We start from the raw sequence: 55242 nt of genomic DNA, 5'->3' as shown, positions 1-55242 counted from the left end.
GCAAGATCGTGAACAAGGTGCTCGAGAAGGTCGGGTTCGACCGGGTGGTCGAGCGCGGCGGCATCAAGCAGATGCTCGCCAAGAGCAAGTACGACGCCTCGGACATCATCGCCAAGCTGGTGTACTACGCGGTCCTGCTGATCGCCCTGCAGTTCGCCTTCGGCGTGTGGGGGCCGAACCCGGTGAGCGGGCTGCTGACGGGGATCGTCGCGTGGCTGCCGAAGGCCGCGGTCGCGATCATCATCGTGGTCGTCGCCGGAGCGATCGCCCGCGCGGTGAAGGACCTGGTCGGCGGAGCGCTGAGCGGCCTGTCCTACGGCAAGACACTGGGCACGATCGCGGCGGTGTTCATCTGGGCGCTGGGCATCATCGCGGCCCTGAACCAGATCGGCGTCGCCACCACCGTCACCACGCCGGTGCTGGTCACCGTGCTCGCGACGATCGGCGGTGTCGTCATCGTCGGCATGGGCGGTGGCCTGGTGAAGCCGATGCAGCAGCGCTGGGAGCGCTGGCTGGGCCGCGCCGAGGAGCAGATCCCGGCCGCCAAGGCGCACGCCGAGGCCTACCAGCGGGGCCGTGAGGACGCGACCCGCGCGACCACCCCGACCGCGGAGGAGGCCACGCAGGAGATGCGCCAGCCGACCGGTTCCATGGGGTCGGACCGCGGCGCGACCATGCGGCCGCCGGAGAGCTTCCGGTAACGACGGGGAACGCCCCAAGACGGGGAGCACAGGGAGAGGCGGCCGGTCCGGCGACGGACCGGCCGTTCTCTTGCGCCTAGCGCAGTTCCAGTTCGAAGCCCTGGCGGTAGTGGGGGTCGTCCATCGAGTTCGCCAGCGTGCAGACCGCCAGCAGGCGGAAGGTCAGCCAGTCCATCGGCCCCGATTCCGGGCCCTGCGGCACGGTCAGCCGCCAGCCGGCTTCGCGCGCGTGGTCGAGCAGGCCGCGCGCGTACCCGGCGAGCAGCACGACTCCCGCGACGGCCGCCGAACCCTCCACGCCCGCGGCGAGGATGTCGCGCACCGCGGCCGCGTGCTGGTCGACCACCGCGGCCAGGCCGGGCGCGGTGGCCACGGCGGCGACGAGCCCCGCGGCGCCCAGCTGGCTGTGCAGATGATTCAGCGTCCGACGGGACGTGCGTTCCGCCCAGACCGCGGCCATACCGAACATGCCTTCCACGGTAACTCCCGGATTCGACCTCGTGGCCGGGGGAGGCGACGATCGACATGGCCGTTTTCCTCGGAGTGGCAACGGGGTGTCAGTGCCGGGTCACCGACGGCGGCCGCGACGGTGCCGAATTTCACGATGGCGAGGTGCGAATGAGCGGGCTCGGCGGGTTTCGGTCGGCGGGTAACCGGGCACGCTACGACGCCGTTTACGACGAAGCGATGCGTGCGATGCCCGAGCCGGCCGCCGTGCGCGATATCCCCACGGCCTTCGGCGTGGTCCGCGTCTACCGCTTCGGCACGGCCGGTGACCCGCTCGTCCTGCTGCCCGGGCGCTGCGGCACGAGCGTCGCGTTCCGGGCGGGCATCCCGGCGCTGGCCCGGCGCCACCGCGTCCACACTGTCGATCCGCTCGGCGAACCGGGTCGCAGCGAGCAGACCGCGCCGATCCGCGACGCCGGGGACCAGGCACGCTGGCTCGACGACACCCTGGCCCGGCTCGGCCTCGGGCGGGCGCACCTGCTCGGCGTCTCGACCGGCGGGTGGCTGGCCGCGAACCTCGCGGTCCGGCGGCCGGAGCGGGTCGCTTCGCTGACGCTGGCCGACCCGGTCGCCACGTTCGCCCCGGTGCCGCCCGGGCTGGTGCTGCGGGCCCTCCCGGTCGGCCTGCGCTACGTCTCGAGCTGGGCCCGGCCGCGGTTCCTCCGCTGGGCCACCGGCGCGGACCCGGCGGACACCGTCGAAGGACGGCTGCTCAGCGCCGGGTTCCAGCACTTCCGGACCGCGCTGCCGCGGCCGGTCCCGTTCACTGACGAGCAGTTGCGTGCTCTCGCCGTGCCCGTGCTGGCGATCATCGCCGGCCGCAGCGTCGTGCACGACCCGCGGCGAGCAGACGCCCGGGCGCGTGCCCTGCTCCAGCGCGGTGAGGTGGAACTGTGGCCGGACGCGGCACCGGTCGAAGAGGTCGCCGAGCGGGCGTCGCGCTTCCTGGCGGCCAGCTGATCTGTCGCGAGTGGACGGTCACGCACCGTCACCGCTGCCGGCCGGGTGGCCGGGGTTCTTCGAGCAGCATCGCGCGCAGGAGTTCCCGTGCCTGACGGCGGATCTGCACCGAGTCGCCGTGGCCGCCGATGGTCCAGAGCAGCTCGGCCAGCGCGCAGCCCGCCGTCTTCTGCAGCGAGCCCAGGTACTGGGCGAAGTGCTGGGCCCAGCGCCCGTGCAGGGTCACCAGCAGCTCGTCGCCGAACTGGTTGCGCAGCACGATTTCGTCGCCCTCACGCTCCTGGGTCCAGAACGGCAGCGCGCCCGCGAGCGAGCGCCACTGGTCCGCCAGCTCGGCGATCCGCTTCCGCTCCAGGCGGTCTTCCTCGTCCTGCCGGTTCATCGTGCACTCCCTACCCTCCGTGCACGACGCTAGAACAGGTGTTCGATGATCACAAGCTCGGGGTGGGTGCCGTCTCAGGTTCCGCCGGCTGCACCTGGACCTCGAAGCCGTAGCCGGGAGACGGCGGGAAACCGGCTTCGCCGATGGCCTGGATCGACACGCTGTCACCGGGGAAGAGGTACCCGGATCCCTTGATCGGCTCCGGATTCGTGCCGCACGGGAACATCACCGTGTGCCAGTCCTCGCGTGGCGACCGGTATCGCACACCCATTTTCGGCGTGCTCAGCATCTGCGCCGCCGGGCAGGTGCCGGAAACGCTCAGCTCGATCGAATAGGCCTGGTCGCCGTCCTTGGTCACGGCGCCTTCGACCTGCAGGCCCCAGCCGTTCCCGTAGTACGACGTGAGAAACGCCGGCTCGGCGGCGGCGGGCGCCGTGGCCAGCAGGAACGCGGCGGCGGTCAGTACGGCGATCTTTCGCATGAATTCGACGTTCGCAAGCGCCATCGGAGTGCGCAAACCGCCGGTGTCCCTCGAATGAGGGTCACTGCCAGTGCTCGGCGCCGCGGGCGATCAGTTTCAGCCGGTTTTCCGCGGTGGCCAGAATGCGTTCGTCGGATTCCGCGCTGCGCGGCACGGTTTCGATGAGTTCCACCGCGGTGGACAGCAGCATCGTGACGATCATGTCGGCGAGCATTCGCAGGTCGTCCGTCCGCCAGCGGCGCAGGCAGTCGAACCGAGCGAGGTCGACGGCCAGGTCGCCGGCGAACATGCGCAGTTCCGTGCGCGCGGCCTGCGGCACCGCGCCGGACCCGCCGTGTCGTTCCCTGGTCAGGAAGCGGAAGTGGGCCTCATGCGCGCGGGTGTACTCGTGCAGGGTCCGCACGATGGTGCGGGCGACGTGGTCGAAGTCGGTTCCGGTGTCGCGCGCGGCGTCGAGCATCCGGCGCAGGACCGCCATCGACTCGCCGAGCAGCACCAGGCCCAGCTCGTCCATCGACGTGAAGTGCCGGTAGAAGGCGGTGGGCACGATGTCCGCCTGCTTGGTCACCTCGCGCAGGCTGAGCACCGCGAACGGGCGGTCGGCGAGCTGGGCGAGCGCGGCGTCCAGCAGGGCCTGGCGGGTGCGCTGTTTGCGTTCCTGCCGGCTCACGGGCTTCACGGACTCGGCCGACACGTCGCCGATCCTACGTCCGGTTCCGGGTGCGACCTGCGTCACGCCCGCACCTCCTTCGGTTGACAGCGCCCCCGCCGGGTACGCCACCATTGAGTGTACAAGTGTTCTCCGAAAATGATCCCGGGGAGGAATCATGCGGCTCGCCGCGATCGCCGAGGCGCTGCTCACCCCGCACGGCATCGACCGCTACCTGGAGCTCATCGACCCGATGCTGGTCCGCCGCGAGATCCGTGGCGAGGTCACCGCGGTCGAGCACCAGACCCCCGACACGGTCACCCTGACGCTGAAGCCGAGTTCGGCGTGGCGCGGCTTCCAGGCGGGCCAGTACGTGCGGGTGTCGGTGGACATCGACGGCGTGCGCCGCACCCGGTGCTACTCGCCGGCCGGTTCGCAGCACCGGGACGGGCGGCTGGAGCTGACGATCAAGGCGCAGGGTCTGGTGTCGCAGCACCTCTACCGGGCCCGGCCGGGCTGGGTGCTCGGCCTGTCCCAGGCGGACGGCACGTTCACCCTGCCCGAGCCGCGACCGGAGAAGCTGCTGCTGATCAGCGGCGGCAGCGGCATCACTCCGCTGATGTCGATGCTGCGCACCCTCGCCGACGAGGGGCACCAGGGCGAGGTGGTGTTCCTGCACTATGCGAACACTCCGGACGACGTGCTCTACGCCCGCGAGCTGGCGCGGCAGGCTCCGAACGTGCGGGTCGTGCTCGCGTGCACGCACGCGGCGGGCGGCGAGCTGAGCGGGTTCTTCTCGCGGGACCACCTGGTCGAGGCCGCACCCTGGTACGCCGACGCGGTGACGTACCTGTGCGGCCCGGCGCCCCTGATGGACTCGGTGCGCGCTGTGTACGACAGCGAACAGTTGGGTGAACAACTGATCACCGAAGAGTTCACGCCGCCGGAGCTGGTGATCGACGAGTCGGCGGCCGAGGGCACGGTGCGGTTCGCGCACAGCGGCGTCGAGTTCCCCAACTCGGGCCGCCCGCTGCTGGAACAGGCCGAGGAGGCCGGGCTCCGCCCGGAGCACGGGTGCCGGATGGGCATCTGCTTCTCCTGCACGAAGGTCAAGGCCCGCGGCCGGGTGCGGAACGCGAAGTCGGGCGAGGTGTCCGGCGAAGAGAACGAAGAGATCCAGCTCTGCATCTCCGTCCCAGCCGGGGACGTGGAGATCGACGCGTAGAGGAGCCTTCCCATGACCGGCTTGCAGGACCGGCTGACGCCGGAGCAGATCGAGGAGTTCGGCCGCGAGATGGACGCGATCCGGCAGCGGATCGTCGCCGACCTCGGCCAGGACGACGTCGACTACATCAGGAACGTGATCAAGACCCAGCGCGGGCTGGAGGTCGCCGGGCGGGCGCTGATGTTCGCCGGGTTCTTCCCGCCGGCCTGGCTCGCCGGGGTCGGCGCGCTGTCGCTGGCGAAGATCCTGGACAACATGGAGATCGGCCACAACGTGATGCACGGCCAGTACGACTGGACTCGCATCCCCGAGCTGAGCTCGCAGAAGTTCGAGTGGGACACGATGGCGCCCGCGGAGAACTGGCGGCACTCGCACAACTACATCCACCACACGTTCACCAACGTGCTCGACAAGGACCGCGACATCGGGTATGGCATCCTGCGCATCGACCCGGCGCAGAAGTGGCACCCGTACTACCTGGGCAACCCGGTGTACGCGACGGTGCTGGCGTTCATCTTCCAGTGGGGCGTGATGTTGCACGACCTGGAGTTCGACCGGGTCGTGCGTGGTGAGCGGAAGTGGTCGGACCCCGAGCTGAAGCAGATGCGCGAGCGGATGGCGCGCAAGGCGGTGAAGCAGGTCGGCAAGGACTACGTGTTGTTCCCGCTGCTCACCGGCCCGCTCGCGCCGCTGACGTTCCTGGGCAACGCGTCGGCGAACCTGACCCGCAACCTGTGGGCGTTCGCGATCATCTTCTGCGGCCACTTCCCGTCCGACGTCGAGAGCTTCACCGAGGAGGAGACCGAGAACGAGACGCGGGGCCAGTGGTACCTGCGCCAGATCCTCGGCTCGGCGAACATCACGGGCGGCCCGCTGTTCCACATCCTCAGCGGCAACCTTTCACACCAGATCGAGCACCACCTGTTCCCGGACATCCCGGCGCGGCGGTACCCGCAGATCGCCGCGGAGGTGCGGGCGGTGTGCGAGAAGTACGGGCTGCCCTACAACACCGGGCCGCTGCACAAGCAGTTGTGGTCGGTGGCGAAGAAGATCGTGAAGTTCGCGCTGCCGCCGCGGCCTCGGCAGGCGGACCGGACGCCCGATACGCTGGCGTCCGACAGGGTTTCCGCGGCGGCGTGAGGACGTGTGATGGTCGATCCGATCGAAAGCGGCAAGGACACGGTCCAGGTGCTGACCGAGTCGGCAGCCACCCACATCGGCAACATAGCGACGATCATCACCGGCGCGGTGCGCGACATCGCCCGGGAAACGGGCGACTGGCTGACGGACCTCTTCGAGATGAGGGAAGCAGCAAGGCGCGCAAACGCCGACAAGCAGGACTAGCAGGTTCTTCGGGGCACACCACCGAACCGCCGCCCGGCAACGAAAAGCAAGCGGCCACCCCAACCAGACCTCCCCCGCCCCCGATCCACAGCCGATCTTTAGTCGCCGATCAGGCGTGTCAAGGTACTCTTTCCCGCCTTGACACGGCTGCTCGGCGACTGAAACACAATCAGGCATCGGGGGCGGGGGTGGTCGGAAGGTGACCGTTCGGCGCCGTGAGGCGCTGTTTCCGCGCGCAGGCGCGGGTTTAAAGATCAAAAGAGTCCTCGCCGGACGGGCAGGCTCCGGGATGACCAGGGGTTGGGTGCCTCGTCTCACCTCGTGCAGTGGGTCGCTGGGTGGTCATCCCGTCGCCTTCCGGTTTGTGCATATCACCTTGCGCCAGGGCCGCAAGGTTGGCATGGTCGGCTGCCGGTTGGCGGCCTGGGTTGCGGCCCTGGCTCAAGGTGATCGTTACGTGTCAGGCGACGGGATGACCACCCAGCTCGGGTTTTGTTCAAAGATCAACTGCCGCGCAGTGCGCGTCGCAGTAGTTTGCCCGACACTGTTTTCGGCAGTTCCTCCAGGAACTCCACTTGGCGTGGGTACTTGTACGCCGCCATGCGTTCCCTACAAAACGAAATCAATTCCTCCGCCGTGACCGCAAACCCGGGCCGCAGGCTGACGAACGCCTTGACCGTCTCGCCCCGGTACTCGTCCGGGACGCCGACCACCGCGGCTTCCCGCACGGCTTCGTGTTCGTACAACACGTCTTCGACCTCGCGCGGCCACACCTTGTACCCGCCCGCGTTGATCTGGTCCTTCTTCCGGTCCACCACGTAGAACCAGCCCTGGGCGTCCATGTACCCGACGTCGCCGGTGTGCAGGCGTCCGCCGGGAAGCGCCTTCTCCGTCTCCGCCGGCTTCTCCCAGTACCCGGCCACCACCTGCGGCCCGGACGTCACCAGCTCGCCCACCTCGCCTGCGGGCAGCTCCCGGCCGTCCTCGTCGACGACCCGCACCACCGTGTCGTACACCGGCACCCCGACCGACAACGCGCCGGAAGCGGGGTCCACCGGCGCTTCCACCCCGAACGGGACCGCGTGCGACGGCGACGTCGTCTCCGTCAGGCCGTAGCAGTTGTGGATGTAGGTGCCGAACATCGCCTGGAAGGCCTTCACCGTGCTCGGCGGGATCGGCGCCCCGCCCGAGTAGATCTTCCGCAGCGAAGCCAGCGCTTCCCGATCGACGTCGGGCACGTTCATCAACGCGATGAACACCGTGATCGACCCGACGGTGAACGTCGCCCGCTCCGCGCGCACCGTCTCCACCGTGCGCGCCGCGTCGAAGCGGTGCATCAACACCAGCGGTGCGCCGACCAGCAGGGCCACCGCGATGTGCCCGATCAGCCCGGTGATGTGGAACAGCGGCGCCACCCCGAGGATCACGTCGTCCGCGCCCAACCCCACCCAGTCCCGGTAGGTCTGGGCGTTGAAGACGACGTTGCGGTGCGTCGTCATGGCGCCCTTCGGCGGGCCCGTCGTGCCCGAGGTGTACGTCAGGAACGCGATGTCGTCCGGTCCGAGCGTCACCGGCGGCGGCGTCACGCCCCGGAACCGCGCCAGCATCCCCGCCAGGTCAACGGTTCCCGGGCACTCCACCGGCGAACCGGGCTCCGCGCGGTACTCCAGTTCGGACGTCGTCAGCACCGTCCGCACCGCGGTCCCCGGCACCACCTCCGCCGCCACCTCGTGCCACAGCGACTGCAACGTCACCAGCACCGTCGCGCCCGAATCGGCCAGCAGCTGCCCCAGTTCGCGTGCGCGGTTCATCGGGTTGACCGACACCGCGATCCCGCCCGCCTTCCACGTGCCGACCTGTGCGATCACGAACTGCGGCACGTTCTGCGCGTAGATCGCGACCCGCTCGCCGGGACGGAACCCGGCGTCGGTGATGCCCGCGGCGAACGCATCGGTCAGCTCGTCCAGCTCGCGCAGCGTGATGCGGCCGCCGAAGTACCGCAGGATGTCCGCGTCCGGATCCCGCGCCACGGACGCCCGGAACATGGCCAGCGCGCTGTCGTGCTCGACGGTGATCCCCGCCGGCTGCCCCGGCGCGTACCGCGCCAGCCACGGCCTGTCGTCGTAGACGCTCATCACCGGCGATGATCCGCCGCGGCCGGTGCGGGCGTCAACAGGTCAGCGGTGGCGCCGGTCGTCCCGGTCGTAGTGGCGGTCGCGGTCGTGCCCGTAGTCGTAGTCGTACTCGTAGTGGCGCTCGTAGTCGCGCCAGTCCGGGATTTCGTAGTGCGGCACGGAGTACTGGGGCACCGAGTACCGCGGCTGCGGCGCCTGCTGCCGGGTCTGCTTCGGAGCCGCCTGCTGCGTCGTCTTCTTCGTCGCCGGCGCGGTGGCCTTTGGCGTCGACGTCTGCGGCGCGGCCTGCTTCGTCGCGGCGATCGGCAGGATGCCGGTGAACTGGCCCGCGGGCAGCACGGCGTCATCGGCGTCGTCCTGCCCGGCGACGGTCGGCTCCTGCGGCGCGGCGTGCCCGCCTGCCAGGCTGACCGGCTCGGCCGTCCCACCCGGCCCGGCGATCCACCCGCCGACCAGCATCGCGCCGGCCAGCGTCAGCCCGGCGCTCGCGGTCGCCAGGATCAGCGGCCTGTTGCGCCGCTCCTTGGCGGGCTGCGCGTCAGCGTCTTCGTCGACCGGCACGATCAGCGGCTCGGCCGACTCGGCGTCCGGGATGCACGCCTCGAACACGATCGTCTGCGCCGCCTTGACCTCAGCGACGACCTCCGCGGCAGGCGGGACCCGGGCGGCAGGAGGAGCCGGGGCGACGGGCGTGGTCGCGAGCGCGGCGGGCGTCTGCTCACCGGTCATCGAGCCGGGCGCCGTGGTCCGGCCGGCGCCGCCTTCGTCGGAGCCGCGCAGGGTGGCGCCCACCGTGCCTGCCGAACCGAACGAACCGGTCCCGAACACCCGCATCCCGGCGGTGCTCGCCACCGGCGGGCGCTCCAGGCGCCGTGGGGACTTCGAGTCGAGCACGGAGATGGCGGCGACCATGGTCGGCATCGTCATCTCGGCGGGAGAAGGCGCGGGGACACGGCTGTGACGCCGGCGAACCGGGCGATCACTGCGCGCGAGCAGTTCGGCGACCGTCGTCGCCCCGCTTCCGGTTCCCAGGCTGTGGGCACCTGTCGTCACAGGGCGTACCTTTCTCGTCACTCGTCCAGGTCGTTCCGCGTCGAGCCGTCGCGCTTTCTATCGGCCCGGGGGCCAAGATCGGTACCCCGGTGTGACACAGGTCGCTTCAGCGCGCGAGAACAACCCACCCAGGGGTGAAAGGGCACCACACACCGGCGTCGCGCGCAAGCCCGGCCCCTTGCGGATCTCTGTGGCAGTGTGGGCCCGTGGGCGCGCGCATCCGATCCCGGCTGACCGACTGGACCGTCCTCGCCCCGCTGGTCGCCGTCGTCGCGCTGGTGCTGAGCTGGGGCCGCGAACTCCCGTTGCCGCTCGTCATCGTGGTCGCGCTGTGCCTGGCGGCGGCCGTGCTCGCCGCGGTCCACCACGCGGAGGTCGTGGCTCACCGGATCGGGGAACCGTTCGGGTCGCTCGTGCTGGCCGTCGCCGTCACGGTGATCGAAGTCGCCTTGATTGTCACTCTGATGGCTGACGGTGGGGCGAAGAGCGCCACGTTGGCACGCGACACCGTGTTCGCCGCCGTGATGATCACCTGCAACGGCATCCTCGGCGTGTCCCTGTTGGTCGGCGCGCTGCGGCACCGGGTCGCCGTGTTCAACGCGGAGGGCGCAGGCGCGGCGCTCGCGACCGTCGCGACGCTGGCCACGCTGAGCCTGGTCCTGCCGACCTTCACCACCAGCCGCCCCGGCCCGGAGTTCTCCCCGGCCCAGCTGGCGTTCGCGGGCGTGGCGTCGCTCGTGCTGTACGGCCTGTTCGTCGCGATGCAGACCTACCGGCACCGCGACTACTTCCTGCCGGTCAAGCAGGGCGCCGACGAACACGCCGAGCCGCCCAGTTCCGGCGCCGCCTGGTTCAGCCTGGCGTTCCTGCTGGTCGCGCTGGTGGCTGTGGTCGGCGACGCGAAGGTGGTGTCCCCGGCGATCGAGGCCGGGGTGGACAACGCCGGCCTCCCGCACGCGGTGGTCGGCGTGGTGATCGCCCTGCTGGTCCTGCTCCCGGAGACCCTCGCCGCGGTGCGGGCCGCCCTGCGCGACCGCATCCAGACCAGCCTCAACCTGGCGCTCGGCTCGGCGATGGCGAGCATCGGCCTCACCATCCCAGCAATAGCGCTCGCCTCGATCTGGCTGCCCGGCACGCTGGTGCTCGGCCTCGGCAGCACCCACCTGGTGCTGCTCGCGCTCACCGTGGTGACCGGCGTGCTGACCGTCGTGCCCGGCCGCGCCACACCCCTGCAGGGCGGCGTCCACCTCGCCCTGCTCGCGAGCTTCATCTTCCTGGCCGTCAACCCTTGACCGGAGCGCCGGGTGCCGCCGGGCGGTCGGCACTGGCCGCCGCCAGCTCGGTGCGGTTCGTGACGCCGAGCTTGGCGTAGATGTGCGACAGGTGCGTCTTGACCGTGCTGCGGCTCATGAACAGCCGGGCCCCGATCTGCGGGTTGTTCAGCCCCTGCACGGCCAGGCGCACCACGCTCTCCTCGGTGGGCGTCAGGCTGGCCCAGCCGCTCGACGGCCGCCCGCGCTTCCCGCGTGCGCGGCGGGCGTAGTCGATGGCCTCGCGCAGCTCCATCGCGTTCCCGGCCACCGGCCCGTGCGGCAGGCCTATGTCCTGCTTCGCGCGTTCGCACGCCTGCCGCAGCGGCTCGTCGGCAAGTGCTTCGAGGCTGCTGACGCAGTTGAGCCACAGCCCGTGGCCCAAGCGGATGGCGAGTGCTTCGTGGTGCAGGTCCTCGGAATCTGACAGGAACGCGGACTGCTCCAGCGCGTCGGCGATCACCTTCGGCATCCCGGCCTGCCGGGCGGCGGTGAGGGCGCGCTCGCACACTTCCGCCGCCTGTTCCGGGTTCCCGCTGAGCCGCAGCGCCTCGGCGAGCCCGACGAGCGCGGCCGGGGTGCCGTCGCGCCGGAACCAGTCAGCTGCCTCGGCCGGTTCACCGGACCACAGGTGCAGGCAGCCCTTCGCCCTGGCCAGGCCCGGCACGAACGGCGGTGACTTGGCGCCGTAGACCAGCCGGACCATCGGATCGAGCGCGGCCCGCGCCGCGTCGAGGTTCCCGGCGGTCCCTTCGACCAGCGCGAAGACGCTCGTCGCGGACCCGATGCGGTGGTAATCCTCCAGCGGCCGCGCCATGCGCACGGCCTCGGCTGCGAGTTCCCTGGCCTGTGCCACCTGTCCGGTGTAGAGCGCGCTCGCGGCGTGGAACGACAACGCGGTCGACGCGACCCCGCGGTCCCGTCGGCTGGTCAGGCCGGAAACCGCGGTTTCCAGCAGCGGCACGGCGGTCGCGTGGTCGTCGCGGAGGTGGGCGATGATGCCCAGCAACGCGGTCGCGCCGTCGCGCACGAAGCCGTTTTCGTTCGCGCGGGCCTGTTCGGCGAGCTTGGCCGCGGTGTCGAAGTCCCTGGCCAGTTCGCCGAGCGCGCTGAGGAGCGTGGCCAGGCCGTCGTCGGGGACGATCTCCAGGGCGGTTCGGGCGGCGTCGTTGTCGAGCCCGGTGGTGTCGGCGACGAGGGCGAGCCCGGTCAGCAGCCGGGCCTGCAGTTCGGTGCCGTCGGGGCCGCGGTCGATGGCCCGGCGCAGCAACGTGATGCCTTCGTGGCCGCGGCCGTTGAGGTGCCACAGCCATGCGAGCCCGGCGGCCAGCCGCCGTCCGCGGTCCGGGTCGTCCGCGGCGAGGCCGTGCTCGATGGCGGCGCGCAGGTTCTCCTGGTCGGGGCCCACCGCCGCGCGCCACGCGTCCTTGTCGGTGTCGAGCAGCGGCGCGGCTGCCTCGACGATCGCGCCGAACGTGTCCAGGTGCCGGTCGCGGACCTCGTCGGTTTCACCGGCGGCGGCCAGCTTGGCGAGGGCGTACTGGCGGATCGTCTCCAGCATCCGGTACCGCGTGGTGGGTCCGGTGGTGTCGGCGATGACGAGCGACTTGTCGACGAGCCTGCCGAGGCCGGTGAGGACTTCCATCCGCGGCCCGCACACGCCTGCGGCCGCGTCGAGCGTGAAGCCGCCGGAGAAGACGCCGAGGCGGCGGAAGAGGACGCGGTCGGGTTCGTCGAGCAGGTCGTGGCTCCACGCCATGGAGGCCGCGAGCGTCTGGTGCCGGGCCGCCACGCCGCGTGGTCCGCGGACCAGGAGGGCGAACCGGTCGTCGAGGCCGTCGAGGATCTCGGCGACGGTGAGGGTGCCGGACCAGGCCGCGGCCAGCTCGATCGCGAGGGGGATCCCGTCCAGCCGGGCGCACAGCGTGGTGGTCGCGCCGGTGTCCGGGGCGCCGGAGCGGGCCATGAAGAGCGCGGCGGCGTCCGCGGCGTTGAGCGAGGGCACCCGCCAGACGCGCTCACCGGGCACCCCCAGCGGTTCCCGGCTGGTGGCGAGGACGGTCACGTTGGGGCAGGTGGTGATCAGTTCGAGGGCGGCGTCCGCGGCGGCGGCGAGGACGTGCTCGCAGTTGTCGAGGCAGAGCAGCATCCGGCGGTCGCCGATCTGGCGGGCCAGGGAGCCGTGGTCCGGGGTGAGCAGGGTGCCGGTGGCCGCGGCGAGGAGTTCCGGCACGACGGTCGGGTCGTTGGTGGCGGTGAGGTCGGCCCAGCGCACGTCGTCGTGGGTGCCGGCCACCTGGAGGGCCAGGCGCGTCTTGCCGCACCCGCCCGGCCCGGCGACGGTGACCAGGCGGTTGGCGGCGAGCTCCGCGGCGAGCGCCCGCAGCTCCTCGGAGCGCCCGACGAAGGGCGTGAGCTGCGGTGGCGGGGTGGCTGACATCGCGGATCAGTGTGCCACCCCGGATGGTGGCCAGGTGGCCGATATTTCCGGCTCGCTCGACCGGCAGGGTCATGGGTGTCCGGTTCACGAGACGGAGGAGAACGAAGATGAGCAAGGTCATCGCCAACATGTCCATGTCCCTCGACGGTTTCATCGCCGACCCCGGCGATGGCATCGACCTGCTGTTCGGGTGGATGGGCAACGGCGAGGTGGAGGTCCCGACCGCCGTGGAGTGGGCGACGTTCCGCATGTCGCCGGCGAGCGCGGACTACATGAAGGCGGCGATGGCGCGGGTCGGAGCCCTCATCGCGGGCCGCCACCTGTACGACATCACCCACGGCTGGGGAGGCAAGCACCCCATGGGGGTTCCGGTGGTGGTGGTCTCGCACTCGACGCCGGCGGAGGTCCCGGAGGGCTTCACGTTCGTGTCCAGCGTCGAGGAAGCGGTGCGGGTGGCGTCCGACCTGGCGGGCTCGAAGGACGTGGTGATCGCGAGCGCGAAGATCGCGCAGCAAGCCCTGGACGCGGGCCTGCTGGACGCCATCAACGTGGACCAGGTGCCGGTGCTGCTGGGCGAGGGGGTCCGCTGGTTCGAGAACCTGGCAAAGGTCCCGGTGCGCCTGAGCAACCCCACGGTGGTGGAGGGCAACGGGGTGACGCACCTGGCGTACGAGGTGGTGCGTTGAGCTCGTGTCCGGCCCGGTTGACGCGCCGGGCCGGACACGTGATCACCGGTGTGTGCCCGCACCTCACGAGCCGAGCTCTCCGCTACGCCGACTCAGTACCAACCGACGTCGGCGACTTCCATGCCGGAGCAGATCACCGACCCCCTCGCGAGCCGCCCGTTGAGGTTGTTCGCCATCTGTGTGTAGGCGTAGTTGAGGCCGTCCGTCGTTTCGGTCACCCAGCCGTGGTACCGACCGGTCTCACCGGGTTCCAGCCGGTTGAGCCGGACGTAGCAGTACGACTCGATGTTGTCTGCGCGGGCATAGGCGCCGCAGCTCCCGTGGTAGTACAGCTTCAACGTGCCGACCCGGCCGTACCAGGTGAAGGAGTCGGTGTCGACCACCCGGAACGCCCCCGAGCACGGGGTGTTCGCCGGATACCGGCCCTCGTAGGCCAATCCGACCCGCGCGTAGTCCCCGCCCCACAGGGGCTCCGCGTTGGCAGTGCCGACGACCACGCCGGTGAACGCGGCAGCCGTGGCCGCGAGAACCGTGGCGATACGGGTGAACAGGCGTCTCGACCGCAGTGTGCGCATGGCAGTCCTTTACTGGCTGGTGGAGTGGACTGGAGTGTCAGTACTTCCACCGCCGCAGCACCCCGGCCAGCTCGGCGAGCCGGGCGTCGCCGGGTGCGACGGTGATGTCGAAGTGCGCTTCGTCGGGGACGGCTCGGTCCCCGCCCCACGACACGACCCCACGGCAGTCGTCCAGGATCGCGCGTATGGCGGCAATCTGAGCGGGGAACAGGTTCCCCCGGCTGCCCGCCGGGCACCAGCCGGGCCGGATGTCGACCGCCGTGCCGGACGAGTGGTTGTCCTCGGGGGACGGTGCAGAGGTGTCGGGCACCCGGTACCCGATGACTTCGCCGGGCTGCAGGGTGTCGACCTCGTAGTGGTAGCGCCGGACCACGTGCCCGAGCACGGCCTGCACATCGCCGATGCACAACGCGACTGCCAGCCCGGTGCCCGCGATCGAGCGAGTCCAGATCGCACCGCCGATGTCGGCGCCCTTCTCGACTGGCCAGCCGTTGGTGCTGACCGTGCCGGTGCTCACCGCTGCGAGCTTCTCCGCGGCGAGGTCGGGATCGACGGGTTCGGGTTGCCGGGCCTGTGCCGCACCGCTGAACACCGGTGCCAGCGCGGACGACACTGCGATGACGACGCCGGCGCGCAGCATCGTTCGGCGGGCGAAACGGTCCTCCGTGGTCACGCCGTCCCCTCCCGCAGTGGCTTGTGGTACTTCTCGAAGACCCGGTAGAGCCCGAGCAGCTGGTAGCCGTAGTTCTCGGCGTCGGAGTTCGTGCCGTTGTACCGCGCCAGCGTTCTGCGGGTCTGTTCCTCGGTGTAGTCGACCGCGGGCCGCGGCAGTCCGATGTCCGCGGCACCCTCGATCAGGACGAGCGGCACGGTGCTGATGTTGTAGTTGTTGTCCTCGTTCAGCTTGTGCCACACGGACATCCGTTGGTCCTCATTTTCGGCGTCCATGATCGTGCCGCCGATGATGCCCTGGCGGATGCAGTGGTTGCGGGCCCTGATCGCGGTCCTGGCGAAGATTTGCGCGAGGCCGGTGCTGCTGTCGTCCTTCAGCCCGAGCCTGACGGCGTCGTCCGCGGGCGGGTCTGCGGCGTTGAACTTCCGGATTTCCCACAGGAGCGGGCACTGGATCAGGGCCTTGCGCATCCGCAGGGTCCGAGCCAGCGCGGTGATCAGCCCGTCGACCTGGAGCGTCGCGTCGTAGGCCTGTGTGGTCGTGCGCAGGGTGAGAGCTTCACCGCCCGGCCCGCCCGACTCCGGCACGTTGATGGATTCCAGGTACGCCTGGACGTCGCGCAACATCGCATCCCGCCACGCCATGTCGAAACCGACGTCGAGACCGAAGTAGAAGCTGGGGGAGAAGGTGTTCTGGCCGATGTCCCGCCCGTTGGAGATGTTGTTGTCGATCTCCACCGCACCGGTGCCCGAACCGACCGTCACGGTCGCGATCTGGTCGAAGGCCCAGTCGCTCGGCATCGGATAGCCGAGGTTGCCGGAGAACCCGGTGGACATGTCGGAGACGAAGCTGGCTGTGCTCAGTCCGGCAGCGCGCACGCGACTGCACACGTTGCGAGGCCCGTAGATGCCGACCGAGTACTCCGGCCCGTGCTCGTCCATCACCGTCTTGATCCCCTGGAAGTGCGGGATCACGTTCTCGGTGACCTGGTAGTCCAGCGCGTCGAAGTCGACCGCGAAGTAGATGCGGGTGCCGGGCTCGAACCCGTGGTACCGGGCCCAGCTGATGGCCGCGAACGCGTCCCCCATGCCCTGGCCGGTGCGGAAGTAGCCGGCTTCGCCGCCGTAGGTCTGGTAGATGGGGAAGACCCGCAACCCGGCCGTGGTGATGGTCTCCAGCTCGAAGGGCTGGATCATCTTGTTGAGGGAGGACCCCGGGACGTTGCACAGGTAGCGGCCCACCACCGTGTAACCGGCGTTCCTGAGGGCCAGGGCGCGGTCGAGCGTCACTTCGGTCACCGTGTCGCACGCGCTCCCCTTGCGGGTCTCGTCGCCGCAGGAGACCAGGAGCGATGCCCAGGTCTGGTAGTCACCGCGGCTGGTTTCGGGCAGCGCGACGAACCGCTGGAACTCCCGGACCTGTGCCGCGAGGTCGCTGGTGAACGAGCTGCTGAAGGTCACGCCGTCCCGCTGGTTGAAGATCATCGCGGCGGTGAACAGCTGCACCCAACGGCCGGACGAACCGACGGCGACCTCGTTGCTGCGGATGCCTGCTTTGGTACCGGGGCCGAACCGGCCGTTCGCGACGTCGTCGCTCATGCCGATCTGGAACTGGATCGCCAAGAGCAGCGCTTTTTGCACGTCGCGGGAGAAATGACCGTCGCAGGGGATGACGAAGAAGTCGCGACGACTGATGAAGTTGCCGTTCAGCCATTGCTGGACCGTGCGAATCTGGTCCCGGCCGTTGTTCACGACGACGTAGGGATCCATGGTCAACAGCCCCTTGAAGACCTTCGGCGTGAGCCCCGTCCCCGGATAGGCTCCGTCGACACCCATATCGCGTTTCAGTCGCGCCACTGATTCCGCGACCTCGCTGTCGTAGACGCCTTTGAGGTCCCCGCCGGGGTACCCCTTGCAGTACAGGCCGTATGCGACGATCCGATTGATGTTGCCATGGGTGTTCCCACTGTCGATGACGGGGAACTTCTGCTGCAGGGTGGCCAGTGTGGTCGGGCCGAAGGAGTCCGACAACGCCGTGATCCCGAGTTCGTACTGCAACGCTCGGGTCAGCGCGTACATGATGGACCAGCTGGTCTTGCCGTCCTCCTCCAATTTCGGGATTCCGGCCACGTCGTAGGAGTTGATGAATCGCTGGGCCATGCGCACCATCTCATCGGCCATGTGGATCAGACCGATCTGCGGTAAGCGCGCACGACAATGACGGAATCGTTCACGTTGATCCCCCAAGATCCCCAGTGTGAGTTGGAGTTTAAGCGCAGCTTCCAGGCGCGCCGTAGGGCTGAAAGAGTGACGATGTCCGGTTTCGTCCGGGAGAACCGCGCTATGACCGGCATCCGGCCGAACGGGTACGCCAGATCGCCGTCCCCGCGCACACCACTGCGCCCGCCATTCCGGCGAAGAACACCGGATTGATCCACGACGGCAGGGCGTCGTAGGTCGTGCCGTCTTCGAACACGCACGTGTTTTCAAGGGGCAAGAGGCTGGTCCGCATCTCCCGGAAGGCGGCCCCGTCGTACACCAGTTGCTGCGAGCACGCCTCGTCGGCTTCGCTGATGAGGAGGTCGACCACGCCGAGGAGGTAGGTGGCCACGCTGATCCCGAAGAAGACCCACCCGAAGCCCCGGAGCGCAAGCCGGGCGGCTCGTGACTCCCCCATCCCGGGCATCGACGTCCTCCGGTCGCTGAAGTGCCCCCGGCAGGATTCGAACCTGCGACACCCGCTTTAGGAGAGCGGTGCTCTATCCCCTGAGCTACGAGGGCTGGCTGCCCCAGACTAGCGGGTCCGGCCGCAGGCTTTGAGCGTGACCTCGGCCTCGCCCAGCCGAGCGGCCACGAACACCGGCGGTGCGGCCACCGATCAACCGACGAAAGGCGCAACCGCCCCGGGTGATCAGCGTATCGACGCCGGCGCTACCAGTGGGTAACCTTCCGTGACCGGGACGCGGAAACCCCGCTCCACCGACCGTTCGGAGGGCTTAGGTTGATCAAGCTCATGTTCGCCGACGACGAGGATCTCGTGCGCTCCAGCCTGCGCGGCATGATGGCGGGCGCGCCGGACATCGAGGTGGTCGGTGAGGCGAACGACGGGCGCTCGGCAGTGGAAACCGCCCGTCGGCTGCACCCGGACGTCGTCCTGCTCGACATCAAGATGCGCGCCCCCGACGACGGCATCCGCGCCCTCCGCGCGATCCTCGAACTGCCCAGCCCGCCCGCCGCCGCGATGCTGACCACCTTCGACATGGACGAGTACGTCAGCCTGGCCCTCCGGCTCGGCGCGAACGGGTTCCTGCTCAAGGACATCGAGCCCGCCGCCCTGCTGCGCGCGGTCCGCGACCTCGCCCGCGGCGGCGCCGTCCTCGACCCGGGCGTCGCGGCGCGGATGGTGCGCGCCCACCGCGAAGGGCAACGCGCCGCGCAGCCCGCGCGCAAGCTGCTCGCCTCACTTTCCGACCGCGAGCGCGAAGTGGTCGGCCTCATCGGTCAGGGCCTGTCCAACGCCGAGATCGGCGGCAAACTCCACCTGTCCGAGGCCACCGTCAAGGGCTACGTCTCCGCGGTCCTGTCCAAGATCGGCGCCGCGAACCGCGTCCAGGCCGCCCTGCTCGCCTACCGCGGCGGGCTGCTGGACCAGTGACTTCTTAGGCGGGTCTCAGCACCGTCCGCAACACTGTCTACATGCGCATTCTCGTTGTCGACGACGATCGGGCCGTCCGGGAGTCGCTCCGCCGGTCGCTGGAGTTCAACGGCTACCAGGTGGAGCTCGCCGGCGATGGCGCCCAAGCGCTGGAGCGCGTCATCGCCGACCGGCCGGACGCCATGATCCTCGACGTCATGATGCCCAGACTCGACGGGCTGGAGGTGGCCCGCCGCCTGCGCAGCACCGGCGACGACCTGCCGATCCTCGTGCTCACCGCCCGCGACACGGTCTCCGACCGCGTCTCCGGCCTGGACGCGGGCGCCGACGACTACCTCCCGAAGCCCTTCGCGCTGGAGGAGCTCCTCGCCCGCCTCCGCGCGCTCCTGCGCCGCGCCTCCCGCGAGGCCCAGACGCCGCCGGACGCCGAGAAACTCACCTTCGCCGACCTGACCCTCGACCCGGGCACCCGCGAGGTCCGCCGCGGCGAGCGCGACATCAGCCTCACCCGCACCGAGTTCGCGCTGCTCGAACTGTTCATGTCGTACCCGAAGCACGTGCTGACTCGCGGCCGCATCCTCGAGGAGGTGTGGGGCTACGACTTCCCGACCTCGGGCAACGCGCTGGAGGTCTACGTCGGCTACCTGCGCCGCAAAACCGAGGCCGGTGGCGAGCCGCGCCTGATCCACACCGTCCGCGGCGTCGGGTACGTCCTCCGGGAAACCCCGCCGTGAGCCATGTCGTGACCGAACCGGTGCCCGTGATCCGCGTCGACAACGGAGGCGGCCCCGCCCCCCGGAGGGTGTCGCTGCGGGCACGCGTCACGCTGCTGGCCGCGGCGTGCGTGGCGGGGGTGCTGGCGCTGGTCTCGCTCGGCGCCTACATCACGGTCTACAACAACCTGTACCAGCAGGTCGACGACGAGCTGATCCAGCAGGCGAACAGCGTGATCAACGACCCGCAGGTCGTGCAGACCGGTGGCCTGCGCATCCCCACCTACATCACGCGGCTGGTCGACGTGCGGTTCGACCTGATCGTCGCCGACGGCTCGTCCGCGTTCGAGTCGGAGCCGTCGATGCGGCCGCCGATCGGGCTGGACGAGCGCGAGGTTGCCAGCGGCCAGAAGCCGTCGTCGATCCGCACCGACCAGAACACCGACTCGCGCGTGCTCGCCGTGCCCTACCGCTACCAGCCGGGCGTGGCGCTCGTCCTGTCACAACCACTCGACGCGACCAAACAGACCCTGCGTGAGCTGGCGGTTGTCCTCGCGCTTATCGGCGGCGGCGGGATCGTGGTCGCCGCGCTCGCCGGCACGGCCGTGGCCCGCACCGGGCTGCGGCCGGTGGAACGGCTGACGTCGGCGACCGAGCACATCGCCCGGACCGGCGACCTGCGCCCGATCCCGATCAGCGGCGACGACGAGCTGGCCCGGCTGACGCACAGCTTCAACACGATGCTCGGCGCCGTCGCCGAGTCGCAGGACCGGCAGCGGCAGCTCGTCGCCGACGCAGGGCACGAGCTGCGCACGCCGCTGACCTCCTTGCGCACCAACCTGGAGCTCCTGCTGTCCGCCAGCCGCTCCGGGGCGCCGACGCTGTCGGAGAAGGACCGTGCGGAGATCGAGACCGACATCAAGGCGCAGCTGGACGAGCTGACCCAGCTCATCGGAGACCTCGTCGAGCTGGCCCGCCAGGACGAGCCGCGCACCGCGTTCGAACGCGTCGAGATGGTCGAGGTCGTGGAACGCGCGCTCGACCGCGCCCGCCGCCGCGCCGGGGAGATCGAGTTCGATGTCGCGCTCCAGCCGTGGCACGTCATCGGCGACGCCGGCGCCCTCGAACGCGCGGTGCTGAATCTCCTGGACAACGCGGTCAAGTTCTCGCCGCCGCACTCGCGCGTCGGCGTGCGGATGTACCCGCTCGGCGACGGCACCGCGGTCATCGAGGTGGCCGACTCCGGGCCGGGCATCGCGGACGAGGACCTGCCGCGCGTGTTCGACCGCTTCTACCGCTCGTCCGAGGCACGCACCCTGCCCGGCTCCGGCCTCGGGCTGGCGATCGTCAAACAGGCCGCCGAACGCCACGGCGGCGCCGCGTACGCCGGTCGCGCCCCGGAGGGCGGCGCTCTGCTGAGCCTGCGCCTGCCCGGGATGCCCGGCTGAACCACAACGTCCTGCGCGTGTTGATTCGTGTAGGATTTTGTGTAGTTGGTGGGCGATAGGAGCGATGGTGCTGGCGCGTCAGCGGCAGGCGATGATCCTCGAAGAGGCGCGGCGGAACGGCGCGGTGCGCGTGAGCGACCTGGTCGGCAGGCTCGGCGTGTCCGACATGACCATCCGCCGCGACCTGGACGTGCTCGCCGGCCGCGGTCTGGTGGAGAAGGTGTACGGCGGCGCGACCGCCGTCCTCGGCCCCAGCACCGAGGAGCCCGGGTTCGAGGCCAAGTCGGTGCGGCAGCGGGCGCAGAAGGAGGCCATCGCGAGCCGCGCGGCCGAGCTGGTCCAGCCGGGCACCGCGATCGGCCTGTCCGCGGGCACCACCACGTGGACGCTCGCCCGCGCGCTGGACGGCGTGCCGGGGCTGACGATCGTCACCAACTCGATCCAGGTCGCCGATGTGCTGCGCGCGTCGTCCGCGCCGGACCGCACGGTCGTGCTCACCGGCGGCGTCCGCACGCCGTCCGACGCGCTGGTCGGCCCCGTCGCCGTGCACAGCCTGCGCCGCCTGCACCTCGACCAGGTGTTCCTCGGCGTGCACGGGATGGCCGAGGGGGCGGGCTTCACCACGCCGAACCTGACCGAGAGCGAGACCGACCGCGCGCTGGTCGAGTCCGGGCGGCGGCTGGTCGTGCTCGCCGACTCGTCCAAGTGGGGCGTCGTCGGCATCTCCACCATCGCCGAGCTGGACGAGGCGCACGTCGTGGTGACCGACGACGGCCTTGGCGAGGCGGCGCGCACCGTCTTGGCAGAGCATGTGGGTGACCTCGAGGTCGCACCCGTCAACGACGACACGGAGGAAGAGTGAGGCGGACCCTTCGCCACCTTGCCGACGGCAGGGAGATCATCTACTTCGACGAGGGCGAGAACACGCCGCCCCGCACGGCGGAGGACACGCGCGACCTGCCCGCGGTGGCCGCCAGCTCGGAGATCCGCCTCGACCCGCTGACCGGCGAGTGGGTCGCGATGGCCGCGCACCGGCAGACCCGCACCTACAAGCCGCCCGCCGACCTGTGCCCGCTGTGCCCGACCAAGCCGGGCAAGCCGAGTGAGATCCCCGAGCCCGACTACGACGTCGTCGTGTTCGAGAACCGCTTCCCCTCCTTCGAGGAGGGCACCACCGGCGAGTCGTCCACACTGGACGGTCTGGGTCTCGTGCGGACCGCGCCGGGCAAGGGACGCTGCGAGGTCGTCTGCTTCACCAGTGACCACAACGGATCCTTCGCGGGGCTGAGCCCGTCCCGCGTGCGCACGGTCGTCGACGCCTGGGCGGACCGGACGGCCGCGCTGTCCGAGATCGACGGGCTGGAGCAGGTCTTCCCGTTCGAGAACCGGGGCGAGGAGATCGGCGTGACGCTGCACCACCCGCACGGCCAGATCTACGGCTACCCGTTCGTCACGCCGAAGACGCGTCGCATGCTCGACGTGGCCCGCGCATACCAGGAGGAGCACGGCCGCCCGGTGCTCGGCGACGTGCTGGCCGCCGAGCGCAAGGCCGGGACGCGCGTGATCGCGGAGGGGCAGTACTGGACCGCGTTCGTCCCGCCCGCGGCGCGGTGGCCGGTGCACGTGCAGGTCGTGCCGCACCGCCAGGTGCCCGACATCCCGGCGCTGACCGCCGCCGAGCGGGACGACTTCGCCGAGGTCTACCTCGACGTGCTGCGCCGCTGCGACGGGCTGTACAACCGGCCGCTGCCCTACATCGCCGGCTGGCACCAGGCGCCCGTCCGGATCGACCGCGAGCTGGGCTGGCTGCACCTCGAACTGTTCTCGATCCTGCGCGCGCCGGACAAGCTGAAGTACCTGGCCGGGTCCGAGTCGGGCGAGGCGGTGTGGATCAACGACGCCACGCCGGAGCAGATCGCGGAACGTCTCCGCGCGGTGGGCTGAGTCCGGCGGCATACTCATGCGTGACCCTCAGGCTGGGCTCAGCCCGCTCTCAGGACCGACACGCATGGTAGGGACATGACCGAGAACGACCCCAGCGCACCGCACGACGGCGGTGCCCAGCGGGAGCCCGGCGCGCAGCAGTCGCCGGAGGACGCGAAGACGCCACCGCGCGGAACGCCGCTCGGCTCGGGGCCGCAGCAGCAGCCGAGTCCGTGGTCGGCGCAGGGAGCCGCGCAGCAGCAGTCGCACGCCGCCCAGCCGGGGCAGGCCGGGGGGCACGAGCAGAGCGCGTACGCGCAGACGGGGCAGCAGCCGGCCGGGCAGGGGACCGGGCCGCAGCAGGCAGGGCAGTCCGCCGGCGGGTACCCGTGGACGCCGCCGGGCGCGCAGCAGCAGTCGCCGTACGCGACCGCGACGATGCCCGCGCCGGCCGTGCCGCAGCAGCGCCGTGGCCCGGGCAAGCTCGTTGCCGGGGTCGCCGTGCTGGCGTTGATCGTCGGTGGCGGAGCGGGTGCCGCCGGGGGGTACCTGACCGCGCAGAACAGCGGGAGCGGCGCGTCGTACAACGCGCTCGACCAGCCGGTGCCGGCGCAGCAGACGGCGACCGCGCCGGAGGGTTCGGTCGAGGCGGTGGCGCAGAAGCTGTCGCCGAGCGTGGTGGAGCTGCAGGTGTCCGGCCGGAGCGGGCAGGGTGAGGGCTCCGGGTTCGTGTTGTCCACGGACGGCTACATCCTGACCAACAACCACGTCGTCGAGGTCGCCGCGGAGGGCGGGTCGATCCAGGCGGTGTTCCAGGACGGCACCAAGGCGGCCGCGTCGATCGTCGGCCGCGACCCGACGACCGACATCGCGGTCGTGAAGGTCGACGGGGTGAAGAACCTGACGCCGGTGGCGCTCGGCAACTCCGACGACCTGAACGTGGGCCAGTCGGTGGTGGCGATCGGGTCGCCGTTCGAGCTGGCCGGGACGGTCACGTCGGGCATCGTGAGCGCGCTGCACCGCCCGGTGCGGGCCGGTGGCAGCGAGGGCGACCAGACGACGGTGATGAGCGCGATCCAAACCGACGCGGCGATCAACCCGGGCAACTCGGGTGGTCCGCTGGCGAACCTGTCGGGCCAGGTGATCGGCATCAACTCGGCCATCTACAGCCCGCAGTCGAGCGGAATGGGCCAGACGGAGGCCACGAACGCCGGCATCGGTTTCGCGATCCCGATCAACCAGGCGCGGCGCACGGCGCAGGAGATCATCGACACCGGCAAGGCGACGCAGACGTTCATCGGGGCGAACGTCAGCGACGCGCAGCAGGGTGGCGCGCAGATCGCCGGCGTGCAGTCCGGCAGCCCGGCCGAGCAGGCGGGCCTGAAGCAGGGCGACGTCGTGACGAAGGTCGAAGACCTGGTCATCAACGACGCGGACGGCCTCATCGCGGCCGTGCGAACCCGCGCCCCGGGCGACAAGGTGACCTTCACGCTGAGCGATGGCCGCACGGTGCAGGTCACCCTGGGCGGCCAACCGGTGCCGACGAACTGAGTGCTGCCGGCTGCTTGAGGGGCGCTCGGCGACTCGGGTGGCTGGGCTGAGGAGTTGGCCGCTCCCGCGCGAGCGGGCGGACGAGGGCTCGGCCGGCCAAGTGGCCGGAGGTTGGGCGGGCCGGGGTGGTGGCCAACCCGAGGTGGCCGGCTCGGACGGTGCGCGTGGTGGGGCTTTTGGGATCGGCTGCTCGGGCGGCCGGGGTTGATGGGTTTCGGCCGCTCGGGGCGGTCGGAGGGAATGAACAGGCGCTCGGCCGCTCGGGGCGGCCGAGACCACTTGACCGGCTCTCACGGGGTTGAGCCGGTATCCAAGCCGCGTGCGACTGGATGTTTTCCGGTCGCGCGCGGTTTCTCTTTGCGCTTGTCGCGGGATGGGGCGCAGAGCTTGGCCGGGCCGGCGCCGCGGTGCGGGGGACTGCGGCGACCAGTCGCGGGAAATTGTCTACTTCGGACGGCGGCTTGGTGTGGAAGGCCTCCCGTGATCCGGCCGCGGAGGCAGGTCGGCGAGGGTCGCGGCTGCGTCGGAGGCGTTCGGGCGGGACGGCGCGGTCGTGCGTGCCCGGCCTACCTCTCAGTAGTGGCGACGTGCTCGTCGAAGGTCGGTAACAACCGGATACCGTGTGCTCATGGAACGCAGTGCACAGCGGCTGGGCCGCGCGCTCGTGGTGATCGTGGACGACCGCGCGGCGCACGGCGAGCATGAGGACACCTCGGGCCCCCTGGTTCAGGAGCTGCTGGAGGAAGCCGGCTTCATCGTGGACGGCGTGGTGCTGGTGCACGCCGACACCGTGGCGATCCGCAACGCGCTCAACACCGCCGTCATCGGTGGTGTGGACCTCGTCATCACCGTCGGCGGCACGGGGGTGTCGCCGCGCGACGTCACCCCCGACGCCACGATCGGCGTGCTCGACCGGCCCATCCCCGGCATCGGCGAGGCCCTGCGCTCCTCCGGGCTCGCCGCCGGCGCGGTCGACGCGGGCATCTCGCGTGGCCTGGTCGGCGTCTCCGGCAGCACGCTGGTGGTCAACCTCGCCGGCTCCCGCGCCGCGGTGCGCGACGGCATGGCGACGTTGTCCTCGCTCGTGCCGTACGTGATCGACCAGCTCTCCGGGCTCGACGAGTCCTGATGCCCGGGGAGGACCGGGAGCGCAAGCCTCCCCGCGACCGGCGCAAGCTGGACGAGATCTTCGGGGAGGTCCTCCCGGAAACAACGTCCGACGAGCGCGAGCCGGAACGCCCGGCCCGCGACGAGGACGCCTGGTACCGCGAGAACCGGCCGCCCCACCACGGCGGTTAGGCCGGGGAGAGGGTTCTCCAAGGGGCGGTGGTCAGCCCAGCGGGCGGCGGCAGCTGGTTGCCGACGCCGTGCGGCCTTGACCGGCTACCGGGTGGGACCAGGATGCCGTCGGTGCCGTACTGAGGCGCCGGTAGGTGCCTTGTGGGGCCGTGTGCTGTTGCCCCAAGGGCCACCTGGGTGTCGGCTCGTGCCTGCGCTTGCGTCGGGTGTGCGCGCATCCGGTTGGGCCTGGAGCCTGGCCAGCGGGTCGGGCTCGCGGCGACGGGCTGCACGTGCCCGACGCCGGCTCGGCGGGCTTCGGCTCACTGCCTGCTCCGGGACCGGAGCCCCGGAGCATGAGCGAGCCTCAGTCGCGGCTTTCGGCGCGGCTGCTGACCTGTCCGTTGGAGCCGCTCTGCTGGCGCAGCAGGTCGCGGATCTCCGTCAGCAGCTCGACGTCCGTCGGCTCGGATGGGCCCTCCTCCTGGCCGCGCTTGCGGCGCTCCTGGATCTTCTTCATCGGCAGGACCAGCAGGAAGTAGACCACCGCGGCCACGATCACGAAGTTGATCGCCGCGTTGATCACGCCTCCGAAGTCGAGGAACGTGGAGTCGTTGTCGCGCAGGACGTTGAACCCCAGGCCCTTCGCGGCGTCCGAACCGCCGATCGCGTTGATCAGCGGCTTGATCAGCCCGTTGGTGAAGGCCGTGACGATCGCGGTGAACGCCGTCCCGATGACGACCGCGACCGCCAGCTCGATGACGTTGCCGCGCATCAGGAAGTCTTTGAAGCCCTTCAGCATGTGCACTCCTCTCGTCCGGAAACGGCTAACGGAGGGTAACGGCTACCGGGTTCCGGAGTGACATCGCGGCCACCTCCCTGGCCGTCTCCTCGGGCAACGAGAGGACGACGAGCGGCCCGTCCCGCGCGCTCGCGAGACGTCCGGCCGCGGCGGGTGGCGGCCGCACCGACAGCACACTTGCCATGCTGGCCAGCACTTTCCTGCCCGCCACGGACTCGTCGAAGGTGACCACGTCGACCCGCATGCCGGGGGTCAGCAGCTCGGCCACACCGGTGTCCGCGAGGCGGACCGGGACCGCGGCAAGGGCAAGATCACCCGTGAAGGGGACGGGTGCGGAGGGTGGCGGCGGCGCGGCCCGCGGCTGGGCCGCGTCCGGGCGCGCGGCCAGCACGGCCGCGGTGATCAGCAGGCCGGCGGCGACCAGCTTGCGCAGCCGGTGCCATCGGCGGCCGCCGAAGCGGGGCCGGAGCCGGTTCCAACGGGCACGCGGATCGAAGCGCATGGCGAAGCACCCCCAGTCGTCGAGCGCGACGGCGGAGTGCCGTCGACGAGATCGACGCTAGGGGTGCTGACACCCGGCGGAAAAGACGCGGATCTGGCAGCTGTGGATAACTGGGTACTTGTGGATAACTCGGCCGTCAGGAAGCCGCGGCCGCGGTTGTCGTCGTACCGCTCGACGAGGATGACGAAGAGGCGGAGCTGCTCTTGCTCTCGCTGGAAGAGCTCGACGAGCTGGACGAGGAGGAGGTGGACGACTTCGACGACGAGGACGAAGACGACGAGCGCGAGTCGGTCCGGTAGAAGCCGGAGCCCTTGAAGATCACGCCGACCGCTCCGTAGAGCTTGCGCAGCGGGCCGGTGCACTCCGGGCACTCGGTCAGGCTGGCTTCGGAGAACGACTGCACGGCCTCGAAACGGTGGCCGCACTCCTTGCAGGCGTACTGGTACGTGGGCACAGGTGCTCCTTCGCGCATTGGCACTCGATCCGCAAGAGTGCTAACGCAATTGTGCTGGAGACCATTCCCCCAGCGCAAACAAGGGTTGGTCACAGTGGCAGCCGGACGTGCCCGCGGCCGGGGGTGAGCGCCCCGGTCATGAGCACGTCGTGGTCCTCCGCGGGCAGCTGTTCGACCAGCTCAGCGTCCCGGACGACGGCCACCAGGTCGGCGCCGGGCGCGGCGTGCGCGAGGGACCGGTCGTAGAACCCGGCGCCCCGCCCGAGCCGCACGCCGCGGTGGTCGACGGCCAGAGCGGGCAGCAGGACCAGCCCGGCGCCGGCCAGCGCGTCCGGGCCGAGGAGCCGACCGGTCGGCTCGAGGATGCGCCGCAGCCGTCCCGCGCGCAGGCTCCCGGTGCCCGTGTACTCGGCCCAGTCCAGCGGCCCGGGCTCGGCGGGAATCGCCGGGAGCAGCACCCGCGCGCCGCGCTCGCGCAGCACGTCGAGCAGGCCGATCGAGCCCGGCTCGGAGCCGAACGGGACGTAGCAGCACACGGTGTCCGGGAGTGACATCGCGGACACCGCGCGGACCAGCGCGGCGGCCTCGGCGACCCGTTGCTGCACGGAGACGGCCGCGCGGGCGGCCGACAGCTTCGCGCGCCACTCGGCCTTCGTCACCTCGTCATTGCGCTGCGCACCCATGTACGCAGGTTAGGCTTGGCGCCTATGACGGGCGCCTTCGACAACCACTCGTTCCGAACCGCAATCGTCCCGGCCGCGGGCCTGGGCACCCGGTTCCTGCCGACGACGAAAGCGGTACCCAAGGAGCTGCTCCCGGTGGTGGACACCCCGGGAATCGAGATCGTCGCGAGCGAAGCCGCACAGGCCGGGGCGAAACGCCTGGTGATCGTCACCTCGCCGGGCAAGGAGTCCGTGGTCAGCTACTTCCGGCCGTCGCCCGAGCTGGAGGCCAACCTCGAGCGCAAGGGCAAGTCCGCGCTGCTGGAGAAGGTCCGCCGCGGGCCGGAGCTGATCGACGTCGAGGTCGCGATCCAGGAGGAGGCCCTCGGCCTCGGGCACGCGGTGGCCCAGGCCGAGCCGAACCTGACCGACGAGGACGAGGCCGTCGCGGTGCTGCTGCCCGACGACCTGGTGCTGCCTGCCGGCGTGCTCTCGAAGATGTCCGAGGTGCGCGCCAAGCACGGCGGCAGCGTGCTGTGCGCGTTCGACATCCCGAAGGAGCAGATCTCGCCCTACGGCGTGTTCGACGTCACGGACACCGGCGACGCCGACGTCAAGCGGGTGCACGGCATGGTCGAGAAGCCCTCGCCGGAGGAAGCGCCGTCCACCTACGCCGCGGCCGGCCGCTACCTCCTCGACCGGGCGATCTTCGACGCCCTGCGTCGCATCGAGCCGGGCGCGGGTGGTGAACTGCAGCTCACCGATGCCGTCGCGCTGCTGATCGAGGAGGGCCACCCCGTGCACATCGTGGTCCACCGGGGCGGGCGGCACGACCTCGGCAACCCGGGCGGCTTCCTCAAGGCCGCCGTCGACTTCGCCCTCGACGACCCGGACTACGGGCCCGAGCTGCGCAACTGGCTGACCGAACGACTCGGGACCGATCGCTGATGACCGACCCCACCCCGGAGCCCGACCAGGCCGAGCAGGACCTCCGCTCGGTCGACGAGCAGATCGCCCGCGTCCTGCAGGCCGCGGTGCGCCCGCGACCCGTCCGCGTCGCGATCTCCGAAGCGCAGGGCCTGCTCTGCGCCGAGGAGGTCGTGGCCGAGCACGCGCTGCCCGGCTTCGACCAGGCCGCCGTCGACGGTTACGCGGTGCGCAGCGTGGACGTGCGCGCCGACGGCGAGGAGCCCGTCCAGCTCCCGGTGGTGGGGGAGATCCCGGCCGGCTCACGGCAGCCCCGGCGGCTGCAGCCCGGGCAGGCCGTCCGGGTCGCCACCGGGGCGCCGCTGCCGACCCTCGCCGACGCCGTCGTGCCGACCGCCTTCACCGACGGCCACCCCGCCAAGGTGACGATCCACCGCTCGGTGCCGTCCGCGGCCTACGTTCGGCGGACCGGCGAGGACGTGCAGATCGGCGACGTGGCCGTTCGCCAGGGCGACACGATCGGCGCGGCGCAGGTGGGCCTGCTCGCGGCGGTCGGCCGCTCGAAGGTGCTGGTCTACCCGCGGCCGCGGGTGTCGATCGTGTCGGTGGGCGACGAGCTGGTCGACATCGACCGCACCCCGACGACCGGCCAGGTCTACGACGTCAACTCCTACGCGCTGGCGGCCGCCGCGCGCGACGCGGGCGCCGAGGTCAGCCGAGTCGGGATCGTGCCGAGCGACCCGAAACGGTTGCGTGAGGTCGTCGAGGGCAGGCTGCTGATGTCCGAGGTCGTCGTGGTCGCGGGCGGCGCGGGCGGCACCGCGGGCGACGAGGTCCAGGCGGCCCTGTCCGACCTCGGCGAGATCGACATGACCCGCGTCGGCATGCACCCGGGGTCCGCCCAGGGGTTCGGGCGGCTCGGCCCGGACTCCGTGCCGACCTTCCTGATCCCGGCGAACCCGATGAGCGCGCTGGTCGTGTTCGAGGTGCTGATCCGGCCGCTGATCCGCGCCGCCCGCGGCACCCGCAACCCGCACCGCCGCACGGTGAGCGCGCGGCTGCTGTCGCCGGTGTCCTCGACCAAGGGCCGGCGCGGTTATCTGCGCGGGCAGCTGCTGCGCGATGAGAGCACCGGCGAGTACCTGGTGCAGCCGCTGGGCACGTCCGGCGCGCACCTGCTCGCGTCGCTGGCCGAGGCGAACTGCCTGGTCAATGTGGACGAGGACCTCACCGAGGTGCCCGCGGGCGAGCAGGTCAAGGTGACCTTCCTGGCGCAGCGGGGTTAGAACTGTCCGGTGCAGCCAGCAGCGTATGACCTGGAGTCCCGCCACCCAGGGTGGCCGGCCCGGCTGGGCCCGATCCGGGTGGCGGCCGGTGACGTCGCGGTGCGGCCGATCCGCCTGCGCGACGCGGGCGACTGGAGCCGGATCCGGCTGCGCGACCAGGAGCACCTCGAGCCGTGGGAGCCGACCGGGCCGGGGCCGTGGCGCGACCGGAACAGCTACTGGTCGTGGCCCGCGCAGTGGACGGCGCTGCGGTCGCTCGCCCGGCGTGGTCAATGCCTGCCGTACACGATCACCCTGGACGGTGAGTTCGCCGGTCAGATCACTGTCGGTAACGTGATCCGGGCCTCACTCCGCTCGGCGTGGGTCGGCTACTGGGTGTCCTCCTCCGTGGTGAAGGGCGGGGTCGCCACGGCGGCCGTCGCGCTCGTCGTGGACCACGCGTTCAGCTCCGCCGGCCTGCACCGCATCGAGGCGACCGTGCGGCCGGAGAACACCGCGAGCATCAAAGTGCTGACCAAGGCCGGGTTCCGGCAGGAAGGCCTGTTCAAGCGGTACCTGGACGTGGCCGGCGACTGGCGGGACCACTACTGCTACGCGATGACGGTCGAGGAGAGCGGACCGGGGCTGGTGGCGCGCCTGGTCGCCGCCGGACGCGCCGAATACCTGTGACCGGGTCCGTTACCTAACGGCGAGTTTTTCACCGGATGGCGTGACCCTTTTTCTGCTTCCGAGCGGCGTGGCTCCGTCCCATCTGTTACTCCTGTGACTAGCGTGACGACATGTAGCAGTGAACGGGGGAGGTGAGAGGGGATTGCCCAGCTCGCTGATCATCGTCGCCTTGGCCGCGGCCTGGCTCGTCGTGCTCGTGCCCATGGTCGCCCGCAAGCGCCAGGCGGTCACGCAGACGGCCGACGCCGAACTGGCCGCCCGCGTGGTCCGCAGTGGCGGCGGCGCAGACGACGTGGAGGAGGAGTTCGCGATGTCCGAAACCACCCAGCAGGTCGCTGAGGCCGACGACCGCGTCGACTACGACGACGTCGAAGAGTACGAAGAGGAGCCGGCGCGCCGGTACGAGCCGGTGTCCGACCGCCGCTACCGCCCCGGCCGCGGTGGGTTCGACCCGGAGGCCGCGGAGATCGCCGCGCGCGCCAAGTACGCGTTCCGCCAGCGGGTCGTCCTCTGCCTGTTCCTGCTCGCGGTCGTCACGGCCGCCGGAGCCGGGTTCCTGACCTCGTCGCTGTGGTGGCTGCACGGCGCGGTCGACCTCGTCCTGGTGGGCTACCTCGCCTACCTGCGCCGGCAGGTGCGCATCGAGGCCGAGATCCGCCAGCGCCGCATGGCCCGGCTCGGCTCCCGACCCGCGGCGCGCCCCGCCCGCCGCGAACGCCCCGCCGAGGAGTTCGACGTCGTCGAGCCGCCGCGCGAGGTGCCCGGCGTCGAGCGCCGCCCCTCGCCCGCGTCGCGCCTCCGCGGCCGCGCGGTGGTCGTCGACCTCGAGGACGAAGACCCAGCGTTCCACGACCTGGACGACCCGGACCAGCTCCCGTTCCGGCGCGCGGTCGGAGAGTAGACCCCCTCGCCGACCGCCTCCGGGCACTTGCTATGCTTCTGGAGCTTCCTTCGGGAAGTCCAGTAAGGGGCTGTAGCGCAGTTGGTAGCGCGTCTCGTTCGCATCGAGAAGGTCAGGGGTTCGATTCCCCTCAGCTCCACTCGATCGAAGGCGCATCCTGCTCGGCGGGATGCGCCTTCGCTGTTTTCGATCCTCGTATTTTCTTCTGGGGGCGCAGCCCCCAGACCCCGCCCGGGGCGATCCCCGGACCCCCATCGCTGTCGTTCCGTGTTCGAGTAAGGCCACTAACCCCCGCCGTGGTTGCGTTGGTCGGGCGACCGGGCAGTTGGTCTGGTCAACAGTAAAAAGGGCCACCCGTGTCGCGGGTGGCCCTTTCGGTTGTGTGGCGAGAGTTGTGTGACTCTCTCCACTTTGGATGGCTGGGAGGGCGCTCTACTCCGGGGTTTCCTGTAGGGCGCGGACCTCGATTCGTGAGCTCAGGGCGGCGGAGACCTGCTCGGCCCACGTCAGCGCTTTCTCCTCGTCCGGGGCGTCGATGATCCAGAACCCGCCGACGTACTCGGCGGCCTCCACGAACGGCCCGCGTGTGCGCTTGGGCTCCTCGCCGCTGGCGTCGACCGTGATCGCGGTCGACGGTGGCTGCAGGCCGCCCGCGGTGACGAACGCGCCGGCCTCCTTCAAGTCGCTGTTGAACTTGTCGACGGCGGCCATCACGGCCTCCAGCTCGGCCGGATCGAACTCCTGCATCGACTCCATCGTCGGCTCCTCGGCCGACTCGTGCGGAATGGTGAGGAAGTACTGCGGCATCGGGCAACTCGCTTTCTGTTCGTCATCGTCGGCTCTTGCGGATCTTCACGTCGTCGAGACAGGTCAGGCTGATTTCGACGATCCGGCCCTGCAGGCCCCGTGCGCGCATCCCGGCCTCGGCCAGCTCCTGGGCTTCCAGCTGGGCGGCGAGGTCGGCGTCCTCGGGGCTGTCCTCCTCGACGTGGAGCAGGTAGCGGAACTGGTAGCCGATGAGCTGCGGCGTGTAGAGGAACGTCCCTTCAGGGGTGAAGCGGGAAGCGAAGACGTCGTGGGCCTCCTGCTCGTCGAGCAGCCGCTCCCGTTGCGGGGCGGTGAGGTTCTCGAACCGGCCCCGGACCGTGACCCGATACGTGCGGCTCATCCCCGCTCCTTCCGGGTCGCCGCGTCGAACAGCGCCACGATCTCCGCCGTCAGCGCCTCGATGTCCGCGTCGCCCCCGAGGAGGTGGGCGGCCGTGTTGTCCAGCACGGTGCGCAGCGCGAACGCCATCGTGGTGGTGTCGAAGGCGCGCATCTCGCCGCGGCGCTGACCGTCCTCGAACAGCTCGATCAGATCACCCAGCGACGCGGCCACCCGATCGCCGTAGTGCCGCCGATCCTCCCGGCTGAGGTACTCGACCACGGCGATCAAGGCGCCGGCCGAGTCCGGGTGCTGGGCGCAGTACTCCAGGAAGGCGCGGATGTACGCGGCCAGCCGTTCGCGGCTCGACCCGGGCCCCGTCAGGATCTGCCCGAGCTGCGGGGCGAGCTCTCCCGCGACCGTCTCGGCGACCGCCGCGACCAGCTCGTCCTTGCCGGAGTAGTTGCCGTGCACGGCTCCCCTGCTGAACCCGGCGTGCTCGGCGACCGCGTTGAGCGAGGTCGCGGACACCCCGGCCCGCGCGAACAGCCTGATCGCCGACGCGATCAGCCGTCGGCGGGTCTCCTCCTGGCGCTCCTTGCGCGTCATCCGGACCGCGGGCGCGTCTGCCGTCTCCACGAATTCAGGATACATATCTGTATCTGAATGTCGACCTGTATCCGAATCGGTGTCAGGAGTCGTGTCAGTGCGGTGACCGGGCCGTGTCAGGGCGGCCGTCGAAAGTGGTCGTCATGACAGAGGCGATCACGGCTTCCGGGCTCCGGAAGTCCTACCAAGACAAAGTCGTGCTCGACGGGATTGATCTCAGCGTTCCGGCGGGCACCATCTTCTCCCTGCTCGGGCCCAACGGGGCCGGCAAGACCACCACCGTCAACGTCCTGACCACGCTGATCAAGGCCGACGGCGGCACCGTCCGCGTCGCCGGGCACGACATCGCCACCGAGGCCAAGGCGGTGCGCTCGGCGATCGGCGTGACCGGCCAGTTCGCGGCCGTCGACGAGCTGCTCACCGGCCAGGAGAACCTCCAGCTGATGGTGGACCTGAACCGGGTCCCCGCCAAGGACGGCAAGCGCGTCGTCGCCGAGTTGCTCGACCGGTTCGACCTGACCGGCGCCGCCCAGAAACCCGCGTCGACCTACTCGGGTGGCATGCGCCGGAAGCTCGACCTGGCCATGACGCTGGTCGGCAACCCGCGGGTCATCTTCCTCGACGAGCCGACGACCGGTCTGGACCCGCGCAGCCGCCGCACGATGTGGGACATCATCCGCGACCTGGTGGCCGACGGCGTGACCATCTTCCTCACCACCCAGTACCTCGAGGAAGCCGACCAGCTGGCCGACCGCGTCGCGGTGCTGGACAAGGGCCGCCTGGTCGCGCAGGGCACCCCCGACGAACTCAAGCGCCAGATCCCCGGCACCCACGTGCGGCTCCGGCTCGCCACGGCCACCGAGCTCGACTCGGCCGCCCGGATCCTGCCCGACGCCACCCGCGACGACGACGCGCTGACCCTCCGCGTGCCCAGCGACGGCGGCACGAAGTCGTTGCGCGCCTTGCTCGACCGGCTCGACGAGCACTCGCTCAGCGCCGAAACCTTCACCGTCCACACACCCGACCTCGATGACGTCTTCCTCGCCCTCACGGGCCACACCACGGAGGTGGTCGCGAAATGAACAACCAGTCGCTCGTGATGTTGCGCCGCAACTTCAAGCACATCGCGCGGAACCCGGTCACCGTCTTCAACGCGGTCCTGATGCCGATCGTGGTCATGGTGATGTTCGTGTACATGCTCGGCGACGCGTTCAGCGTCGGCGTCGACTACGTCGACTACGCCACACCGGGCCTGATGCTCCTGGCTGTCTGTTATGGACTCGGCGGTGTCGCGACCGCGGTGAGCTCCGACATGACCAAGGGCATCATCAACCGGTTCAAGGTCATGGACGTCTCCCGTGGCGCGGTGCTGAACGGGCACGTCATCGCCAGCGTGCTGACCAACCTGCTCGCCATCGCGGCGCTCGTCGGCGTGGCGTTCCTGCTCGGGTTCAGCCCGTCGGCGGACTTCCTCGACTGGCTGGGCGTGCTCGGCGTGGTCGTGCTGCTCGGTCTCGCGACCGGCTGGCTGACCGTCGCGCTGGGACTGGCGGCCAAGTCGGTGGAATCCGCGGGGATGGCGTCGGTGCCGCTGGTCATGCTGCCGTTCTTCAGCAGCGCGATCGTCCCCGCCGACAAGATGGGGCCGGGCCTGCGCGAGTTCGCGGAGTACCAGCCGTTCACGCCGATCATCGAAACCCTGCGCGGCCTGCTCAACGGCTCGCCCGCCACCGGTGACCTGATCGCCGCCCTCGCCTGGTGCGCCGGCATCGCGCTCGTCGGCTACCTGTGGGCGTCCGCCACGTTCAAGAAGCGAGCGTGACCGCGATCAGCTCGCGCCAGCTCGCCTCCCGCCCCTCCTGAACCGCCTCGGTGAACCGCGTGTCACCGAGGCGGTTCCGCGTTTCCTGCTCGATCCGCGCCACGTCCGGCTGCGAGCGGTCCGGCAGACCGCGCAGCGCGTCGCTCGCCGCGAGCAACCGGACGGCCTGTTCGGGTTGTCCGCCGCGCAGCGCCAGATCCGCGGCGCCGACCAGCGTCTGGGCGATCATGAGCGGGTGCCCCGCCTCGGCTGCCGCTTCGACGGCCGCCGCGCGGTGCTCCCTGGCCTCGTCGAGGTCCTCGGCGAGGTAGCCCAGCAGATCGTGCGTCATCACGCGGACGGCCGCCCGTTCCGCGTTGTCGCTCAGCATCTCCGTCACGATGCCGAGTTCCCGGCGCGCCTGCTCGGTGTCGCCGCGCCAGCGCGCGAGCTCCGCCTTCGCCAGCGCCAGCTCGGCCAGCGCTTCCGGCCAGGCGATCCGGTCCGCGTACCGCTGCGCCTCGGCCATGGCGGACGCGCTGCGCTCCGCGTCGCCGAGCACCCAGTACAGCTGGGCCTGCCGCGACCGCATCCGCACGACGTCCTCGACGGCGCCGACCTCCTTGACGACCGCGATCGCCTGTTCGTAGTGCTCGCAGGCGCGGGTGAACTCACCGCGCGTCGCGATCCGCTCCGCCAGCTCGGTCTGGGCGAACGAAATGCCCCAGCGTTCGCCGATCGCGCGGAACTCGGTGAGCGCCGCCTCCAGGTAGGTGTCCGCCTCCCAGCCGCCGTGGCCGAGCTGCACCCGCATCTTCCCGAGTTGCAGCCGGGCCAGCGCGCGCACCCACGGGTCGTCGTCGGTGATCTGGGGCTCGAACGCGGTCAGCATCGCGTCCGGCCCCTCCAGCAGGCGCTCCATCGCGCCGGCGAACCGCAGCGACGGCGGCGGGTTGGGCACGCGCCGGCTGATCTCGTACGCCTTGTGGATCCACTCCACCGCGTCGAACTGGTCGCTGCCGCGCCCGGAGGTCATGAACCCCGACACGAACGCGTACACCACGCCGCGGGTCTCGTCCGCCACCTCGCCGGGCATCGTGGCCGCCGCCAGGATCAGCTCGTTGCCCTCCGCCTTGTGCCCGGCGAGCCACCAGTACCAGCCCGCGGCCGCGGCGAGCCGCATCGCGCCCGCCGCTTCGCCGGCCGCGATCGCGCCGCGCATCGCCGCGGCGATGTTGTCGTGCTCGGCCTTGAGCACGCCGAGCCATTCCAGTTGTTCGGCGCGCAGGAGGTGCGGCTCCGCGGTTTCCGCGAGTTCGGTGAAGTACGCCAGATGCGCGCGGCGCGCCGCCTCGGAATCGCCCGCTTCGGCGAGCCGTTCGTCGGCGTACTCCTTGATGGTGCCGAGCATCCGGTAGCGCGGGGCGCCGTCGTCATCGGTGACCACCAGCGACTTCTCGGTCAGCGCGGTCAGCAGCTCCAGAACCTCCCACGATTCGATCTCGTCGGTGGCGCAGACGCGCTCGGCCGCTTCCAGGCTCGCGCCGCCGGAGAACACCGAGAGCCGGCACAGCACCGTCCGTTCGGCGTCGCTGAGCAGCTCCCAGCTCCAGTCGATCAGCGCGCGCAGCGTCCGCTGCCGGGGCAGCGCGGTGCGGCTGCCGCCGGTGAGCAGGCGGAACCGGTCGTCGAGCCGGTTGGCGAGCTGGTCGAGCGACATGGTGCGCAGGCGGGCCGCGGCGAGTTCGATGGCCAGCGGGATCCCGTCCACCGCCCGGCAGATGCGTGCCATGGCCGACAACGTCTGGGCGTCGATGCCGAGGTCCTTGCGCACCGCGGCGGCCCGGTCGCGCAGCAGCTGGACGGCCGGGGCTGCTTCGATCTTGCCCGGGTCGGCATCGTCCGCGGGCAGCGCCAGCGGCGCGACCGGCCACAGCGCCTCACCGGTGATGCCGAGGGGTTCCCGGCTCGTGGCGAGGATCCGCAGCCGGCGGCACTCGCCGAGCACCCGGTGGGCGAACTCCGCGGCGGACCCGACCACGTGCTCGCAGTTGTCCAGGACCAGTAGCACCGTCCGCTCGCGGAGGGCGGCGATGACGCGGTCGGCCGGGTCGGCGTCCGGCGCGTCGCCGAGCAGCGCGTCGCGTAGTTTCAGCGCGGCCAGCGCCGCCTGCGCGACGTCCCCGTCCGCGCCGAGCGGGGCGAGTTCGACCAGCCAGGTCCCGTCGGGGAAGTCGCCGAGCAGCGTGCGTGCGGTCTCCGTGGCCAGCCGGGTCTTCCCCGCGCCGCCGGGGCCGATCAGCGTGGTGAGCCGGTGTTCGCCGATCAGGTCGCGGACCGCGGTGACCTCGGCGTCCTTGCCGACGAAGCTGGTCAGCTCGGCGCGCAGGTTGGTCTTCTGCTTCTCCGCGGGGCGCTCCACCTCGCCCCGCAGCAGCGCGACGTGCAACGCGGACAGCTCCGGCGAGGGGTCGACGCCCAGCTCGTCGGCCAGGGTTTCCCGGGTGCGCTCGTAGACGAGCAGCGCGTCGGTGTCGCGGCCGGTCGCGACCAGTGCGCGCATCAGCGCGGCGACCAGTCGTTCCCGCACCGGGTGCGCGGCCACCAGATCGGTCAGCTCGGTGACCAGATCGGCGCCGTTGCCGAGGCGGATCTCCGCGTCGAACCGGTCTTCCAGCGCGGTCAGGCGGAGCCCCTCGAGGCGGGTGACCGCGGCGTCGAAGGCGCCGCTGTCGGTCAGGCCGACGTCCTGCATGGCCGGACCGCGCCACAACGCGAGGGCCTCGCGCAGCCGCTGCGGATCTTCGTCCTCGCGCGCCTTGCCGACGAGGCGTTCGAACTTGACGGCGTCCACCGCGTCGGGCTCGATCCGCAGCCGGTAGCCGTCCGTCTGCCCCTCGACCGACCCGGCGGGCAGCGCCTTCCGCAGCCGGGAAACGAGGCGCTGCAGGGCGTTCACCGCGTCCGACGGCGGCTGCTCACCCCAGATCCAGTCGATGAGCGCCGCCTTCGGGACGACGCGGCCCGGCTGCAGCGCGAGGGCGACCAGCAGCCCGCGCAACCGGGCGCCCGGCACGTCGGCGAAGCCGCCGTCGTCCGTGCGAACTTCGAATGGACCAAGCATTCCGACCTGCACCCGGCCGATTCTGCCAGTCGACCGGCGCCGGGCTCGGCGATCGGCGGATTTTCGTGTTGGGTGGGAGCCGTGACTTGGCGGGGAACCGCGACGCTGCGCCCTGGCCGGCTCGGCTACCGCGGGACGGTGGGGGACGCGCACCGGCACCGGCACGCCGCCGTGCAGGTGGTGCTCGCCGACGAGCCGGTGCGCCTGCGTGGCGCGGACGGCGACGAGTGGTGCCGCTCGGCCGTGATCCCGGCTGGCGCCGAACACGAGATGCACGGTGGCGCGGCCGGGCAGCTGATCTGGGTCGACGCCACCGGCGTGCTCGGCCGGTCGCTCCTCGCCCTGGTCCGCGGCACTGGCCTGCCCGCCGGATCACCCGCGGCGTGGCGGGCGGCAGGCGAATCCCTGGCTGAAGGCTGGCCGGACGAGCCCACCAGCCTGCACCCCGCGTTGCGCAGGGCGGTCGAGGCCGTGCCCGCGATGCTCGACGCCACTGTCCCGCTGACGGAAGTGGCCGGCGTGGCCGGGATCTCCGCGTCGCGCCTCGGGCACCTGTTCCGCGACGAGATCGGCCTGCCGTTCCGCGCGTACGTGCGGTGGGCCCGCCTGCAGCGCGCGATCGAGCACGCCCGCACCGGCGCGACGCTGACCGACTCGGCCCACGCGGCGGGGTTCGCGGACAGCGCGCACCTGACGCGCGTCTGCCACGACATGTTCGGGCTCGCCCCGTCCGCCCTGACCCGCGGCGTGCGGTGGGAGTAGCCAGTTCGTTCAAGCCGGATCGGTCCGCCTGCGGGCAGGGTCGGCGGCATGCGAACCCTCGTCCGGTACGGCTACGTGCCGTTCATGCTCCTCGTCGTCGACGGCGCGGCCATCGCCCTGGCGGCCGGCGGTCATCCGAAGCTCTGGCTGCTCGGCCTGCTGTTCGTCGCGGTGGGCGCGTCCTTCGCCGCCGAACGCGTTCTGCCCTACCGCGACGACTGGAACGTCCCGCACGGCGACGACCGGCGCGATGTCGCCCACGCCGTGGTGAACGAAACGCTGACGCTGGCCGGTCTGGCCGTGCTCCCGGCGCTCACCGCGGTCGCGTTGATCGACGGAATCTGGCCCGGCTCGCTGCCGTTCGCGGTGCAGGTGCTGATCGCCGTCCTCGTCGCCGACCTCGGGATCACGCTGGTGCACCTGGCCAGCCACAAGGTCCCGGCGCTGTGGCGGCTGCACGCCGTGCACCACAGCGTCAAACGCGCGTACGGGTTCAACGGGCTGATGAAGCACCCGCTGCACCAGACCCTGGAAACCGCCGCCGGTGTCGCGCCGCTGGTCCTGCTCGGCATGCCGTCCGCCGTCGCGAGCGTGCTCGCGCTGTGCGTCGCGGTCCAGCTGCTCCTGCAGCACTCCAATGTGGACTACCGGGTGGGGCCGCTGCGCGCGGTGCTCGCGCTGAACCAGGCGCACCGGTTCCACCACCTCAAGTGGGCCGGGGTCGGCGACGTCAACTTCGGGCTGTTCACGCTGCTGTGGGACCACTGCCTCGGCACCTACTCCTACGACCCGGAGCGGCGGTTCCGCAGCGACGACCTCGGCATGGCGGCGAAGCCGCACTACCCGGACGGGTACCTGGCGCAGCTCGCCGAGCCGTTCCGGCCGAGCGGAGCGTGCACGACGAAAAATATTAGTAACTGATATAACTGGGTGGTGCGCGAGCTGGACATCACCGAGCTGACGGTCGTGATGGAGCGCTTCACGCGCATGAACATCCGCCTGCCCGCGGTGCAGCGGCTGAGCTTCACCACGTTGTCCGTGCTGCACACGCTCGCCACCCGCGGGCCGAAGCGGCTGGGCGAGCTGACCGCCGACGAGCAGGTCACGCAGTCCGCGATCACACAGATGGTGACCAAACTGGAGCGCGAGGGACTCGTCGAGCGGCTGCCGGACCCCTCCGACGGGCGGGCCGTGATCGTGCGGATCACGCCCGACGGCGCGGCGATCGTCGAGGGGCGGCGCGCCGAGCGGATCAAGCACCTGGAGCGGCTCGCCGCTCAGTTGCCGCGTGCGGAACGGACCGCGATCGCCGCCGCCCTGCCCGCCCTCCTGCACCTCGTAGAACTGGGGGAACAGTGAAACCGACGCCCATCCACGTGCCCGGCAAGGTGCTCGACGACCTCCGGCGGCGGCTGGAGCTGACCCGCTGGCCGGACGACCTCGGCAACGAGGACTCCGCCTACGGTGTGAACCGCGCGCTGCTCCAGGAACTCGTCGAGCACTGGCGGTCCGGTTACGACTGGCGTGCGGCCGAGGCGGCGATGAACGCCTATGACCACTACCGCGTCGAGGTCGGCGGCGTGCCCGTGCACTTCATGCGCAAACCCGGCGCCGGCCCGTCCCCGACGCCGCTGATCCTGCTCCACGGGTGGCCGTGGACGTTCTGGCACTGGTCGAAAGTGGTCGACTCGCTCGCCGAATCCGACGGCGACGGGGAGGCGTTCGACGTGATCGTGCCGTCGCTGCCCGGCTTCGGGTTCTCGTCGCCGCTGCCGCGCGCGGACCTGAACTACTGGAAGATCGCCGACATCTTCCACGAGCTGATGACCGGGGTGCTGGGGTTCGGCAAGTACGCCGTCGGGGGTTGCGATGTCGGCGCCCTGATCGCCGGGCAGCTCGGGCACAAGCACGCGGATTCACTGCACGGCATCCACATCGGATCCGGGCAGAAGCTGAGCATGTTCAACGGCGAGCGCGCGTGGGACATCACCGGCGGGCAGCCGATCCCGCCGGGGCTGCCCGCCGACGCGCACGCGCGGGTGCTGGAGCTGGAGCGGCGGTTCGCGGTGCACCTGACCGCGCACGTGCTGGAGCCGAGCACGCTGTCGTTCGGGCTGACGGACTCGCCTGCCGGGATGCTCGCGTGGATCCTGCAGCGGTGGGTCAAGTGGAGTTCCCCGGAGACGGTGTACCGCAAGGACGACCTGCTCACCCACGCGACGATCTACTGGGTGACGAACACGATCGGCACCTCGATCCGCACGTATGCCAACAACAACCGCTACCCGTGGACGCCGTCGCACGACCGGCAGCCGGTGGTCGAGGCGCCGACCGGGCTCACCCTGGTGAACCACGAAAACCCGCCGGGCGTGTCGACGCCCGGCGAGCGGGTGCGGAACTTCGTGGCGAGCGAGCGGGGTGGCTGGTACAACCTGGTCAACGTGCGCGCGCACGAGCGTGGCGGGCACTTCATCCCGTGGGAGATCCCGGCGGAGTGGGGCGCGGACCTGCGCCTCACGTTCCGGCTGGCACGGGAGAGCTGAGCGTCGCGCGGCGGGTCTTGCGGCGGTGCCGCGTGTGCTGCAGCCACCATTCCGCGATCAGCAGGTTCACCAGCCAGCTCATCCACGTGCCGACGCCGATCGCCTGCTGGAGGGCCACCGCGTCGGACGGGTCGGGCACGAACGCGGCCACGCACACCGTCGTCCACAGGCGGTTGACCACGATGGAGAAGCACAGCGCGAAGCTGCGCACCATCCACTCGCGGTGCTGCGCGTACCGACGCCGCCGGGCCATCACATAACCCGTCACCGTCGTGCCGAGCCACAGCAGCGCCAGCATCGTGTTCGCCGCGCGCTGGTTCAGCCCGGCCGCCCCCAGCGGCGCCACGGCGAGCGCCGCGAGCCCGGCCGGGATGGCCGCGAACACGTAGATCCGGCCGCTCCACCGGTGCACCTCGGGGTGCTTCTGCCGCAGCCACGGCCACAGTTGCAGCACGGCGGTCACCAGCACCGCCGTGCCCAGGAAGATGTGCGTCACCAGCAGCGGGTAGTGGAACCACGTGCCGGACCGGGTCGGCACGCGGGACTGCGCCGGGTCCAGCCCGAGGTAGGGCGGCAGCGCGTAGGCGAGGAAGGCGACAGTGACGAGCCCGAGTCCGACGAGCGGCGGGCGGATCCGCGTCGAAGCAGTCATCCCACGAGTTTTCGCCCGCGCGGCAACGAGATCACTGCGGTGCACCGGTCGATCGCCGGTCGGGTTGTCCCTACCGCCGGACCAGGAACGGCTCCAGCAGACCGGGTTCCGCGGCGTCGGCGAGCGCGATGGCTTCCGCGGCCGGGACGTCGACGCCGGTGTAGTGCTGACGCCCGGCGGCCGTGGTCGCGGTCAGCGAGATCAACCCGGCCCGCCGCTGGAAGAACGACCGGTGGAACACCCAGCCGATCACACCCTCGGTCGCGAGCACCTGCCGCCGCCGCACCAGGCTGCCCTGCCGGAACACCAGTTTGCCGCCGATCAAGGCGTGCCCCAGGTTGCGGTAGCGGTCCTCGGCCAGCAACGCGCCGATCGGGAACAGCGCCAGCGCGACCTGCCACAGCCACGACGGCCAGTCCGCGAACCACCACAACAGCGCGCACAGCCCGGTCACGGCCGCCGCGAACAGGAACGCCCGCGTGTGCCGTCGCAGGTGGGCGCGCGGACCGTGCTGGACCAGTTCGGCAGTGGCGGCCGCCGGATCTTCGAGGACATCGCCGGCCACGCGGTGCGCCACCGCGCGCGGCGCGGGCGGCAACAGCACGGAACCGCTGTGCTCGCCACGCAACCCAGTGGTGATCGCCGAGCAGCGTGCCCCGCGGGCGGCGCGCAGCAGCAGCGGTTCGCTGATCTCGGCTCCGCGCAGGCGGCGCAGCTCGATCGTGGTCTGGCGGGTGGTCAGCAGGCCGCGCGTCACGCGCAGCGTGCCTTCGCCGCGGGCCAGCCGGAAGTTCCAGAACGCCAGCACGTACGCGATCACCGACAGCACGGACACCAGCACGACGGTCAGCACCAGCAGCACGATCACGATGAGCCACACCGGAGTCGACGCGACCCGGCCGACGAGCGACTGCAGCATCCCGAAGTCGTCCTCGTCGATGCGCACCTCGTTGAACAGGTTGGCCAGGGAGCCGACGACCACACCGATCGCGGCGATGCCGGACAGCGTGAACGGCCCGAACCGCACCCAGGCCGGCCGCAGTTCGGCCAGCACGTCCACCAAGCCTTCGGTGTGTTCGGTGCGGCGGTGCAGCAGCTCTTCGCGCAACCGCGCGGCATCCGCTGTCGCCAGCGAGTCCAGCGTGACGCCCATCGCGCCCTGCCAGTCGCCGCGGCCGGTGCCGATCACGACCCGGCTCAGCCCGAGGATCCGTTGCAGCGGACGGGAAGTGAGGTCGACCGTGCGGATCCGGTCGCGTGGCACGGACAGTTCCTTGCGGCTGAGCAGCCCGCGCCGCACGCGTACGTGCTCGGCGGTGATCTGGTAGGTCGTGGTGAACCAGCGCAGCAGCCCGGCCGCGATCGCCAGCCCGAGGCCGACGAGGCTCCAGATCTGGCCCTGGCCGCCGCGGCCGATGAACAGCACGCCGATCAGCACCGGCAGCAGCCGCACGACCTCCTGCACCGGGTGGACCGCGAGCATGCGCGCGCTCAGCCGCTGCCAGTCGTCGCTCACGTCGCGTCCCCCGGCGTGGCCTGCGTCTGCGTGGCGAGCTCCTGGGTCAGCCGCTGCGCGACCTCGATGTCGAGGCCGTGGATCTGGACCGGTCCGCGCGCCGAGGCCGTCGTCACGGTCAGGTTCGCCAGCCCGAACAACCGCTCCAGCGGGCCGCGTTCGGTGTCGACGGTCTGGATCCGGGACACCGGCGCGATGCGGCGCTCCTGGTTGATCCAGCCGGACTGCGTGTAGACGACCTGGGGCGTGGTCTCCCAGCGGTGCACGCGGAAGCGCCACTGCGGCATGACGGCGAGGTGCGCGATCGCCACCACCGCGGTCACGGCGAGCGCGACGACCAGCGGGAACCAGCCGGTCAGCCCCAGCCACACGCCTTCGCCGGCGAGCACGACGACCCAGCCGATCGCCGCGCGCGTGGCCCAGAACAGCACGGCCTTGCGGCTGACCAGGTTCGCGGGCGGCCGCAGATCCACCACGGGATTCGTCACGCCACCACTTTGCCAGTCAGGCGGTGGTGCTGTCCGGAACTCCGAGCCGGAGGTGCTCGATGTGGTAGACGGCCTCGTCGAGCAGCTGGGCGACGTGGTTGTCGTAGAGGCTGTAGACGATGCTGCGACCCGAGCGCTGCCCGGTGACCAGGCCGAGGTTGCGCAGCAGGCGGAGCTGGTGGCTGACCGCGGACTGCTCCATGCCGACCGCCTCGGCCAGCTCGCCGACCGCGCACGGCCCCTGCCGCAGCCGGGAGAGCATCAGCAGGCGGCTGGGGGTGGCCAGAGCCTGCAGGGTGGCGGCGACGGTCGCCGCGCTCTGCGCGTCCAGCGACGCTGCCCGCCTGTCCTTGCTGTCGACTCCGTGACCCACGAGACGATTCTAGTCGAAGAACACATGTAGACGTCTTCATGTGTTCGGGTATGCTTCGGCACGTGGTGCAAATGATCGACAGAGCGGCCGCGGTCCGTCCCGCGCGCCGGCTGCTGCTGCCCGAGGTCCGGTGGGCGCTGGCCGCGCTGGTGTTGTTCCTGGCCGGGCTCGCGGCCGACTTCGGTGGCGGCCCCGCTTGGCTGTACTGGGCCCTCTACCTGGGCTGTTACGCCGCGGGCGGGTGGGAGCCGCTGCTGGCGGGGCTGCGGGCGCTGCGCGAGCGGACGCTGGACGTCGACCTGCTGATGGTCGTGGCCGCCGTCGGCGCCGCGGCGATCGGGCAGGTCCTCGACGGCGGCCTGCTGATCGTCATCTTCGCGACCTCCGGCGCGCTGGAGGCGGTCGCCACGCAACGCACCGCGGATTCGGTGCGCAGCCTCCTCGACCTGACCGGCGAGGCGGACAGCTACGAAGTGGGCGACGAGTTCGTGGTCCGGCCGGGGGAGCGCATCGGCGGGGACGGCGTCGTGCTGGACGGCGCGAGCGAGGTGGACCAGTCGTCGATCACCGGCGAGTCGATGCCGGTGCCGAAGGTCGTCGGCGACGAGGTGTTCGCGGGCACCCTGAACGGCACCGGCGTGCTGCGGGTGCGGGTCACGCGCGACTCCTCGGACACGGTGCTGGCGCGGATCGTCGCGATGGTCGAGGAGGCGTCGGCGACCAAGGCGAAGACCCAGCTGTTCATCGAGAAGATCGAGCAGCGGTACTCGGTCGGGGTCGTGGTGGCGACGCTGGCGTTGTTCCTGGTGCCGCTGGTTTTCGGCGCCGGCCTGCAGGAAACGCTGCTGCGCGCCATGACGTTCATGATCGTCGCCTCGCCGTGCGCGGTGGTGCTCGCGACCATGCCGCCGCTGCTGTCCGCCATCGCCAACGCCGGGCGGCACGGTGTGCTGGTCAAGTCGGCCGTGGTGCTCGAACGGCTCGGCACGACGGAGCGCGTCGCGTTCGACAAGACCGGCACCCTGACCGAGGGGTCGCCGCGCGTGGTCGAGGTCCGTCCACTCGGGATGTCCGAAAAGGAGGTTTTGCGCCTCGCGGCCGGTGCGGAGCAGGCGAGTGAGCACCCGCTGGGCCGGGCGATCGTCGCGGCGGCGGACCGGGTGCCTCCGGCGCGGGACTTCCGCGCCGAGCCCGGCCGGGGCGTGCACGCGGTGGTCGACGGGCGGCAGGTGTTCGTCGGCCGGGACGACGGCGAGGCGGTGCGCGAGGCCGAGGCGGACGGGCGGACCGCGGTGCTGGTCCGGGTGGACGGCGAACCGGCGGGCGTGCTCGGGCTCGCCGACCGCGTGCGCCCGGACGCGCGCGCCGCCGTGACCGCGCTGAGCTGGGCTTCCCCCGTGCTGCTGACCGGGGACAACCCGCGGGCGGCGGCGCGGGTGGCGGACGAGGTCGGCATCACCGACGTGCGGGCCGGCCTGCTGCCGCAGGACAAGGTCGCCGCCGTCCGGGAGCTCGGCGAGCGGGTCCTGCTGGTCGGCGACGGCGTCAACGACGCGCCCGCCCTGGCCGCGGCGAACACCGGCATCGCGATGGGACGGGCCGGATCGGACCTGGCGCTGGAGACCGCCGACGCGGTCGTCGTGCGGGACGAGCTGACGGCGATCCCCGCGGTCGTCGCACTGGCCCGTCGCGCGCGGCGGCTGGTGCTCGCCAACCTTGCGATCGCGGGCGGGTTCATCGTCGGGCTGGTGCTCTGGGACCTGTTCGGCGAGCTGCCGCTGCCGCTCGGCGTCGCCGGTCACGAGGGCTCGACGGTGCTGGTCGCGCTCAACGGCCTGCGGTTGCTGCGCGAAAAGGCGTGGCGCGGTTGACTCGGGGACATGACGGGGCACATGACACCGGAGGAGTTCCGGCGCTACGGCAAGCAGGTCGTCGACTGGGTGGCCGACTACCTGAGCACGATCGAGGACCGGCCGGTGCGCTCGCCGCTCGCGCCGGGGGAGGTGCGCGACCGGCTGCCGGCGCACCCGCCGGAGCGAGGTGAGCCGTTCGAGGACCTCCTCGGCGACCTGGACCGCGTGATCCTGCCGGGCATCACCCACTGGCAGCACCCGGACTTCTTCGCCTACTTCCCGGCCAACGCGTCCGGCCCGGCGATCCTCGGTGACCTGCTGTCCAGCGGTCTCGGCGTGCAGGGGATGGTGTGGGCGACGAGCCCGGCGTGCACCGAGCTGGAGACCGTCGTGGTCGACTGGCTCGCCGAGCTGCTCGGGCTGCCCGCCGAGTTCCGCACCGACGGCGCGGGTGGCGGGGTCATCCAGGACTCGGCGTCGAGCGCGGCGCTGGTGGCGTTGCTCGCCGCGCTGCACCGGGCGAGCGGCGGGAAGATCCGCGACCACGGCGTGACGGGCACCTACCGGATCTACGTCTCCACCGAGACGCACTCGTCACTGCAGCGGGCCGGGCGCATCGCCGGTCTCGGTGGGGAGAACGTCCGGATGGTGCCGGTGGATCCGGTGACGCTCGCGATGGACGTCGCCGAGCTGCGGCGCATGATCGCCGAGGACGTGGCCGGGGGCGCGGTGCCGGCGCTGGTCTGCGCGACGATCGGGACGACGTCCACCACGGCGATCGACCCGGTCGCGGAGATCGGCGCGGTGTGCCGCGAGGCCGGGGTGTGGCTGCACGTGGACGCGGCCTACGCCGGATCGGCCGCGGTGTGCCCGGAGCTGCGGTGGATCAACGACGGCGTGGCCGAGTACGCGGACTCGTACGCGACCAACCCGCACAAGTGGCTGCTCACCAACTTCGACTGCGGTGTGCTGTGGGTGCGGGACCGGCGGCCGATGATCGACGCGTTGTCGATCCTGCCGGAGTACCTGCGCAACACGGCGACGGAGTCGGGCGAGGTGATCGACTACCGGGACTGGCAGGTCCCGCTCGGGCGGCGGTTCCGGGCGCTGAAGCTGTGGTCGGTGATCCGCTGGTACGGCGCGGAGGGGCTGCGCGCGCACATCCGGAACTGCGTCGAACTGGCCGCGCGGTTCGCCCGCCTGATCGACGCCGACGACGGGTTCGAGCTGCACCCGGGGCACCCGTTCGGGCTGGTGTGCTTCCGGCCCCGGTGGCCTGCGTCCGCTCCCGACCCGGACGCGGAGACCCTCGCCGCGATGGAACGGCTCAACGCGTCGGGCGAGCTGTTCCTGAGCCACACCAAGGTGAACGGGCACGTGCTGCTGCGGCTCGCGGTCGGCTCACCGGCCACCCGTGCCGAGCACGTGGAGGCGGCGTACCGGCGGATCGCCGCCGCGTGTCAGGAGCGGAGGTAGGTGTTGAGCGTGACGGCCAGCGTCTGCTCGACGTCGAAGGACTCGGCGGCCGACGGCAACCCGCCGCGCAGCCACAGCGCGGCGAGCCCGTGCAGCGACGCCCACAGCGACGCGGCGAGCGGACGCGAAGCGGTGCCCCGCCGCCAGCCGACCGCCTGCGCTTGAGTCACCAGGTCCAGGAACTGCTCGAACACCGCGCTGGACAGGCGGGCCAGCTCGGGTTCGCGCACGTCGATCAGGTCCGGCCGGAACATCAGCTCGAACATGGCCGGGTTCGCCAGCGCGAAGTCGAGGTAGCGGCGGCACGCCGTCAGCAACCGTTGCTGCGCGTTGCCCTCCGGCAGGGCGGCCGCGCGGTCGTGCAGCTCCGCGAACCCGGATGCGGCGACCGCGGCGAGCAGTTCGGCCCGCCCGGCGAAGTGCCGCAGCGGCGCGCCGTGCGAAACGCCCGCCTCGCGTGCGATCCGTCGCAGGGTGACGGCCTCGACACCCTCGCTGGTCAGGACGGCGACGGCGCTGTCGATCAGGCGCTGCCGGGGATCGTTTTCCACGACGCCAGCTCGTCGGCGATGACGGGGAGCAGATCGGGGCGCTTCGGCGCGAAACCGTCGCCGGGCGACCGGCCGGTGAACCAGTTACGGGTGCGGGTGACCATCACCGGCAGGACCTCGCGCCACACCCAGCCGGCGTGCGCGCGCAGGCCGGGGCGCACCGGGTCGCCGGGCAGCGGCTCCAGCCAGGCCGGGTCGTAGTCGACGCCGAGGGTCGTGAGCAGGTGCGCGGCCAGGCGGCGGTGGCCGTACTCGGACAGGTGCAGCCGGTCCGGGCCGAAGTAGCGCAGGTCGTGCACGGCTTCCTCGCCCCACAGGTCGACCACCTCGGCGCCGTGTTTCGCCGCGGACGCGTGGATCGCCTCGTTGAGGGCTTCCAGGCGGTGGCGGATGCGCAGCAGGCCGGGCACGCGGCCGGAGACGTCGCTGAGCGTGAAGACGACGACGGTGGGCGCGGCGCGGGTGAGCATGCGGATGGCCGCGTCCACCCGCTTCGCGACGACCTCGGCGCGGTAGGTGCGGGTCATGACGTCGTTCGCGCCGCCGAAGAGCGTGACGAGGTCGGGCTTGAGGTCCAGTGCCGCGGGGATCTGCTCGACGATGATCTGGTCGAGGCGGCGGCCGCGGACGGCCAGGTTGGCGTACCGGAAGGCGGGGTCGTACTGGGCCAGCGTGGCCGCGGCCAGATCGGCCCAGCCCCGGTAGATGTCGGTGCCCGGGTACGGGTCGTGCAGGCCTTCCGCGCAACTGTCGCCGAGGGCGACGAACCTCTGATAGCCCATTCAGCTCTCCGACATCCGGTGTTCACCTGGTAGACACCTGTGTACCAAGATCTGTAGACGCTGTCTACTCGACCGGATGTCACAGGGGGAGCGGCTGTCTCGTCTCGGGTGCCGAACACCCACCCGGAACGAGGAGCTGATGATGGGCGAACAGCAGAAGGTCGCGCTGGTCACCGGAGCGAACAAGGGGATCGGGCGTGGCGTGGCCGAACAACTGGCCGCGCTCGGCATGACCGTCCTGGTCGGTGGCCGCGACCCGCGGCGCGCCGAGGAGGCCGCCGCGGCGGTCGGCGGCCACGCGATCACCTTGGACGTCGCCGACGCGGCCGGGGTGCGGCGGGCCGCGCGGCAGATCGAAGACCGCTTCGGGCGGCTCGACGTGCTGGTCAACAACGCCGGGATCACCGGATCCGGGCAGGTCGACCCGGCGGATGCGCGCGACCAGATCCCGAGCACGGTCGACCTGGACATGGTCCGTGCGGTGTTCGAGACCAACGTGTTCGGCGTGATCGCGGTGACCAACGCGGTGCTGCCGCTGCTGCGGCGGTCACCGGCGCCGCGCATCGTCAACGTCAGCAGCCACGCCGCCTCGCTGACCCTGACCAGCGACCCGGACGGCCCCTTCGCGGCGCTGCTGCCGTCCGCGGCGTACAGCCCGTCCAAGACCGCCCTGTGTGCGCTGACCGTCCAGTACGCCAACGAGCTGCGCAAGGACGGTGTCCTGGTCAACGCGGTCGCTCCTGGGTTCGTCGACACGGACAGCAACAACCACACCGGGTTCCTGACCGTCGCGCAGGGTGCGGCGGTCGTGGTGCGGCTGGCGACGCTCGGCCCGGACGGACCGACGGCCGGGTTCTTCGCCGAGGACGGGCCGGTGCCGTGGTAGACCGGGGCGTGATGGACCGGGCCGAGGAGTTCCAGGAGCTGCGGCCGCTGCTGTTCTCCATCGCCTACCGGCTGCTGGGCAGCGTGAGCGAAACCGAGGACGCGGTGCAGGAGACCTGGCTGCGCTTCGCGACGTCGCCGACCCGGCCGGAGTCGGTCAAGGCGTTCCTGTCCGCGACGGTGAGCCGGGTCGCGATCGACGTGTTGCGCTCGGCCCGGGTCCGGCGGGAGGAGTACGTCGGGCCGTGGTTCCCGGAGCCGCTGCTGGCCGATCCGTACGAGGACCCGCAGCGCGCGGCGGAGCTGGCCGACTCGTTGTCGATGGCGGCGCTGCTCCTGCTGGAGCGGCTCAGCCCGCTGGAGCGCGCGGTCTTCGTGCTGCGCGAGGTGTTCGGGTTCGGCTTCCCCGAGATCGCCTCCGCCGTGGGGCGTTCGGAGGCGGCGTGCCGTCAGCTCGCGGTGCGGGCCCGGCGGCACGTCGACGCCGGCCGCCCCCGGTTCGAGGCCGACCGGGCCAAGCGGGACGAGCTCGCCGAGCGGTTCCTCGACGCGTTCCGGAACGGGGACGTCGGCGCGCTGACCTCGCTGCTGGCCGCCGACGTGCAGATGATCGGCGACGCCGGCGGCAAGGCGCCGCAGTGGGCGGAGCGGTTCACCGGAGCCGGCGCGGTGGCCGGCGTGCTGGCGACGCTCATGCCGATGTTCGCGCGGATCGGCGCCCAGGTGGCCGTCCACCCGGTCAACGGCCAGCCGGGCGCGATCTTCCGGGACCGGAACGGGGGGCTGATCAGCATCTGGGCGTTCGACATCGCCGACGGAGTGGTCCAGACGATCCGCACCGTCAACAACCCGGACAAGCTCGGGCACCTGGCGCCCGTGGCAGACGCGTGGGCTGCCCTCCGGGAAGCCGGGAACTGACCGCGTGCCCGGCGCGGGGACGCGCCGGGCACGCGGGCCTGCTCACGGCCAGTCGACCTGCGGGGAGCGGTAGAAGTCGATCCCCTGGATCTCCCACCGCGGCGCCTGCTGCGCCAGCCGCTCGCGGTAGCCGTTCCAGTCGTGGGTCGACTTCGGCGACCACCCGATCTCCGCGATGCCGGGCAGCCGCGGGAAGGCCATGAACTCGATGTCGTCGCTGTCGGTCAGGGTCTCCGACCACAACGGCGCCTCGACACCCGCTACGGACGCCTCGCCGACGCCCTGCACCGCCGTCGACGGGTCCCAGTCGTAGGCGTCGGCGACCTCGACGTACCCGGCCCAGTGCAGGCCGAGCGGGCTGTTCTCGTTGTACTGCATGTCGAGGTAGGCCTTGTTGGCCGGGGAAACCACGATCTTGTTGCCCGCCGCGGCGGCCGCCGCCGTGTCGGCGTCGACGCCGTCGGTGTCCCAGAACTGCGGCACCGCGGACACCGGCGGATCGGCCTTCGCGATCTCGTGCCAGCCCTGCGCCAGCTTGCCGTGCTTGGCGACGATCGGGAGCACCTGGCCCATGAACTTCTGGTAGTCCTCGGGGGTCGTGGCGTGGGCCTCGTCCCCGCCGATGTGCAGGTAGCGGCCCGGGGTCAGTGCGGCGAGCTCGCCGATCACGTCGTCGAGGAACTTGTAGGTGATGTCCTTGTCCACGCACAGCGAGCTGAACCCGACCTCGATGCCGGTGTACAGCGGCGGCGCGACGCCGTCGCAGTTCAGCTCCGCGTACGAGGCCAGCGCGGCGTTGGTGTGGCCCGGCATGTCGATCTCCGGGATCACCGTGATGTGCCGGGACGCGGCGTAGGCGACCAGATCCTTGTACTGCTCCTGCGTGTAGTAGCCGCCCGGGCCGCCGCCGACCTCGGTGCCGCCGCCGTACGTCGCCAGGCGCGGCCAGCTCTTGATCTCGATCCGCCAGCCCTGGTCGTCCGACAGGTGCAGGTGCAGCCGGTTGACCTTGTACTGCGCGATCTGGTCGATGTAGCGCTTGACCTCGTCGACGGTGAAGAAGTGCCGTGCGACGTCGAGCATCGCGCCGCGATAGGCGAAGCGCGGGTAGTCCACGATCTTCCCGCCCGGCACGGTCCACGGGCCGCGCGCCACCTGCCGCGACTCGACCTGCGCGGGCAGCAGCTGGCGCAACGTCTGCACGCCGGCGAACAGGCCGTCGCCGCTGTTCGCGCGCAGCGTGACGCCCTTCTTCGTCACCGTGAGCTGGTAGCCCTGGTCGCCGACCCGTGCGGTCGGGCCGAGCTCCAGCGCGATGGACGGCGCCGAGGTGCGCTCGACGACCGGGAGGCGGTACCCGGTCGACGGGCGGAGCAGGCCGGCGAGGTAGTCGGCGACCTGACGGGCGCCGCGGTCGGCCTCGATCGCGGTGGCCGGGGTCAGCCGGAAGTCGGCTTTGGGGTCGGCGATCGCCGACACCGGAGCGGGGATCACGTCCGCCAGGGCGCGGGTGCTCGGCGCGGTGGCGGGTTCGCTGGCGAGTGCGGGCTGGGTGAGGGCGGTCAGCGCGAGCGCGGTGGCGCCGAGCAGGCCGGCCAGGGATCTGCGCATGGGTCACTCTCCGCGGGGATCGGGAGCGGGTCCCCTAAAGGTATAGACCAGTGTTCCGGCGCGCGCAATGCCCCGGTTGCCGTCGCACTGCTCCGGCCGGGTGAACCGCCGCATTCGACTCGTTCGGGTGGCGATTCCCCGGCCGGACAGTGCTTTCTGTCGGTGCTCGGGTCTAGCTTGCCGGTGTGAACATCAACGCCCTGCCGAACGTCCTCATCCGTCTCAAGTGGACTCTTTCGCGGTCAGTCCTCCCGCAGCACCGCGCGCAGCTTGTCGAGCACCGAAGGATCTTCGATGGTCGACGGCACCGGCTCGTCCCGACCTTCCGCGAGTCCGCGCATGGTCTTGCGGAGGATCTTGCCCGATCGCGTCTTCGGCAGCGCGTCCACAACGGACACTTGCCGGAACGCCGCCACCGGGCCGATGTCCCGCCGGACGGCCGCGATCAGCTCCGCCTTCAGCGTTTCCTCGTCGACGTCCACACCGGACTTGAGCACCACCAGCCCGCGCGGCAGCTGGCCCTTGAGCGAGTCATGCACGCCGATCACCGCGCACTCGGCGACCGCCGGGTGCGCCGCCAGCACGGCCTCCATCGACCCGGTCGACAACCGGTGCCCGGCCACGTTGATGACGTCGTCGGTGCGGCCCATGACGAACAGGTACCCGTCCTCGTCGAAGTAGCCCGAGTCGCCGGTGAGGTAGTAGCCCTCGTAGCGCGACAGGTACGCCTCCACGTAGCGCTCGTCGTCGCCCCACAGCGTCGGCAGGGTGCCCGGCGGCATCGGGAGTTTGATGCAGATGGCGCCTTCCTGCCCGGCGGGCAGCGGGTCGCCGGCCTGGTCCAGGATCCGCACGTCGTAGCCGGGCACCGGGACGGTGGCCGAGCCCGGCTTCACCGGCATCGGTTCCAGGCCCCGCGGGTTCGCCGCGATCGGCCACCCGGTCTCGGTCTGCCACCAGTGGTCGATCACCGGGACGCCCAGCTTGTCGGCGGCCCAGTTCAGGGTCTCCGGGTCGAGTCGCTCACCGGCCATGAACAGGGTGCGGAACGACGACAGGTCGTACTTCGCGAGCTCGGTCGCGTCCGGGTCGACGCGCTTGATCGCCCGCAGCGCAGTCGGAGCGGTGAACAGGGCCTTCACCTTGTGTTCGCTGATGACGCGCCAGAACGCGCCGGCGTCCGGGGTGCGGACCGGCTTGCCCTCGTACATCACGGTCGTGGCGCCGATCAGCAGTGGCGCGTAGACGATGTAGGAGTGGCCGACCACCCAGCCGACGTCGGAGGCGGTCCACCAGATGTCGCCGGGCTGGATGTCGTAGACCGCGTGCATCGAGTACGCGAGCGCGACCGCGTGGCCGCCCGCGTCGCGCACGACGCCCTTCGGTTTCCCGGTGGTGCCGGAGGTGTAGAGGATGTAGAGCGGGTCGGTAGCCGCGACCGGGACCGGATCGACCGGGCTCGCGCCGGCGACCAGTTCCCGCCAGTCGGCGTCCCGTTCGCCGAGCGTCGCCTGCGCCGCGTCGCGTTGCAGCACCACGACCTTGTCCGGCTGGTGGGTGGTGGCGGCGAGGGCCTCGTCGATGATCGGCTTGTACTCGACCACGCGGTTCGGCTCGATGCCACAGGACGCGGCGACGATCACCTTCGGCCTGGCGTCCTCGATGCGGGCGGCCAGTTCCTTGGGCGCGAAGCCGCCGAACACCACGGAGTGCACGGCCCCGATCCGGGCGCACGCGAGCATCGCCACGGCGGCCTCGGGAACCATCGGCAGGTAGACGATGACGCGGTCGCCCTTGCCGACGCCGAGGGACCGCAGGGCCCCCGCGAACAGAGCGACTTCGTCCCGCAGCTGGGCGTAGGTGAAGGTCCGCTTGCCCCCGGTGACCGGGGAGTCCCAGATCAGGGCGGGCTGCTCCCCACGCCCACGTTCGACGTGCCGGTCGAGGGCGTTGTAGGCGGTGTTGAGCTCCCCGTCCGGGAACCAGCGGAACAAGGGAGCCCGCGAAGAGTCCAACGCCCGCGACGGCTCACGAGTCCAATCGATGGCCTTCGCCGCCGCGAGCCAGAACCCTTCCGGATCAGTAAGGCTGCGCTGGTGTTCCTCCACGTGACGGCCCATGGGGCAGACCTCCTCGTCGTCGAGCTCGTGCCCCACATCATGACGCAATCCCCGCCCCCTGACCGCCCCCGCGCCACTAGGCCGCCTCGCCGCCCCACGCCGCTCCGCCGCCCGACCGCCCTGCGCCGCCCGACCACCCTG

56 protein-coding genes and 2 tRNA genes (1 of these 58 only partly in view) are annotated in these 55242 nt (G+C 71.2%); 30 read left to right on the top strand and 28 right to left on the bottom strand.

The genetic code is table 11. From position 1 onward, the window contains the following. Positions 1 to 701, top strand: the 3' portion of a protein-coding gene (locus tag AMY39116_RS0331720; protein ID WP_020421630.1) for a hypothetical protein. The gene continues 139 nt to the left of window position 1, outside the view; the window shows 701 of its 840 coding nt (coding positions 140-840); the start codon falls outside the window, past its left edge; the stop codon is at positions 699 to 701. A gap of 76 nt (positions 702 to 777) precedes the next feature. Here the strand turns inward: AMY39116_RS0331720 and AMY39116_RS0331715 are convergent, their stop codons facing one another. Further along, positions 778 to 1161 carry a DUF6401 family natural product biosynthesis protein gene (locus tag AMY39116_RS0331715; protein ID WP_020421629.1) on the bottom strand — a complete coding sequence of 128 codons (384 nt, stop codon included), beginning with the start codon at positions 1159 to 1161 and terminating at the stop codon, positions 778 to 780. Between the two features lie 227 nt (positions 1162 to 1388). Here AMY39116_RS0331715 and AMY39116_RS0331710 point away from each other — a divergent pair, with 227 nt between their 5' ends. Continuing rightward, positions 1389 to 2168: an alpha/beta fold hydrolase gene (locus tag AMY39116_RS0331710; RefSeq protein WP_235716257.1), complete on the top strand. Its 780-nt coding sequence runs from the start codon at positions 1389 to 1391 to the stop codon at positions 2166 to 2168. 28 nt (positions 2169 to 2196) lie between these two features. Here the strand turns inward: AMY39116_RS0331710 and AMY39116_RS0331705 are convergent, their stop codons facing one another. The 3 genes from AMY39116_RS0331705 to AMY39116_RS0331695 are packed head-to-tail and all read right to left on the bottom strand — an operon-like array spanning position 2197 to position 3767. Beyond that, positions 2197 to 2550 (bottom strand): hypothetical protein, encoded by a 354-nt coding sequence (locus AMY39116_RS0331705; protein WP_020421627.1) that lies wholly within the window; start codon positions 2548 to 2550, stop codon positions 2197 to 2199. Between the two features lie 49 nt (positions 2551 to 2599). Beyond that, complete coding sequence (locus AMY39116_RS0331700; RefSeq protein WP_020421626.1) at positions 2600 to 3055, bottom strand: hypothetical protein; 456 nt, start codon at positions 3053 to 3055, stop codon at positions 2600 to 2602. Between the two features lie 37 nt (positions 3056 to 3092). Continuing rightward, positions 3093 to 3767, bottom strand: a complete 675-nt coding sequence (locus AMY39116_RS0331695; protein WP_051123634.1) for a TetR family transcriptional regulator — start codon at positions 3765 to 3767, stop codon at positions 3093 to 3095. Between the two features lie 91 nt (positions 3768 to 3858). Between AMY39116_RS0331695 and AMY39116_RS0331690 the strand changes: the two genes are divergently transcribed. Genes AMY39116_RS0331690 through AMY39116_RS0331680 form a run of 3 tightly spaced genes read left to right on the top strand, consistent with a single transcriptional unit; the run spans position 3859 to position 6249 of the window. Beyond that, the gene (locus AMY39116_RS0331690; protein WP_020421624.1) at positions 3859 to 4905 is read left to right on the top strand and encodes a ferredoxin reductase; all 1047 of its coding nucleotides are present in this window, start codon (positions 3859 to 3861) and stop codon (positions 4903 to 4905) included. Between the two features lie 12 nt (positions 4906 to 4917). Continuing rightward, on the top strand, positions 4918 to 6045 hold the full coding sequence (locus AMY39116_RS0331685) for an acyl-CoA desaturase (protein WP_020421623.1): 1128 nt from the start codon (positions 4918 to 4920) through the stop codon (positions 6043 to 6045). Between the two features lie 9 nt (positions 6046 to 6054). After that, the gene (locus AMY39116_RS0331680) at positions 6055 to 6249 is read left to right on the top strand and encodes a hypothetical protein (RefSeq protein WP_020421622.1); all 195 of its coding nucleotides are present in this window, start codon (positions 6055 to 6057) and stop codon (positions 6247 to 6249) included. A 503-nt stretch (positions 6250 to 6752) separates the two neighbouring features. Here AMY39116_RS0331680 and AMY39116_RS0331675 read toward each other — a convergent pair. Further along, on the bottom strand, positions 6753 to 8384 hold the full coding sequence (locus AMY39116_RS0331675; protein WP_020421621.1) for a class I adenylate-forming enzyme family protein: 1632 nt from the start codon (positions 8382 to 8384) through the stop codon (positions 6753 to 6755). A 42-nt stretch (positions 8385 to 8426) separates the two neighbouring features. Beyond that, entirely contained in the window at positions 8427 to 9311 is an 885-nt protein-coding gene (locus AMY39116_RS0331670; protein ID WP_027936388.1) for a hypothetical protein, read from the bottom strand. A 332-nt stretch (positions 9312 to 9643) separates the two neighbouring features. Between AMY39116_RS0331670 and AMY39116_RS0331665 the strand changes: the two genes are divergently transcribed. Further along, positions 9644 to 10729, top strand: a complete 1086-nt coding sequence (locus AMY39116_RS0331665; protein ID WP_020421620.1) for a calcium:proton antiporter — start codon at positions 9644 to 9646, stop codon at positions 10727 to 10729. Here the strand turns inward: AMY39116_RS0331665 and AMY39116_RS0331660 are convergent. Next, positions 10719 to 13187: a LuxR C-terminal-related transcriptional regulator gene (locus AMY39116_RS0331660; RefSeq protein WP_020421619.1), complete on the bottom strand. Its 2469-nt coding sequence runs from the start codon at positions 13185 to 13187 to the stop codon at positions 10719 to 10721. The genes AMY39116_RS0331665 and AMY39116_RS0331660 overlap by 11 nt on opposite strands. Before the next feature lie 107 nt (positions 13188 to 13294). On the opposite strand from AMY39116_RS0331660, the gene AMY39116_RS0331655 reads away from it, so the two are divergent. Further along, positions 13295 to 13873: a dihydrofolate reductase family protein gene (locus AMY39116_RS0331655; RefSeq protein ID WP_020421618.1), complete on the top strand. Its 579-nt coding sequence runs from the start codon at positions 13295 to 13297 to the stop codon at positions 13871 to 13873. 92 nt (positions 13874 to 13965) lie between these two features. Here the strand turns inward: AMY39116_RS0331655 and AMY39116_RS0331650 are convergent, their stop codons facing one another. The 5 genes from AMY39116_RS0331650 to AMY39116_RS0331630 form a co-directional block, all read right to left on the bottom strand. Next, on the bottom strand, positions 13966 to 14448 hold the full coding sequence (locus AMY39116_RS0331650; RefSeq protein ID WP_020421617.1) for a hypothetical protein: 483 nt from the start codon (positions 14446 to 14448) through the stop codon (positions 13966 to 13968). Between the two features lie 37 nt (positions 14449 to 14485). Continuing rightward, a complete protein-coding gene (locus AMY39116_RS0331645; protein ID WP_020421616.1) occupies positions 14486 to 15121 on the bottom strand; it encodes a hypothetical protein in 636 nt (211 codons plus the stop codon). After that, complete coding sequence (locus tag AMY39116_RS0331640) at positions 15118 to 17367, bottom strand: glycoside hydrolase domain-containing protein (RefSeq protein ID WP_157358764.1); 2250 nt, start codon at positions 17365 to 17367, stop codon at positions 15118 to 15120. The genes AMY39116_RS0331645 and AMY39116_RS0331640 overlap by 4 nt, the downstream gene beginning before the upstream one ends. 94 nt (positions 17368 to 17461) lie before the next feature. Further along, entirely contained in the window at positions 17462 to 17731 is a 270-nt protein-coding gene (locus tag AMY39116_RS0331635) for a hypothetical protein (protein WP_157358763.1), read from the bottom strand. 97 nt (positions 17732 to 17828) lie between these two features. Next, positions 17829 to 17901: transfer RNA gene (locus AMY39116_RS0331630), tRNA-Arg, on the bottom strand. 220 nt (positions 17902 to 18121) lie between these two features. Between AMY39116_RS0331630 and AMY39116_RS0331625 the strand changes: the two genes are divergently transcribed. From AMY39116_RS0331625 to AMY39116_RS46870, 8 genes are all read left to right on the top strand, one after another. Continuing rightward, the gene (locus AMY39116_RS0331625) at positions 18122 to 18775 is read left to right on the top strand and encodes a response regulator transcription factor (RefSeq protein WP_017984995.1); all 654 of its coding nucleotides are present in this window, start codon (positions 18122 to 18124) and stop codon (positions 18773 to 18775) included. Between the two features lie 41 nt (positions 18776 to 18816). Beyond that, positions 18817 to 19509 (top strand): response regulator transcription factor, encoded by a 693-nt coding sequence (locus tag AMY39116_RS0331620; protein WP_020421613.1) that lies wholly within the window; start codon positions 18817 to 18819, stop codon positions 19507 to 19509. 8 nt (positions 19510 to 19517) lie between these two features. Then, on the top strand, positions 19518 to 20936 hold the full coding sequence (locus AMY39116_RS0331615) for an ATP-binding protein (RefSeq protein ID WP_020421612.1): 1419 nt from the start codon (positions 19518 to 19520) through the stop codon (positions 20934 to 20936). A gap of 64 nt (positions 20937 to 21000) precedes the next feature. After that, complete coding sequence (locus AMY39116_RS0331610) at positions 21001 to 21798, top strand: DeoR/GlpR family DNA-binding transcription regulator (protein ID WP_020421611.1); 798 nt, start codon at positions 21001 to 21003, stop codon at positions 21796 to 21798. Next, positions 21795 to 22880, top strand: coding sequence for a galactose-1-phosphate uridylyltransferase (gene galT, locus AMY39116_RS0331605; protein ID WP_020421610.1), 1086 nt, complete (start codon positions 21795 to 21797; stop codon positions 22878 to 22880). The genes AMY39116_RS0331610 and galT overlap by 4 nt, the downstream gene beginning before the upstream one ends. A 75-nt stretch (positions 22881 to 22955) precedes the next feature. After that, positions 22956 to 24410, top strand: a complete 1455-nt coding sequence (locus AMY39116_RS0331600; protein ID WP_020421609.1) for a trypsin-like peptidase domain-containing protein — start codon at positions 22956 to 22958, stop codon at positions 24408 to 24410. Positions 24411 to 25038: 628 nt separating this feature from the next. Next, a complete protein-coding gene (locus AMY39116_RS0331595; protein WP_017984989.1) occupies positions 25039 to 25539 on the top strand; it encodes a molybdenum cofactor biosynthesis protein B in 501 nt (166 codons plus the stop codon). Further along, complete coding sequence (locus AMY39116_RS46870; protein ID WP_020421608.1) at positions 25539 to 25709, top strand: hypothetical protein; 171 nt, start codon at positions 25539 to 25541, stop codon at positions 25707 to 25709. The genes AMY39116_RS0331595 and AMY39116_RS46870 overlap by 1 nt, the downstream gene beginning before the upstream one ends. A 346-nt stretch (positions 25710 to 26055) precedes the next feature. Here AMY39116_RS46870 and mscL read toward each other — a convergent pair whose 3' ends face one another. From mscL to AMY39116_RS0331570, 4 genes are all read right to left on the bottom strand, one after another. Next, positions 26056 to 26490 (bottom strand): large-conductance mechanosensitive channel protein MscL, encoded by a 435-nt coding sequence (gene mscL / locus AMY39116_RS0331585; protein WP_020421607.1) that lies wholly within the window; start codon positions 26488 to 26490, stop codon positions 26056 to 26058. 25 nt (positions 26491 to 26515) lie between these two features. Then, positions 26516 to 26992: a hypothetical protein gene (locus AMY39116_RS0331580; RefSeq protein WP_020421606.1), complete on the bottom strand. Its 477-nt coding sequence runs from the start codon at positions 26990 to 26992 to the stop codon at positions 26516 to 26518. 136 nt (positions 26993 to 27128) lie between these two features. Further along, positions 27129 to 27446, bottom strand: a complete 318-nt coding sequence (locus AMY39116_RS45750; protein ID WP_027936385.1) for an FmdB family zinc ribbon protein — start codon at positions 27444 to 27446, stop codon at positions 27129 to 27131. Between the two features lie 89 nt (positions 27447 to 27535). After that, a complete protein-coding gene (locus tag AMY39116_RS0331570) occupies positions 27536 to 28129 on the bottom strand; it encodes a 5-formyltetrahydrofolate cyclo-ligase (RefSeq protein ID WP_027936384.1) in 594 nt (197 codons plus the stop codon). A gap of 24 nt (positions 28130 to 28153) precedes the next feature. On the opposite strand from AMY39116_RS0331570, the gene AMY39116_RS0331565 reads away from it, so the two are divergent. From AMY39116_RS0331565 to AMY39116_RS0331545, 5 genes are all read left to right on the top strand, one after another. After that, entirely contained in the window at positions 28154 to 29056 is a 903-nt protein-coding gene (locus AMY39116_RS0331565) for a UTP--glucose-1-phosphate uridylyltransferase (protein WP_020421603.1), read from the top strand. Next, the gene (gene glp / locus AMY39116_RS0331560) at positions 29056 to 30321 is read left to right on the top strand and encodes a gephyrin-like molybdotransferase Glp (RefSeq protein ID WP_017984982.1); all 1266 of its coding nucleotides are present in this window, start codon (positions 29056 to 29058) and stop codon (positions 30319 to 30321) included. The genes AMY39116_RS0331565 and glp overlap by 1 nt, the downstream gene beginning before the upstream one ends. Positions 30322 to 30330: 9 nt before the next feature. Further along, the gene (locus AMY39116_RS0331555; RefSeq protein ID WP_027936383.1) at positions 30331 to 30990 is read left to right on the top strand and encodes a GNAT family N-acetyltransferase; all 660 of its coding nucleotides are present in this window, start codon (positions 30331 to 30333) and stop codon (positions 30988 to 30990) included. Positions 30991 to 31132: 142 nt separating this feature from the next. Further along, positions 31133 to 31891, top strand: coding sequence for a gephyrin-like molybdotransferase receptor GlpR (gene glpR, locus AMY39116_RS0331550; RefSeq protein WP_020421601.1), 759 nt, complete (start codon positions 31133 to 31135; stop codon positions 31889 to 31891). A gap of 66 nt (positions 31892 to 31957) precedes the next feature. Next, positions 31958 to 32030: transfer RNA gene (locus AMY39116_RS0331545), tRNA-Ala, on the top strand. Between the two features lie 293 nt (positions 32031 to 32323). On the opposite strand, the gene AMY39116_RS0331540 is transcribed toward AMY39116_RS0331545, so the two are convergent. The 3 genes from AMY39116_RS0331540 to AMY39116_RS44875 are packed head-to-tail and all read right to left on the bottom strand — an operon-like array spanning position 32324 to position 33676. Then, a complete protein-coding gene (locus AMY39116_RS0331540) occupies positions 32324 to 32698 on the bottom strand; it encodes a YciI family protein (protein ID WP_020421600.1) in 375 nt (124 codons plus the stop codon). A gap of 22 nt (positions 32699 to 32720) precedes the next feature. Then, positions 32721 to 33059 carry a DUF6204 family protein gene (locus AMY39116_RS0331535; protein ID WP_020421599.1) on the bottom strand — a complete coding sequence of 113 codons (339 nt, stop codon included), beginning with the start codon at positions 33057 to 33059 and terminating at the stop codon, positions 32721 to 32723. After that, positions 33056 to 33676 carry a TetR/AcrR family transcriptional regulator gene (locus AMY39116_RS44875; RefSeq protein ID WP_162146058.1) on the bottom strand — a complete coding sequence of 207 codons (621 nt, stop codon included), beginning with the start codon at positions 33674 to 33676 and terminating at the stop codon, positions 33056 to 33058. Before AMY39116_RS44875 ends, AMY39116_RS0331535 begins: the two co-directional genes overlap by 4 nt. 113 nt (positions 33677 to 33789) lie before the next feature. Between AMY39116_RS44875 and AMY39116_RS0331525 the strand changes: the two genes are divergently transcribed. Both AMY39116_RS0331525 and AMY39116_RS0331520 read left to right on the top strand, forming a co-directional pair. After that, the gene (locus AMY39116_RS0331525; RefSeq protein ID WP_020421597.1) at positions 33790 to 34728 is read left to right on the top strand and encodes a daunorubicin resistance protein DrrA family ABC transporter ATP-binding protein; all 939 of its coding nucleotides are present in this window, start codon (positions 33790 to 33792) and stop codon (positions 34726 to 34728) included. After that, positions 34725 to 35468: an ABC transporter permease gene (locus AMY39116_RS0331520; RefSeq protein ID WP_020421596.1), complete on the top strand. Its 744-nt coding sequence runs from the start codon at positions 34725 to 34727 to the stop codon at positions 35466 to 35468. The genes AMY39116_RS0331525 and AMY39116_RS0331520 overlap by 4 nt, the downstream gene beginning before the upstream one ends. Here the strand turns inward: AMY39116_RS0331520 and AMY39116_RS0331515 are convergent. Beyond that, positions 35452 to 38583 carry a BTAD domain-containing putative transcriptional regulator gene (locus AMY39116_RS0331515; protein ID WP_020421595.1) on the bottom strand — a complete coding sequence of 1044 codons (3132 nt, stop codon included), beginning with the start codon at positions 38581 to 38583 and terminating at the stop codon, positions 35452 to 35454. The genes AMY39116_RS0331520 and AMY39116_RS0331515 overlap by 17 nt on opposite strands. A gap of 69 nt (positions 38584 to 38652) precedes the next feature. Between AMY39116_RS0331515 and AMY39116_RS0331510 the strand changes: the two genes are divergently transcribed. Genes AMY39116_RS0331510 through AMY39116_RS0331495 form a run of 4 tightly spaced genes read left to right on the top strand, consistent with a single transcriptional unit; the run spans position 38653 to position 41876 of the window. Then, on the top strand, positions 38653 to 39333 hold the full coding sequence (locus tag AMY39116_RS0331510; protein WP_020421594.1) for an AraC family transcriptional regulator: 681 nt from the start codon (positions 38653 to 38655) through the stop codon (positions 39331 to 39333). A gap of 48 nt (positions 39334 to 39381) precedes the next feature. Beyond that, complete coding sequence (locus AMY39116_RS0331505; protein ID WP_020421593.1) at positions 39382 to 40254, top strand: sterol desaturase family protein; 873 nt, start codon at positions 39382 to 39384, stop codon at positions 40252 to 40254. 12 nt (positions 40255 to 40266) lie between these two features. After that, complete coding sequence (locus AMY39116_RS0331500) at positions 40267 to 40692, top strand: MarR family winged helix-turn-helix transcriptional regulator (RefSeq protein ID WP_202961471.1); 426 nt, start codon at positions 40267 to 40269, stop codon at positions 40690 to 40692. Beyond that, positions 40689 to 41876: an epoxide hydrolase family protein gene (locus AMY39116_RS0331495; RefSeq protein ID WP_020421591.1), complete on the top strand. Its 1188-nt coding sequence runs from the start codon at positions 40689 to 40691 to the stop codon at positions 41874 to 41876. Before AMY39116_RS0331500 ends, AMY39116_RS0331495 begins: the two co-directional genes overlap by 4 nt. On the opposite strand, the gene AMY39116_RS43945 is transcribed toward AMY39116_RS0331495, so the two are convergent. The 4 genes from AMY39116_RS43945 to AMY39116_RS0331475 all read right to left on the bottom strand — a co-directional run bounded on the left by AMY39116_RS43945 (position 41848) and on the right by AMY39116_RS0331475 (position 44905). Then, a complete protein-coding gene (locus AMY39116_RS43945) occupies positions 41848 to 42528 on the bottom strand; it encodes a DUF2306 domain-containing protein (RefSeq protein ID WP_020421590.1) in 681 nt (226 codons plus the stop codon). The two genes, AMY39116_RS0331495 and AMY39116_RS43945, sit on opposite strands and share 29 nt — an antisense overlap. Before the next feature lie 70 nt (positions 42529 to 42598). Continuing rightward, a complete protein-coding gene (locus AMY39116_RS0331485; RefSeq protein WP_020421589.1) occupies positions 42599 to 44044 on the bottom strand; it encodes a PH domain-containing protein in 1446 nt (481 codons plus the stop codon). Beyond that, a complete protein-coding gene (locus AMY39116_RS0331480; protein WP_235716256.1) occupies positions 44041 to 44532 on the bottom strand; it encodes a PH domain-containing protein in 492 nt (163 codons plus the stop codon). Before AMY39116_RS0331480 ends, AMY39116_RS0331485 begins: the two co-directional genes overlap by 4 nt. A 16-nt stretch (positions 44533 to 44548) precedes the next feature. Then, entirely contained in the window at positions 44549 to 44905 is a 357-nt protein-coding gene (locus AMY39116_RS0331475; protein WP_020421587.1) for a metalloregulator ArsR/SmtB family transcription factor, read from the bottom strand. Positions 44906 to 44976: 71 nt separating this feature from the next. Between AMY39116_RS0331475 and AMY39116_RS0331470 the strand changes: the two genes are divergently transcribed. Both AMY39116_RS0331470 and AMY39116_RS0331465 read left to right on the top strand, forming a co-directional pair. After that, a complete protein-coding gene (locus tag AMY39116_RS0331470; protein WP_020421586.1) occupies positions 44977 to 46776 on the top strand; it encodes a heavy metal translocating P-type ATPase in 1800 nt (599 codons plus the stop codon). A gap of 21 nt (positions 46777 to 46797) precedes the next feature. After that, complete coding sequence (locus AMY39116_RS0331465; RefSeq protein ID WP_020421585.1) at positions 46798 to 48234, top strand: aminotransferase class V-fold PLP-dependent enzyme; 1437 nt, start codon at positions 46798 to 46800, stop codon at positions 48232 to 48234. On the opposite strand, the gene AMY39116_RS0331460 is transcribed toward AMY39116_RS0331465, so the two are convergent. Together AMY39116_RS0331460 and AMY39116_RS0331455 are read right to left on the bottom strand one after the other, a co-directional pair. Continuing rightward, positions 48219 to 48785: a TetR/AcrR family transcriptional regulator gene (locus AMY39116_RS0331460; protein WP_020421584.1), complete on the bottom strand. Its 567-nt coding sequence runs from the start codon at positions 48783 to 48785 to the stop codon at positions 48219 to 48221. The genes AMY39116_RS0331465 and AMY39116_RS0331460 overlap by 16 nt on opposite strands. Beyond that, positions 48758 to 49567 (bottom strand): SGNH/GDSL hydrolase family protein, encoded by an 810-nt coding sequence (locus AMY39116_RS0331455; RefSeq protein WP_020421583.1) that lies wholly within the window; start codon positions 49565 to 49567, stop codon positions 48758 to 48760. Before AMY39116_RS0331455 ends, AMY39116_RS0331460 begins: the two co-directional genes overlap by 28 nt. A 142-nt stretch (positions 49568 to 49709) precedes the next feature. Between AMY39116_RS0331455 and AMY39116_RS0331450 the strand changes: the two genes are divergently transcribed. Together AMY39116_RS0331450 and AMY39116_RS0331445 are read left to right on the top strand one after the other, a co-directional pair. Beyond that, a complete protein-coding gene (locus tag AMY39116_RS0331450; protein ID WP_020421582.1) occupies positions 49710 to 50453 on the top strand; it encodes an SDR family NAD(P)-dependent oxidoreductase in 744 nt (247 codons plus the stop codon). Positions 50454 to 50464: 11 nt separating this feature from the next. Then, the gene (locus AMY39116_RS0331445; RefSeq protein ID WP_020421581.1) at positions 50465 to 51370 is read left to right on the top strand and encodes an RNA polymerase sigma-70 factor; all 906 of its coding nucleotides are present in this window, start codon (positions 50465 to 50467) and stop codon (positions 51368 to 51370) included. Between the two features lie 42 nt (positions 51371 to 51412). On the opposite strand, the gene AMY39116_RS0331440 is transcribed toward AMY39116_RS0331445, so the two are convergent. Together AMY39116_RS0331440 and AMY39116_RS0331435 are read right to left on the bottom strand one after the other, a co-directional pair. Next, a complete protein-coding gene (locus AMY39116_RS0331440) occupies positions 51413 to 52981 on the bottom strand; it encodes a beta-N-acetylhexosaminidase (RefSeq protein WP_020421580.1) in 1569 nt (522 codons plus the stop codon). 242 nt (positions 52982 to 53223) lie between these two features. Continuing rightward, complete coding sequence (locus AMY39116_RS0331435) at positions 53224 to 55101, bottom strand: propionyl-CoA synthetase (RefSeq protein ID WP_027936382.1); 1878 nt, start codon at positions 55099 to 55101, stop codon at positions 53224 to 53226. Between the last annotated feature and the right edge of the window lie 141 nt (positions 55102 to 55242).

Origin of the sequence: Amycolatopsis sp. ATCC 39116 (assembly GCF_000231075.2) — a bacterium.
In the GTDB taxonomy this organism is placed as follows: domain Bacteria; phylum Actinomycetota; class Actinomycetes; order Mycobacteriales; family Pseudonocardiaceae; genus Amycolatopsis_E; species Amycolatopsis_E tucumanensis.
Note: the sequence above shows the minus strand (reverse complement) of the source record. Positions and strands in the feature narration are given on the sequence as shown.

Coding starts and splice junctions, on each gene's coding strand:
- AMY39116_RS0331715 (WP_020421629.1), bottom strand. CDS start 1,161: ATGGCCGCGGTCTGGGCGGAACGCACGTCCCGTCGGACGCTGAATCAT.
- AMY39116_RS0331710 (WP_235716257.1), top strand. CDS start 1,389: ATGCGTGCGATGCCCGAGCCGGCCGCCGTGCGCGATATCCCCACGGCC.
- AMY39116_RS0331705 (WP_020421627.1), bottom strand. CDS start 2,550: ATGAACCGGCAGGACGAGGAAGACCGCCTGGAGCGGAAGCGGATCGCC.
- AMY39116_RS0331700 (WP_020421626.1), bottom strand. CDS start 3,055: ATGGCGCTTGCGAACGTCGAATTCATGCGAAAGATCGCCGTACTGACC.
- AMY39116_RS0331690 (WP_020421624.1), top strand. CDS start 3,859: ATGCGGCTCGCCGCGATCGCCGAGGCGCTGCTCACCCCGCACGGCATC.
- AMY39116_RS0331685 (WP_020421623.1), top strand. CDS start 4,918: ATGACCGGCTTGCAGGACCGGCTGACGCCGGAGCAGATCGAGGAGTTC.
- AMY39116_RS0331680 (WP_020421622.1), top strand. CDS start 6,055: ATGGTCGATCCGATCGAAAGCGGCAAGGACACGGTCCAGGTGCTGACC.
- AMY39116_RS0331675 (WP_020421621.1), bottom strand. CDS start 8,384: ATGAGCGTCTACGACGACAGGCCGTGGCTGGCGCGGTACGCGCCGGGG.
- AMY39116_RS0331670 (WP_027936388.1), bottom strand. CDS start 9,311: ATGACGATGCCGACCATGGTCGCCGCCATCTCCGTGCTCGACTCGAAG.
- AMY39116_RS0331660 (WP_020421619.1), bottom strand. CDS start 13,187: ATGTCAGCCACCCCGCCACCGCAGCTCACGCCCTTCGTCGGGCGCTCC.
- AMY39116_RS0331655 (WP_020421618.1), top strand. CDS start 13,295: ATGAGCAAGGTCATCGCCAACATGTCCATGTCCCTCGACGGTTTCATC.
- AMY39116_RS0331650 (WP_020421617.1), bottom strand. CDS start 14,448: ATGCGCACACTGCGGTCGAGACGCCTGTTCACCCGTATCGCCACGGTT.
- AMY39116_RS0331620 (WP_020421613.1), top strand. CDS start 18,817: ATGCGCATTCTCGTTGTCGACGACGATCGGGCCGTCCGGGAGTCGCTC.
- AMY39116_RS0331610 (WP_020421611.1), top strand. CDS start 21,001: ATGGTGCTGGCGCGTCAGCGGCAGGCGATGATCCTCGAAGAGGCGCGG.
- AMY39116_RS0331600 (WP_020421609.1), top strand. CDS start 22,956: ATGACCGAGAACGACCCCAGCGCACCGCACGACGGCGGTGCCCAGCGG.
- AMY39116_RS0331595 (WP_017984989.1), top strand. CDS start 25,039: ATGGAACGCAGTGCACAGCGGCTGGGCCGCGCGCTCGTGGTGATCGTG.
- AMY39116_RS46870 (WP_020421608.1), top strand. CDS start 25,539: ATGCCCGGGGAGGACCGGGAGCGCAAGCCTCCCCGCGACCGGCGCAAG.
- mscL (WP_020421607.1), bottom strand. CDS start 26,490: ATGCTGAAGGGCTTCAAAGACTTCCTGATGCGCGGCAACGTCATCGAG.
- AMY39116_RS0331580 (WP_020421606.1), bottom strand. CDS start 26,992: ATGCGCTTCGATCCGCGTGCCCGTTGGAACCGGCTCCGGCCCCGCTTC.
- AMY39116_RS0331570 (WP_027936384.1), bottom strand. CDS start 28,129: ATGGGTGCGCAGCGCAATGACGAGGTGACGAAGGCCGAGTGGCGCGCG.
- AMY39116_RS0331565 (WP_020421603.1), top strand. CDS start 28,154: ATGACGGGCGCCTTCGACAACCACTCGTTCCGAACCGCAATCGTCCCG.
- glp (WP_017984982.1), top strand. CDS start 29,056: ATGACCGACCCCACCCCGGAGCCCGACCAGGCCGAGCAGGACCTCCGC.
- AMY39116_RS0331540 (WP_020421600.1), bottom strand. CDS start 32,698: ATGCCGCAGTACTTCCTCACCATTCCGCACGAGTCGGCCGAGGAGCCG.
- AMY39116_RS0331535 (WP_020421599.1), bottom strand. CDS start 33,059: ATGAGCCGCACGTATCGGGTCACGGTCCGGGGCCGGTTCGAGAACCTC.
- AMY39116_RS0331525 (WP_020421597.1), top strand. CDS start 33,790: ATGACAGAGGCGATCACGGCTTCCGGGCTCCGGAAGTCCTACCAAGAC.
- AMY39116_RS0331520 (WP_020421596.1), top strand. CDS start 34,725: ATGAACAACCAGTCGCTCGTGATGTTGCGCCGCAACTTCAAGCACATC.
- AMY39116_RS0331505 (WP_020421593.1), top strand. CDS start 39,382: ATGCGAACCCTCGTCCGGTACGGCTACGTGCCGTTCATGCTCCTCGTC.
- AMY39116_RS43945 (WP_020421590.1), bottom strand. CDS start 42,528: ATGACTGCTTCGACGCGGATCCGCCCGCCGCTCGTCGGACTCGGGCTC.
- AMY39116_RS0331470 (WP_020421586.1), top strand. CDS start 44,977: ATGATCGACAGAGCGGCCGCGGTCCGTCCCGCGCGCCGGCTGCTGCTG.
- AMY39116_RS0331465 (WP_020421585.1), top strand. CDS start 46,798: ATGACACCGGAGGAGTTCCGGCGCTACGGCAAGCAGGTCGTCGACTGG.
- AMY39116_RS0331455 (WP_020421583.1), bottom strand. CDS start 49,567: ATGGGCTATCAGAGGTTCGTCGCCCTCGGCGACAGTTGCGCGGAAGGC.
- AMY39116_RS0331450 (WP_020421582.1), top strand. CDS start 49,710: ATGGGCGAACAGCAGAAGGTCGCGCTGGTCACCGGAGCGAACAAGGGG.
- AMY39116_RS0331445 (WP_020421581.1), top strand. CDS start 50,465: ATGGACCGGGCCGAGGAGTTCCAGGAGCTGCGGCCGCTGCTGTTCTCC.
- AMY39116_RS0331440 (WP_020421580.1), bottom strand. CDS start 52,981: ATGCGCAGATCCCTGGCCGGCCTGCTCGGCGCCACCGCGCTCGCGCTG.
- AMY39116_RS0331435 (WP_027936382.1), bottom strand. CDS start 55,101: ATGGGCCGTCACGTGGAGGAACACCAGCGCAGCCTTACTGATCCGGAA.